The sequence below is a fragment of the Picosynechococcus sp. NKBG15041c genome (assembly GCF_055380235.1).
Genome location: NZ_AP040365.1, coordinates 1 through 55,041, shown reverse-complemented (window position 1 = coordinate 55,041; position 55,041 = coordinate 1). Strand labels below are relative to the sequence as shown.

Here is a 55,041-nt window from a genome sequence, read left to right as displayed (position 1 = left end):
CTCTTGCAATAAAACATTTCGACAATAAACCTGTTTACGAGGAATGAGCTCTAAGCCTTCAGCTTTCAGGGTTGTTTCCTCCCGCCCATGGGCTTCTAATAAACCAATAACCACATCAAAACCATCTTGTTTGAGGGCATGTCCTTCTTCAAGCATTCGGTATGTTTTACCAACTCCAGGGGCCATACCAATAAAAATTTTGTGTTTGCCTCGACGGGGGAGTGTTTGGTAGTTAGTAGCGGCGATCGCAGTAGGGTTATACATCTAAAAGAGGAAGGGAATAGTCGGGGAATATGTAGGCTAGAAAGCTCCTGTTCTCAAAGCTTTAGAGCTGATCGAGGGCCAAATTAAGGGTGACTGTATTGACAGCAGGTTCACCAAAAATCCCTAAGAATCGTCCTTCAGTATTCTGTTTAATTAAAATTTCTAAGTCATCAGCTGAAAGATTGCGAGCAGCGGCAATCCGGTCGATTTGAGCGATCGCACTAGCAGGAGAAATGTGGGGGTCTAGGCCAGAGCCAGAACTGTAGAGCAGGTCAGCGGTCGGTTTAATATCGGCAGCTTGCAAAATTTCTGCCCTTGCTTGGGTGAGTTCTAGCAGTTCGGGGTTGCTGGGTGCGAGGTTAGTCGCTCCCGAAAGGCCTGTCGGAAAAGCATCCTCACCGATGCTGTAATTAATGGCACTGGGGCGGCTCCCAAAATAGTCCTCGCGACTAAAGGCTTGACCGATCAGAGTAGAACCGATGACTTGTCCTTGGCTGTTCGTAACTAGGCTGCCATTGGCTTGGGCCGGAAAAAAGCCCTGGCCGATCACGAAAATTAATAAAGGATAAATCAAGGCAGTGAGAAGCCAGAGAACAACTATGGTACGGATACTAGTAGTGATGTCTTGAATCATGGTCTTTTCAAAAAATTCGGTTTATGTGGGCAAGCTTGGAATATTTCGATCTTTTGGGTAGCTATCGTGCACTCTTCCTAGCTTTATTTGTCTAAATTTGCTGTTTTGAGCCGACTGGGTTGAATCTGCTTGTAGATTTGATCAATGGTTCTTTTCTATATCATCAAAATTTCTCTGGCTTCAGAATCACAGTAGTAAGATAGGCGGCAAGTCCAACGACAACCAGACCAAGAAGACCGAGGGCATAGGCGTTGCCCCGGCTGAAATTATCAGTAGCAGCGTAGAGAGCCGGGGCGATCGCCAAGTTTAAGCACAGAGCCAGAAACAGCCCTAAAGCGATCCGGGTACGGCGTTGTAAGAGGCGCCCTAAACAGTCATTACAAATTTCAAGGGGATGCAGGGTAAATCTATTCATCAGCGGATCTCCAAATGTATTTTTAGGAGTAGTAGAACGGTTTTAGCTAAAGGACATTGTCAAAACAAGGCAGGGGTTTCAAGGGAGTCGTAGATTGGCTTCGGTAGGTTGGTAAGTCGGATCAAGTTCCACTCGGTAAAGTTTGAGGGCTTCCTAGGCTAGGCCAATACTGCCAACGACAAAATCGATTAGTTTGATAGCGATAAAAGGCGCGATGACACCGCCCAGACCAAAAATCAGCATGTTGCGCTGTAACAGTTGATTGGCTGTCAGAGGACGGAACTTAACTCCTTTTAAAGCCAGAGGAATCAGAGCCGGAATAATCAGAGCGTTGTAGATGAGAGCAGACAGAACAGCCGATTGAGGGCTATTCAGCCCCATAATGTTGAGGGCGCCGATGCCTGCCGATGCAAACATCGCTGGAATAATGGCAAAGTATTTAGCAATATCATTGGCAATGGAAAAGGTGGTCAACGCGCCGCGCGTAATCAGCAGTTGCTTACCAATCGTCACTAGATCAATCAGCTTGGTGGGGTCAGAGTCAAGATCGACCATATTGGCAGCTTCTTTAGCAGCCTGGGTGCCGGAGTTCATCGCCAAACCCACATTGGCTTGGGCCAGAGCCGGAGCATCGTTGGTGCCGTCCCCCGTCATGGCTACCAGTTTGCCTTGTGCCTGCTCCGCCTGAATGACCTGAATTTTGTCCTCAGGGGTAGCCTCAGCAACAAAGTCATCGACACCAGCTTCACGGGCAATCACTTCAGCGGTGATGCGGTTATCCCCTGTCAACATGACGGTACGAACTCCCATCCGCCGCAGTTGGTCAAACCGTTCATGAATACCGGATTTGATGATGTCTTTTAGGTAGATTACCCCATAAATTTCGTCATCTTGGCAGAGGGCAAGGGGTGTACCGCCTAAGCGAGAAACCCGCTCAAAAGCTTGATCTAGAGTTTCAAGGACTGTACCACCACGGGATCTTACAAAGCCGCGGATTGCATCCACCGCCCCTTTGCGAATTTCGCCACCATCGGGTAAATTTGTGCCGCTCATGCGGGTACGAGCAGAGAAGTCTACTGCTTCCGCCGTATCTTTGTCGAAGGCGATCGCGGCTCCTTGCTGCTGCGCTAACCGCACAATGGACTTTCCTTCAGGGGTTGTGTCAAAAATACTAGCAGCCAGTGCGACCGACGCGACTGTTTTTAGACTATGACCGTTGAGAGGAATAAATTCTTCGGCTAGACGATTACCTAGGGTAATGGTGCCAGTTTTATCTAACACCAGAGTATTGATGTCGCCGCAGGCTTCGACCGCTCGACCAGAGGTGGCAACAACATTGAATTGGGCGACGCGATCCATCCCGGCAATGCCGATTGCACTCAGCAATCCGCCGATCGTGGTGGGAATCAGGGCCACTAGCAACGCGATTAGGGTGGCAACGCTTACAGGGCTACCAATGTAGGCAGCTGGGGTTGGTAGAGTAGCGATGACAATTAAAAAAACTAGGGTTAGCACTGCCAGCAGCACCGTCAGGGCAATTTCGTTGGGAGTCTTACTGCGCTCAGCACCTTCTACTAGGGCAATCATACGATCAATAAAGCCTTTACCCGGGTCAGCAGTCACCTGAATCGTCAGCTCATCGGAAATAATCTTGGTACCACCCGTGACGGAACTGGCTACATCTGAGCCTGCTTCTTTCAGCACTGGAGCGGATTCTCCAGTAATTGCTGATTCATCCACAGAAGCCACCCCATCCAACACTTCCCCGTCGGCAGGGATGATATCGCCTGCGATCACTTTAATGCGATCGCCCCGGCTCAAACTGGTGGAATAAACCTCCTCAATGGAGCCATTAGCCAAAATTTTGCGAGCGGTTGTCTCTGACTTCGTAGAGCGCAGCGCATCCGCCTGGGCCTTACCACGACCTTCGGCCACTGCTTCAGCAAAGTTAGCGAAGACAACGGTAAAGAAAAGAATGATGGCGATCAAGCCATTAAACAGCGCCGAATTATCGGGCACTGGGCCAAAGAGTCCGGGATTAAAGGTCAGTAAAATCGTGATGATCGTGCCCACCCACACCACAAACATGACGGGGTTTTTGACGATCACGCGCGGATCAAGCTTGTAAAACGCTTCCTTGAAGGCCCGCTGATAAAGACCCGATTGATCGACTTTTGGGGTGTGTCGTCGCTCCTCACGGGGGCCACCCGGTTGATGGCGGGGTTGTATGGAACTGGTCATGGCTAGTAATGGGTTAAAAAACTAAAGATTAACGGTGTTCAGTAAAGCAATTGCTCATCAAGGGTTAGAGCCCAGCCGTAACTTCAGCGGCGGCTTTGGCGATCACAAACCCTTCCGCAATCGGTCCCAATGCCAGCACCGGTAAGAAAGTTAATGCGCCAAGAATGAGGATGGTGCCTGCGGTCACGCCCGTAAACAAAAAGCTGTCAGTATAAAGAGTGCCTGCTGTTTCTGGGACCGGTTGTTTCTGGGCCATGCTGTCGGCCAGGTAGATGAGGGCAATCATGGGCATGTAACGACCAATGACTAATGAAAAGCTCGTGCTTAGGTTCCACCAGAGGGTGTTATCTCCTAAACCTTCAAAGCCAGAACCATTATTTGCAGCGGCAGAAGCATATTCATAAATCACTTGGGACATGCCATGGAAGCTGGGGTTGCTGATACCCCCCAAGGTTTCGGGAAAAGCCAGGGTAATCGCACCGGGGATCAAGATGGCGATCGGGTGAGCCAGTAGGATGATGCTAGAGAGGACGATTTCTCGCTTTTCGATCTTGCGACTGAGAAATTCGGGGGTGCGCCCAACCATTAACCCGGTCAAGAAAACAGTCAGAATCAGAAAGACGAACAGATAAGCAGTACCTGTACCCTGTCCTCCCCAAATAATTTGTAGAAATATATCTGAGAGCGTCGCAAATCCCCCAGGCGGCATCAGAGAATCGTGCATCCCGTTGATCGCACCGCACATAGTTCCGGTCGTAGACACCGCCCAGAGGGCTGTGAGTGCCCAGCCAAAGCGCACTTCTTTACCTTCTAGGTTGGGCGCTTGTTCTCCCAGAATACTGTTCACCAGCGGATTACCAACATACTCACCGTAGGCAGCAATGCCGATCATGAGGGCATAGAAGATGAAGACCATACCAAAAATTAGCCAGCCCTGGCGAGGTTTGCGCGCCATAATGCCATAGGTCAAAATCAATCCTGCTGGAATAATCAGCATGATGATGTTGGTAAACAGATTTACAAAGTTATTGGGGTTTTCGTAGGGGTGAGCCGAGTTGGTGCCAAAAAAGCCGCCACCATTTTCGCCTAGCTCCTTGATAATCTCAAAGTGCGCGACCGGGCCCCGGGCAATGTATTGAGTTGCACCTTCTAAGGTTTGGGCAACGGCTGGCCCGGCAAATGTCTCCGGTACACCAGCAATCACTAGGACGATCGCCCCCACAATTGAAATTGGCAACAAGATTCGGGTGATTGCCAAGGTCATGTCAATGTAAAAGTTGCCTAGGGGATTCCCCGTTAGACCGCGGATAAAGGCGATCGCCACCGCAATCCCTGTTGCTGCCGAAGTAAACATTAAAAAGCCCAGCGCCCCTACCTGAGAAAAGTAGCTGTAGGTGGTTTCACCTGAATAATGCTGCTGATTTGTATTGGTGACAAACGAAATAGCAGTATGCAAGGCTAAATGCCAACTAGGGGCATCCAGATTAGTCGGATTTAGGGGCAGCGACCCTTGCAATAGAAAGATGAAAAAAACCAAAACCCCCATCATTAGATTACTGACCAGCACTGCACTGACGTAGCGAGCCCCTGTCATCGAAGACTGATTAGCAAAGCCTCCAAGGGCAAAAAGCAACCGCTCTAATGGGATAGCAATAGGATCGAGCAGAGTTCTCTGTCCCATAAAAATCCGTGCCATATACCTGCCTAAAAAAGGCGCAACTGCCAACAAAATTACCAAGGCGATCGCCAACTGAAAAAATCCTTGGATCATAAAAAGTACTCAACTAGTAACATAAAGAATTGCAAAATTAAAGTTGCTATAGAAAATCTATTCGGAAGTATTTAAAATCATTAATCTTGCTCTTAAATACCTCAAATTGGGAAATTTTTATCTGAAAACTTCTAACTGTTTTTCTTTAGATTTGGGAGATCAGAGGGATTTTTGAGAATTTTTTAGACTGTCCCAAAAACTAAACAATTGGAATAAATTTACTTCCAGGACTAATTTAAAAATATTAAACAGCTCTATTATTTTGTCTTTTCAAGAGCCTTGACAAGGTATAGGAACACATTTACCGAGAATTTATATTTCAAAGACTAAGCAAAAAGCTTAAAAGTGTTTAGAGATATTTAGTTTAAATAAACAAACGACTACATCATTTGATATAGATCTAATCTAATAACTCAGTCCAGCTCTTAAAATAGATTGATAAATAATCCAAGTCATTCGCTGTTGATTAACTATTTTCAATAATTTTCTATGCTCCGGTCTAGATCTATGTCCTATTTTGATCAGTTAATCCAGGTTCGTCACCACATTCACTGGCTGATTGGGACGATTTTTGTTTTAGTCATCTTGCTGGAGTACAGTACGCCGCCCCCCTATGTTTTTGGATATTTGTACATCGGGGCAGTACTGATTGCTAGTATCCGGCTCAATCGTCAAGCCACGATTTTTGTGACTTCTATGGCAATTGTTTGCACTTTACTGAATCTACTGATTCCAGGGGTCGAAATCGTAACTCCTGCTACCGTCGCCAATCGGGTGATTACTGTCTTGGCCCTGGGGGTTACAGGTTGGCTTGGCGATCGCCTACAAACTTACGAGCAGGCCATTACGCAACAACGGTTACAAATCCAGGCCCAGGAAAAACTCGCCCAAATGCGCGAAGATTTTGTCTCGACCCTCACCCATGATTTAAAAACACCGTTACTCGGGGCTCTAGAAACATTACAAGCATTGCGTAGCGGAAACTTTGGCCCGGTTTCCCTGGCCCAACACCGCGTTTTTGATGTCATGACCCGCAGTCACCAGAAAACGCTGCAACTGGTTGAGACTTTAATGGACATTTATCACAATGATGCTGAAGGACTTAGACTTTATCCGCAACGACTTGATCTTTTAGTCCTGGCAGAGGAGACTATCACTGATGTTCTTCCCTTGGCGACATCACGGCAGATCCACCTACGCGTCAGGGATAAAAATTCAGATTTTCGGCGGTCCTATTATGTCAATGGGGATGCACTGCAACTTTCAAGGGTGTTGGTTAATCTACTGTCCAATGCGATTAACCATTCGCGGCGAGGGAGTTCCGTTGAAGTCGTGATTGGGTCTGATCGAGGTTATTATCAGGTGCAAATCATTGATGAGGGACAGGGCATTCCCAGTGATGAGCTACCACATCTGTTTGATCGCTTCTACCAGGGTCAAGGCGATCGCCAGGCTAAAGGAACAGGATTAGGACTCTACCTCAGCCGCCAAATTATAGAGGCCCATCATGGTGAAATCTGGGCAGAATCCTACTCTCAAGGCGCAGTCTTTGCTTTTCGGCTACCTGCCTACATGGATCAATTACCTGGCCCCACTACCGGCAAAATGATTGCATGACCTTACCCCTCAGAGTTTTGTTAATTGAAGATGACGAACTATTTCGCCTAGGCCTAGCTACGCGGCTGCAACAAGAGCCCCTGTTAGAAATCATCGCTGAAGCCGAAGACGGTGAAACCGCCCTTAGCCTAGTGACCCAGCAAGAATTTGATATTGTGATTTTAGATGTGGGCTTACCAGGTATCGGCGGCGTGGAAACCTGTCGACAGATCAAACAACTATTGCCCCATTTACCTATTTTGGTGTTAACGTCCCATTCTCAGCCAACCTTAATTCATCGGCTTATTGAAGCCCAAGCTCAGGGCTACTGCCTCAAAGGAGTTGCGGCTGAATCTTTGATTTTAGCGATTCAATCAATTGCAGCTGGTGCTTCCTGGTGGGATGCACAGGCGACCAAACAAATCCACACCCAATTTCAACAGTCCCCTGCTGAGATAACTCAAAGTACCCTGCTTCAGGGGAATCCTCTCACCCAACGAGAACATGAAATTCTGGCTCTGATCGCCAAAGGTAAAAGCAACTCTGAAATTGCCGAAACTCTCTACATTGCAGCGGGTACTGTGCGTGTTCATGTCCACGCCATTTTACAAAAACTAGAGGCTCGCGATCGCACCCAGGCAGTTATTATCGCCCTACGGCAGGGCCTAATTAAGACCGAGAGTACACCTCCAAATCCAGAGATTGATCGCTAAACCCAATATCTAGGGCATCAGGAGGGTTTCAGGCCTGAACAGTTGGCTGCTGCCCATGGATGATGGCTGACGAAAAGGCGATCGCCCAAGACTTTTTAACAATATGACCAGTTAAAAAGTCAACAAGTTAACAAGCCAAAAATATGGCTTGTTTTTCTAAAATCAATCCCACCGCCCTTGATATCACTGGTATTGCAATTTTTATGCTAGACTTTTTGGCAAGTCAACTTGTTATATTGCTGACTTCTTAGCTTTCCAACTGGTCAAAAAGTTATGATCATCGCGCTTTGTAATCAAAAAGGAGGGGTCAGTAAAACCACCTCTACGATTTGCCTGGGAGGACTTTTAGCGGAGTCTGCCAAGGTCCTACTCATTGATTTAGATCCCCAAGGGAATTTGACAACGGGGTTAGGGATCGAAGTGGAGGATGATCAACTCACTGCCTATGAGGTCATCACGGAACAATGTTCCACTGCGGCGGCGATCGCCCCCACGAAGATCAAAAATCTCGATCTTTTGCCTGCGGATATCAGCCTTGCCAAAGGAGAAACAGAAATTCTCGGTAAGGTCGGCAATTTTTGTTTATTAAAAGAACAACTCGAAACCGTCTTTGATCAATACGATCATATTTTGATTGATTGCCCCCCATCCCTCGGTTTACTGACAATTAATGCCTTAACCGTCGCGGATCAGGTGTTGGTTCCGGTGCAATGTCAATTTTTCGCCCTTAAGGGATTAGCTGCTCTACTCGAAACAATTGAATCAGTCAAAAAACGACTGAACCCAAACATCGATATTCTGGGGGTGCTACCGACGATGTTCGAGCAAACAGTCATGGCACGGGATGTGATTACTTCTCTCGAAAAGCGATTTGGCAAAAGTTTAGTGTTTCCTGCTGTCCCGAAATCAGTGCGCTTTGCAGAATCGAATTTAGCCGGAGAACCGATTCACCTCTATGTCAACGAGCACAAATTAATTTATCCCTACAAATCAATTATTAAAGCAATGGAGGCCTAAAGCATGGCACAACGAAAAATCCGACTGACTGACCATGATCCACTAGAATCTAAGACTGACAGTGTTTTGAGCAGTTTTTCTGCACCAAAACAAGTCAACTTTTTAGAAAGTCAACAACCTAACAAGTCAACCAGTCAACAGGCTAAAAAGTCAGGAAGCCGGCAAGTCAACCAGTCTAGTCAGACTCGATTGAAAAAAGCAACCTATCAAATTGACGACTCGGTGATTGAGCGCTTGGATCGGGCTTATCTGCAAATGAGTTTGGATCGAGGTAAGCAGGCAACTCCCTATAAGGAGGTTTTAGTGGAAACGGCGATCGCCTATTTTCTAGATCAGCTTGAGGAAAATCCGGATCTGATTGAGCAGGCTTTGGGCCGGCAGGAGAATCGAGGTTAAGAATTGAATTAGCCCAGATGACATATGATTTCAAAGAAAAAATCTATATATTCCAAAAATCAGCCGCTTCTTGGGGAAAAGTAGAAAGAACTTTTTGAAAAGCTTCTTCATCTATATGTCTCTTTAAAGCAATAGCTACATCTCTAATGGCTGTATCAGGAGAAAAATTATGTTCGCCGCGCAATGATTTCACTTCTTTGATCATCTCTGCATAGTCCCCAAAAGGTCTTCTGGGTTCATTGATATTCCAGTCAGCTATAAAAAGAGCCCTCAAGCAGACAGGTAAAATATTAGCAAAAGCAATAGTATTTTCTAGGGAAAGTCTGCGACGAAATACTTGAAACACTCCTTGGGTCATCGTATAGCTTACGTGTGTGCTCCACAATCCTGCTGTGTTACGAGCATCCACTAGATATTCATAAAAATCATCCGAAGCACGTTGATATTCTGCGGGCACTGGCATAATATTTTCTTTGCGCTTTACAATATTTTCCATAATTGTAGCTGACTCTAATTATAAGTCTTATGGATTTAATGATAATATTTCTGCTCTAGCCACATTTTAACTTCCTGTTCAGATCCAAAATTCATATTCTGATTAGAAACTGGGTCATAAACTTCAAAATATATATCACCATAGCGGCTAATTTTTCTAGATATTCTAGGTTCATTACAGTAAGTGAATATATCTAATAATGAATGAAATAATCCACCCATTTTTCCTTTTATTTTTTGCCAAAAATAAAGATTTTCATGAAGTAAAGTAATGATCGAGAAACAATCTTTTACTTTGCCTAGATAATTATTACCTAAGTTTTGATTTGCCATTTTTCTCCGAGAATAAAGCTCAAGTGATCAATAAAATAGAATTAAATTAAATTAATTGGTTAAGCTTTAATAGTTATTTACTTTTAAAAGAAGAATTAATCAACTTATGTAAAATTTTTACTCACTTATTTCAAATAATAAAGATGCAGTTAGAATGAATTGTTATGGGTACAGTTTGATTTTTAAAAACTGTTATGGCCACTGAGCAGCTTAACTGTAATGCCCTGCTCATCCAGGAACAAAAAATGGAGTCTAAGTTTATGACAACTTCGCCTAATAAGACTCTCTACCACACGGTAGCGGATCGGATTCACGGACTCATTAGCGAAGGCACTCTCCAGCCAGGCGATCGCCTACCATCGGTGCGAAAATTACATCGACAGTGGTCAGTCAGTATTTCGACAGTCTTAGAAGCTTATCGTCTACTTGAAGATCGAGGATTAATTGAAGCTCGTCCCCAGTCAGGCTATTTTGTCAAAACCATATTAAACTTCCTGCCTGACGAGCCTAGTCTCAGCACACCGAAATCTGCTGATAATCCTGTTGATACGTCTTTAGCCTTTCGTGTAAATAGTTCAATGTTGAACCCTAGAATCATTGGTTTAGGAGCGGCGATCGCAGGCAGTAATCTTTTACCTATAGCTACCCTCAATCGTTTGATGGGCCAAGTGTTACGGGCTAAGCCTGAAGTTGCCCATCGCTATAGTTCACCACAGGGCTGTGAAGAATTACGTCATGAAGTGGCACGTCGTCTGATAGACACTGGTTGCTCTATTACGCCAGATCAGATCGTCATTACCAATGGAGCAACAGAAGCACTCTATCTTTCCTTAAAGGCTGTTACAAAGCCTGGTGATACCGTTGCCATTGAATCTCCTACTTATCATCTCCTATTAGAAACCCTAGCGGCTCTTCATCTCCAGATTTTGGAGTTGCCTACCCATCCTCAACATGGTGTTTCACTAATACACCTCGAAGATGCTTTGAAAAATCACCAAATTTCAGCCTGTGTCCTCATTGCAAATTTTAGCAACCCCCTAGGTAGTTGCATGAGTGATTCTAAAAAGAAACAGTTAATTAGTTTAATCAATCGCTATAATATTCCACTCATTGAAGATGACATTTATGGCGATCTTAACTTTATTGGAAATCGCCCAAAAGCAATTAAATCTTTTGATACTCAGGGTTTAGTCTTGTATTGTTCATCTATCAGTAAAACATTATCACCTGGATTAAGAATTGGTTGGGCTGTACCAGGACGTTATCAGACAAAAGTTGAGCAACTAAAGATGACGACCAACTATATGACAGCAGTTGCTCCACAACTGACAATTGCTGCATTTTTAGCAAACGGTGGTTATGATCGTCATTTACGAAAATTACGACGCACTTACCAGTCACAAATGCTAAATATGACTCAAGCAATTTGTCATTACTTTCCTAAAATGACCAAAGTATCTAGGCCAAAGGGAGGCTATGTTCTTTGGATCGAGATGCCAGAGATAGTTGATACTCTTCAGCTATACGAAGATGCGCTACGTCATAATATCGCCATTGCTCCAGGTAGTATGTTTTCTTCATCTGGCAGCTATCGTAACTGTTTTCGACTGAATTTTGGTTTACCTTTCACAGAGGAAATTCAGCAAGCAATGATTATACTTGGACAACTTTTACATGAGCAGACAAAATAGATTTTACAATTCAAGACGATTTTTAATTCAAGAAAATTTGGAGAAAAATTATTATGAATACCGTAGTTCATCCAGTAAAAGGTCAGTGCCGTTGTGGCCAGGTGAAATTTGAAGTTACATCAGAGCCACTAATCACTATGGCTTGTCATTGTACGGGGTGTCAGAAAATGACTGCAAGTGCATTTAGCCTCAGTGCATTATTTCCGAATAATGCTTTTTCGGTCATATCTGGTTCACCTGTTATTGGTGGACTGCATGGGAAAACACGCCATTATTTCTGTGGACATTGCATGAGTTGGCTATTCACACGACCTGAAGGTCTAGATGATTTTGTCAATGTCCGCTCGACGATGCTAGATCACCCTCAAAATTACAAGCCATTTATGGAAACCTATACAGATGAGAAGCTAGAGTGGGTTGCGACAGGTGCAAAGCGTAGTTTTAAAAAGCTCCCGCTGCCAGAAGAGTACCCGGAGTTAATCCAGGCATACGCTAACAGTAGCAGATAGTGAAAATCACCAAAAGTTAATGGCGATATCGCTTTTTATTGAAGATATGCACTCCTTTAGTAAAAGTTTTGTACGGCGTACACTTGGCCTGTAATTGGATTTGTGACGACACCATAGCCAAAGCGTTGATAGTCGGGAGTCAATAAGTTCTCTCGATGACCTGGGCTATACATCCAACCTTTCTGAGACTCTTCAATCAGACGATAATTTAAAGTAGCGCCAATCGAACCCGAAATTTCTAGAATATTTTCACCAACACCTTGTTGACCGCCTAAGTCCGCAAAACGATCCGTTGGGGTTTTTCCTTCTGGCGTAATGTGATCATAGTATTGCCTTGCCAACATATCTTCAGCGTGTTTCTGGGCTGCTTCGGATAGTAGTGGATCTTCGGTTAGGGGAGAAAGATTGTTGAGTTGGCGATCGCGATTCACCAATTCCAGAGCCAATGCTCGACTTTCTACTAGAGAGCGGGGTTGATGGGCGTCAAATAAGCTGATTAACGGTTTTCCAATCAACCAATCCTCTCCGCCAGAACCATTGCTGAAATAGAAAAAATCTCTACTACTAACGGCGATCGCGCTTCCAATCAAGATGGCAGTCATCAAAGATTGATGAGACTTAGACCAACGGTGAGTCTTTCGGTGTCTTTTTCTTCTAAACATTGAGAAAAATATGTGGGATAAAGCGAAAACACATGGATTTTTAGATACTAAGCCAGAATTAATGGACAGTAGAGGCCATCCACCGGGAGAGCAAACAGGCCATAAATCCTGAACCTCCCGGCATCGCATCCAACTGCTGGGCTGCCCGCTGAATCATCGGGTAATGGAATTTCACCACCAGCTTCCATAAAGGTCGGCGATCGCCCTTCACTAAAGCCGTCATTGCATCCTGGATGGGCCTGAGAATGTCCCACGGAATAGGTGAAACAGGGTAATCAGGTATTTGGGCTGGGGGAGAGTCGTCATTAGCCGCTAAAACCGCTGGATTTTGCCGCTCATTTTCAGGGTCTGGGGAGCTGGATCTTGAACTGGGGAAAAAATGATCCGCTGGCTGTAACCCTTGTTGTGTGGTTGTTTCAGGAACCGGATCATTTTTCTCTATAGATAAATTATTGGTTTTCCAAAAATGATCCGCTTTGACGAGTGCGGCGTCCTCCTCCAGGTCTTCGAGGATGGTGGTTTCTTCCCAGAATTGGAAGATGGCTTCCCGGTCAATATCGCCGAAGTCGATAGGGGTGACCAACATACCATTTAGTTTTTGGCGGACGGCTTTACCCTCGGCATCTCTGGTGACATCAAGACCAAGGAGATTCTTCAGGAGGAAGACTGAGATCGCCACAGGGGATTTACGGGGGCAGTCATCCAGACCGAGCCGAAGCTGGCGGGAAAAGTCCTGACGCTGGTCATCGTCATTGAGAATCTGCTTAATCCGCTCGATGTGGGGGCAATCACTGCTTATGTAACCCCGGTTGAGGATATCGGCTAACCCAAGCTTCCGCATCGCCGCTACGGTGACAGAAAAAGTTATTTGATTCACATCATTCTGGAATAACCTGCCTTCATTGCTCTCCCGGAAGAATTGAAGCTTGCGTTCATCGCGCTGTTTAACAGCTTCCTGGTGCTGTTGGAGCCAGAAGTGGAGCTGCAGCTTGCGGTAGAAGTTGCGCTGGGTGAGATGGGCCTGGGCGATCGCCTCGGAATCATCTCCATAGAGGGTGAGTAGGTCGCCGTGAACCTCGGCACATTTATCGGGGTAGGTTTGGTCAAAGGTAGCTTTGGAAGCCTTTAAATCCTCTCCGAGCTTGGGTTTACTGGCAAGAATGTCGGCGATGTATTGCTGCACCTTCTGGTGGCAACCACCATCGAGGAGCTTGCGAATCTTCTTGCGCTGGCCCTTGTCACAGAAAGATTGCTCAATGACCTGGTAACCCTCCTTGTGGAGCTGGGCGATGACGGAGGCTCTGTAGTCCTTACCCAGCTCATTGTTGAGACAAATGCGCTCGGCAAAGGCTTTGAGCCAGGGGTTAAAGAGCCAGTTATCGCCCCAATCACCAAAGGATTTGAGGTGCTTACGAAGGAGCTGGCCATGCTTGAAATCATCGAGCAATAACTCCTGCACATTGGTGTGGCCCCCATAGCGTTGGGAGAGACTGTTGGCGGTGCTGCTGATCGCCACGAGGCGATCGCCATCATTCCTGACTCTCCCCAATTTTTGGAGGAAGGATTCAACGGATTCATGACCAGCCGCAATACCGACCACAGATTTAAAGTGGTTGCCCTTGATATTGACCCCAGTGCCAATTACCGCCGTGGCGATCGCCAATTGGTAGTGATTGAGTACCTCAATGTTCTTGGTGATTTTGTAGGCCGGATGAGAAGGGTCACGGTTGGTATCACTATCAATGCGAATCGTTGAGAGACTCTGACCAGAGAGATACTGCTCCAAAGATTGACTGCCAAAGCGACTATTGGCCTTCTGACCTGCCACGGCGATGTAGGTGGGATTATTTTCTTGGAGCTGCTGGGCCGCATAAACCAAGGCATCGGTGGTATCAGAGCAAATAATCGCTTTCCGGTTGTGACGGTATTGCTTGCGGATGAGACAAACTTCCGACGGTCGAGATTGCGTCAGGGAAACAGCCCAGTCCACGGCGATGGTTTTTAGGTCAGCATCAGCGAGGATCACCTGGTGGGCGATGCCCATGAGTTCGCCGATATAGGCCATCACCGAGGCGCGACGTTCCCGGATAGCGGTGGTGCTGTGGCAGATGTGCTCCAGGATTTGTTCAATCTCATCCCAGAACAGCACTACCTTCTGACCAGAGAAATCGTAGTGCCGGAGCTTGAGCACCGAATCCACCACCACACTGAGGCCATTGCTGGGCATTTCTAGGGGCAAAGGACTATCCGCCTCGATGTAGGTCATCTGCCATTCCTTCGCCTTCTCCGCCGCCAAACCGCGACGGTGAGACATTTGGATGGGGTAATAGCCAAGACGACGCAATTTCTCGATGTGCCGGCCCTGTTGGTAGGACTTGCCACAATTTTTCGGCACCTCCAGACCGACCACCCGGGCTTCTGTGGGCAGGGGAATCACATCATCGGGGAGATATTGCGCCCCATCGTTGATGGTGACTGTTGGGGTAATGGCAAACCGTTGGTTAATCTGGAGGGTTTTTTCTGCTGCCTCAGCCAGCTTGAAGGGTTGTAACCAGGCGTTAGGTGATCTGCGTACATAATCCCGCAGACCCTCGTCACAATCGCCTTGGGACTTATCCTGCCACTGGCCCCAATCGGCAAATTTGATGGCAGGAATGGCCTTCGCTAACTTGCCATAACCCGCATAGAGATTTTTCTTCCTGAGATTCTGGCTATCGGCGTCAGGAAGGAGGGTAAAACGCCAAACATTGTCATAGACTCCTAACAACCTTTGGACAGACTGCTCCCCAAAAATGCCACCCGCAGCCCCAACGAGGATCACCTGGGGACTATGCCGCCATTCCAGGAAGGCCCGGATTAGGGATTTGAGAGCGCCCTCACAGAATTTGAGTTCGTAGGGTTGGCTTGGGTCAAAGTCTGGAGACTTCCAAACGAATAAGGGATTTTCGCCTGTTTCCTTGAGCTGGTTACGTCCCGCAAACAGTGCCCAGTCATATTTACGCTGGGAGCGGTCATCTAAGGCTCGCTGGGCACCGCAAAACATCCCCGTGACAGCATCCACTGCTGTGATGCCATAGCCGCCCTGACAGCCAAAGAGCCAGTGTTGGGCGAGAGCAAAGTCAATTTCCTGTCGGTACAGTCCCCGCCGCAATAAATCCTCATTTTGGGCCGGGGTTAATTGGGCTGGATACCCAAGAATGTCCTGGTGACGCTCTGAAATGGTGGGCAGTTGCTCCCGTCGTGCCGCTGCTTGGGCCTGGTGCTCGGCCCGGAGTTTTGCCAATTCAGCGCGGTGTTGTTCTGGATCTAGTCCTTTTTCCCGTTCTGGGGCATACAGAGACTGACCAATGGTCGATTGACCGACAAAGCGAAATCCAGGGGGTGGATCGTTGTGACTGAAGCAATGGATCAATTCCCCAGATTGCTTACAATCGGCTTTGCGCTTGCCATTGCGGATGCCGCTACAGATGGGGCAATCGCCCTTGAGGAGGGTGAAGTTAGCCATGGCTCACCCCCATCCCAAGACGATTTACAGAAATTTTTTGGCCAAAGGGATCGCCAAATGTCAGCTTTGGGGTTAGCATACAGATACCCCCGGGTTATTAGTTCCAGATACTAATGGGCTCTTTAACCCCCCGCTTATCGAGTATTCGAGCGGAAGACCCCAGCGATGGGGCAAATGAATAACAGTCAAAAAACCCTTCTGAATCTCTCCGCGCCGGCAAGCAATGGATGATTGAGGGGTTTTTTGCTGCCTAGGCAGCTTTAGCATGATCTTTTGATCTCATCGAAAGTTGATAGTTGTGGGTTAACAGCCACATTACAATAAATTTTCTGGATCAGCACATCGAATTTGGATAGCGATAGGCGATCGCCTACTGGTCACCTTTTTGTAAGTAGCTTTACTCGGTAGATAGAAACGGGTTGAATACCGCCACTTCTGCCTTTTCGAAATCTTCCACATTGCGAGTCACAACACATAGGTCATGGACTGAGGCGATCGCCGCAATGAATAGATCCGGCTGGCTAAATGTGTAATTTTGCTTTCGTCCCCCCTCGGCCATCCAGCGCCACTCTAAAATTACATCCTCATCTACAGGCAATAGGCGATCGCCAAACCAAGGGCGTAAGGTATGTTCTAGCCACTGGATTAACTCTTGACGGAAAAGCTCATCCTCTACTCGCTCTATCCCAAAGCGAATTTCTGCCATCGTCACGGTGCTGAGATAGAACGATTGGGGAACCTGGCGATCGCTCCAAGTCTTTACCGCTGGGTGACAATTTTGTTTCCGCAGTTCTGAGATAACGTTTGTATCTAGTAACCAGCCCTTCATAGCGCTACTTTTCTAACAGGACTCCGGACACCTGACTGCTCAAAGTCCAGATCACTGAAAGGGGATTGGGAGAGCAGCTCATGGATATTGGGTTGCTTCATGAGTGGTAAAAGTTGAGCAAACTGATCCGCTGCGATGACGACAACCGCATTCTTTCCTCGTACTGTGACCAGTTGTGGCTCAGCATCCCGTGCCAGACGTACTACTTCACTAAATCGGGCTTTAGCATCCTCTAATTTCCAGGCCTGAAGATGCTCTAAACTTTGGGGCGTCGCGTCGCCAGAAGGAACTGCAAAGGAAGTCATTCTATTTGACCTGACTATATCTAGTTAGATAATAACCCATCAGTAAAATGAGCAGGCAGCCATGGATGAGGGGCTTTAAAACGGGCGATCGCCTTTGAAAAATGGCATTAACTTTGTAAATTTTCTAGCTGAACAACGACAGGGGGCAAACTACGTTTCAATGTCTGCCAAACCACCCCTAGATTGATCTGGAAATACTCATGGGCCATTACATTGCGCATGCCTGTCATGATCCGCCAAGGAATTTCGGGGTGCTGTTGCTTAATCTCTTCTGGGATGTTGGCCGTTGCTTTGCCAATGATAACGAAGTTATATAAAACCGACTGCACCAGCATTTTATCATCCTCAAATTCCTCAAAGGTAAGCCCCGCTGTAAAATCAGTGATGTCTTGGGCTGCTCGGAGAATAAATATCCTGGATTCTGAGTTGCCAATCCCGTGAAGTCTTAGAAGGCACGGATGACGTCCTCTAAAACGGGTTCTCGCAGGTGCTCTCGCAAAGACTGCTCCATACCCAGATCTACCTTGCAGCCGAATAAGTCTTCCAGAAAATAACGCACTGCGAGTAATTCAAAGAGGGAAGGTATATTTTCAAACTCCACCAAAAAATCTAAATCACTGCCCTCGGTGGCCTCATTTCTGGCTACAGAGCCAAAGAGTCGGAGTGATGTCACCCCCATTTGCTCCAACTCAGGGCGATGTAAAGCGAGTTGTTGTAGTACCCAATCTCGATTTAGTTGTTGCATATCTATTTCAGTGCCAAAATTTTAAATTTGGTACCATCCTTGCTGTCATTGTAAGGCTAAGCATCGAATCTCCGACTTTGGATTAGGGCCATAATCGTGGCTGCCCATTTTTGTCAGAGTCACGCTAAAAAGTTTCAACATCTCAAAAATCCTTTCAAAATTCCGACCAGAGGAAATGTGCTGCCGACTATGGAGATTGTGCCCCGCCAGAAAAAACCTCCAGAGGTGTATAAGGTGTGGGGAAATTGCCTCTTCATGACCCGTAACTCAGCGGCAGTGGCTGATGAGCATTGTGTGATGGTTGAGTGGAGACCTGATGAGACTGTGCTAACCCTCCAGTGATTACTTGCCCTCTGTCTGGTGGATTTTCTCAACAAGTCCGATGAATCCGACTGTTATCGCCAATGTCAGGATTTTTTATTCCCCGGGGTTTTAGCAAAGCAACACCAAACCGCCAACAGAGAGCCATAAATCAAACACCAGCCCTAACAGTAATACAAACTTACCTTTCAAACTTGAATCGGTGTCCGCCATTTTTTTATGAAAAGGGCTGAGCCGAAACAAAAAACCGTCGAATATCGGACGACTTAAAACACCTTTAGTGAAGTTGTGTAACAAAATGCGGGCTTTTATCCGTGTTTTATCCGTTCTTTCTGGGGCATTTCCTCTTCATCAGTAGGAGGAAAAAATTATGTCCAAACTCAAAATTGTGATTGACCCCGGTAGTAGTGCCACGAAGGTGGCCTATTGCCTAGAGAATGCTTCTAGCCAATGTTTTGTGATGTCCCCCTATTGCGCAGCAGTGCCTCCAGACTACCCGAGATCCTCTGGGTGGATGATGGGGTATACCCATGTGGAGAATGCTTGGGTATCCCATGGCGATGCCTGCTATCTCCTGGGTGCTGCTGCTAAGAAGTTTCAGGGTTCTGCGGTGCGCAACAATGACCTGAAATACATCAAGGCCCTGTACAAAATTCTGGGAGTCCTATCCCATATCCAAACCCAGCTTCAGGAATCACCAACCATAGACCTGGGGATTCTATTGCCCTTGGATGAATATGTCACAAAAGACTACCTAGAAGAGAGTCTCATGGCAGCCCAGGAGCGGTTTGAATACTGTGGGCGATTACTCTCATTAGACATCAATGAAATCACCATCTGTCCAGAGGGGGCAGGACTCTTTCTCCAGGGATTACCAAGCAAAATTAATCCCCGGTCAGGACGGGTGGCAGTGTTGGTGATTGGCCATCGCAATGCCTCATGGCTAGTGACCGATAAAGGTTCTCCCCTAGTGGCGGAATCAGTGACCAATAACCTCGGCTTTCGTTGGCTCGTCCAAGAAATGCAGCGTCGCACAGGCCATAAAGATGAAATTACCCTGGCCGAAATGATTTTCACAGGTAAGCATCACGATAGAGCAGTGCACCAGGCCATGGAAGTATGCCTTCCCCTCTACTGGCAACAAGTCCAGGACTTTCTGGCAGAACAACAACCTGTGGACTATGTGGTGTGTGGTGGCGGGGCAGCACTCCTCCTGAAGCAGGAAATTACCAGTCATCTATCAGGAAAGGTGAGTTGGGCCAATCATCTGGTGCGGGGACTGGTGAAATCAGGCATCAAAGACCGGGTGATGGCCCATCGTTTGGTGGATGGTTACGGACTTTTACACAGCCTATAGGAATAGGAGCAATAGGAATAAGAACAATGAAAAAAATGAGCAAACAACACTTTTTTCGCAGTGAAGCAAATAGTCCCCTGCGGCAGATCCTAGAAGACCTAAAACAGAGCGAGGGCCAGAGCCTGCAAAAAGAACTGGCAGACGCCCTCTTGATTTTGCACTATCCCCGGCTGTTACAGAAGCAGGGCGCGACGGCAGAACAGATTCAGTGTCAGGCGGAACTATCAATCCGGCGACTATCCCAGGAAATCAACCAACTGACTGCTCTGGTGAATAGCCTTGCTAAACCATCGTCAGATTTAGCTTCAGCAACAGAGCCACGGACATTGGCACGATTTGAAGAACTCGATGGGGATGAAGATGAGGCCAATGCTGAACTCCATTTCAATTTCAACCTATCCGCGAAGGACACCTTTTGAGGCAATTGACCAATGAATAAACAAGACATCATCAGCCAGTACAAAACATCGATGGCAAAGCTTAATGAAGTATTACGGGCTTTAGCAATTGACCCCAACACAGAGGTATTTACGCCAGAACAGACAGCCTTGCTGGAGCAGGTCTGGCATTTTGTGCGTCAGGAGAATAAAACCTACAAACAAGCGATCTCCTTGGTCACCCATCAATCCATTGAATCTGTAGTGCTAGAGCCTAAAGTTACGGATTTCCTAAAACGAGAATCAACGACCTATGCCGACCAGGTCATAGAAGAGACCCCAGGCATCATCAAGGAACAACAGGCTGCCATACGTCGATATATCATCGACTCCTTCTGGAAACGGATCAATGAGATTGGGTGTTCCGAGGAATTTCAGCGGAGATTTGATGCCGCCCTGTATGGAGACGAAACTTTAGATGTTTCCGATATCTCCATACAGCCAGAGGAATCAGCCACCGCTATTGGAGAGCTCCCCGCCTGACAATGAATAGTCTCCTCAGGGAAGAATCAACTTCCCTTGGTAAATTCTGAGCATGGCTCATTCATTCATGACCCCCACTACGGGGTCTTTTTTGTGGCAACTTCAAATATGGGACAGCAAAAAAACTAGCAAAGGAAGCAAATGAAATCAGTACGCTTGTTTGTAAATGATTCTGATGGCTTAGTGTTGGTTTTTTACTGGGAATTTGGTGGTGCTTTGCTAAAGTCCCAGCAGGCGAAAATAATTCTATTGGCAATAATCAGCGAATTATTAGAGCTTATTGAGAAAATCCAACAAACAGAGAGCAAACAACCATTGAAAAGCCAGCATACTTGCACCGAGTTCCCACCACATAAATAGAAATAACCAAGCATCTGTTATCGATTACCTGCTGGTGATTAAGAGAAAATTTCCCCACACCTGACGCACCTCTGGAGATTTTTTTTGATGGGGGAAAAATATTCTATATTCTGAGGCTGATTTTCCCTTGTCAAAAAAGATAGTAAATTTCAACTATTTGTGCTGTTGCTGTTTTTCTTTTGGGGTGATCGCCTGATGTCTGATAGAAATCAGGAAAGATTCAGAGAAATTTAAAGAAGCCCCCAAGACAATTTAAGGCAAAAAAAGGAATAAAAAGTACCATCATGGCGATCGCTTGAATTGAGAATGGAAACAATTGTTTTCAGAACCAAAACTGCCCCATCCCTGAGGCGGAATCTTTGATTAACTATGCCGCTGCTTTCTGAGATTTGAGGCGATCGCAAATCCGCTTAACTTGCATTGCTGACCATGCCTTACCTCGTTTTGTGGGGATACCTTCAGCATTGAGATATCCCGCTCCCCATCGACTGATTCAAACCCGAACGCAGGTGACCCATAGGCATAACCGCCCTTTTCAGCTTTGGCGCGTCTACCCCCCTGGATTCGTTAATAATGTCTCTCTCTAGTTTGGCGACAGCAGGCATCATAGTGAGGATCATGTAGCCCTGTGGCCCTGTAGTATAAAAAGATTAATGCTTTTTTGGCAGGTTGTAGAACATCGTCTACCAGTGTCAGAACATCACGGGTATTTCTGGCTAGTCTGTCTAATTTAGCCGCGATAATTCCATCCGCCTCATCCCGAACCATATCTAAGGCCGCTTGGAATTGGGGGCGATCGCCAGTCTGCTTACCTAAACCAACCTCCTTAAAAATGCCGATAAGTTCGTGTCCGAAGGCGTAGCAATAAGCCTCAATCTTTTTCTGCTGCTCTGCTAAGGAGGTGTTTTTTGCCTGCGATTCACTGGAAACCCTGATATATCCTAGCAGTTTCACTTTTAGGATGTGTGTGAGTTTCTTCTAAAAGTCAGCCTGATAATACTCTCCTTGGCTGAACAGAAAAAGAGAATCGAAGCCTAGTGTCAGGCATTTAGACAAAGAGCAGTGGAAGGTGAATTACTAGATCTGTTTTTCCTTGCAAAAGTATTTTCTAGTAAACGAGTTGAGTAATGGATTTCAATTTAGATTAGAGGGGTCTGCGATAGATAAAAGTTTAGAAAGAAGTGCCACTCGTACAAACTGTTTCAAGAACTGCGCAGTCATAGCCACCATAATCAGAACAGGTATCAATTGCATAGTATTCTGCGAGATCTGGGTTTTCACCCCAACCAGAACCATAGCTACCATTAGAAGCAACCGCTAGTGAACCACAAGCATTGCTAAACCAAACAAGACTTTCACAATCACCTGTCCCATTAGATCTTTGATTACATTGGTTTTGGGCAATATTAATGGCAGCTTGTTGATTGGAATAATCATAGGAGTACCCATAGGTGCCTGTCTTTGGAGAGTAAGAAATAGCACCAAAATAATTTTGTGCTAATACAGGGCCAGAAGAGAGCAAAGGAAAAATCCCAAGGAAAATGAAATGAGATGTCCAGTGTGTGAGAAATCTTGAGAGAAACATTGAAGCGACCTTGACTTTTAACTCCAAGTATAAATGATGTACTTGAAAATATTGGACTGGTAGCAATAAAGAGATAATGACGAATTGTAGCAATGGATAAAATTTCACGGTAGTCTAATGTGATTGAAGATATACTTCGGGAGAGCTAGACTATGTCTAATAAAGTGCGGCACTCTTTGTCTTAAAGTTGCGATTTAAGCAAGACACACTAAATTTTCCGCTCAAATAAGATTTTTTCAATACAGATAAACTAACTTTTACGTCGGATGAATTGGAGCGTTTGGAAGTTTTACGGCAGAAGTTATTATCAGAGGAGTTTTAGGTGATCGCCAAATTGCAATTGCAAGTCAAGCGAAAACAGCTTGATGAAAAGTTAAGGCAGTTAGAGCAAGAGCAAAATCGTCTGAAACTGCGAGAGAATCTGAAGGAACGCATACAAGCCGCCAAAGATGGGATTAGAACGATTGCCGACCAAGCTCGAAGGAAGCTGCACGTTAAGGATGATGGGTGATCTTGTTTTCTAAAATAGATTTGTTAACCTAACTGAGAAGGCGATCGCCATGACTCTACAAGATATCCAATCCCAAATCTTGAAATTATCAACCCAAGATAAATGGCAGCTCGTCCAAACCCTTTTAAATGCCATCCAACAGGATACTACTGCCTCAATTACTGCGCCGAAAACCTATCCCCTACGCGGTTTACCCATCACCATTAGCGAAAACTTTGACGATCCCATGCCCGAACTCTGGGAGGCATTAGCAGAATGATTCTCCTAGATACTCATACATGGCTATGGTTACTCCATGATCCTGACTAATTATCTACCCCAGCCCAAAGCATCATCACTGAAGCTGAAAACAGTAACAGTATTCTTATTTCCAGTATTTCAGTCTGGGAAATTGCTACCAAACAGAACCTGAATAAACTACAGCTCCCCTTACCCATTAACCAATGGTTTAAACTAGCCCAACAACAACCTGGTACAACTATTGAACTTCTTATGCCCCTCGATGCTATCCACAGTGCCAACCTCCCTGGAGAATTTCATAAAGACCTAGCTGACCGAATATTAGTGGCGATCGCCTGACGCTATGACGTCCCTTTGATTACTTGCGATCAAAAAATCTTGAACTATCCTCACGTCAAAACTATCTCGTAATGGTTTGCATCTGGTCGCTAAGTTTGTGAGCTGTCCTCAGATGAAAGTCTTTTTGACGGTTCGCCATATGGACTAGCGAGCGCATTTGAACAGAAACCTTGTGATCTAAGGCCAATTGGATAAGGTTGAATGGCTCCTCGTCATTAACCTCAAATTGTTCTTGATACCGCCGCCGCTCCTCAGTGGCCTTTTGTTTCTCAAGCTTCTTAATCTCAATGAGATCGCGGGCCTCTTCAATAAATGCAGCCGGCAAAACTTTTGGCATTGTTTATGTGGGTACAGTCGTTCTATAACGCTGTAAGGCAGGATTATCCTACTACAACTCACACTGAATCTATGTGTTGGAACAACAGCCGATATAAAAATCGACGTAGGTTTTAACAAATTTTTTCTTTCTGCATTACAGAGTATTACCATTTTCGGTGTAGCGTTATACCAAATCAATAAATTGCGGATACAGATAATCCCTGAATCCATCCACTAATATCCCTCTGCACATCCTCTAGCTTCTTATAAATTCACCATTTCACTGCCCTCTTCAATGCCTGCAAGACTCACTCAGTCCACTTCAGGGAATGCTTATTTATTGAGAGTAGAAGCACAAAAGCAAAAAGGGACATTGCCGTAACGCCCCCAGTTGAGTGTTTGATCAGGATTCGTGATCTCAGTAATTGAGACGAGTCTTGATACTTGATGTCGTTTCAGCTGATAGGTTATGACCCATGGGTTAACGCAGGGGCAGCTTGGACTTGGGCTAAGAATTTCGCATATTCATCGCCTACCATAAAGTTCAGATACCGATCTGACATATCACTGGTGAGGAGTTCTAGAAGAACTGTGTTTTCGAGCCAAAATTCGATCACCGCGAAGGGACCGCGATCGCAGAAACGACAGATCCAGCCTTCCCGGGCAGCAATTTCCTGAATGGTGGATAGGCTAATGGGCACAGATAGGGCAGCATGGACATGGGTGAAATTGGAGCGATCGCCGACCTGTTTGCTCGCATCCACTGCTTCATCCCCTGGGATCAAAACGACATCGGCAGGGAAAATTTCGATCGCTGTACCATGAGCATCATTGGCGATCGCAATATAAGCACCTGGGTGAATGGGAAATTCAAAAAATTGTCCGTGCATGAGTTCAGCTAGGACTTTTGCGACTCGGGCAGGTTGATGGGTGGCAAGAGAAAGATGGTGAAGCATTGTTATCTCTCCATTAAATGGGGTTTGAGTGTCTTGTAAATATCCTGTTTGATATCTTTTGGACCTCTTTTGGATATCTTCTAGTTTGCGTTTTCCCTCGCTGTAATTCCAGGGAAGATAAGTAAACTTAAGGAGTAACTTAAGGGGAAAGATCAAGAGCAACTTAAGGAGCAACCAAACGGAATCTTAGAGTTAGGGCGATATGGGACGTAAACGGGGTGTTGTTTTAAGTGACAGTGGTGATCGCCGCTTACAGATTGCCAAATTGCAGCTTGCCCAACAAACCTCCCAGGGAAAAACCGCCTGGACACTAGAGCAGTTAAGTGAACACACCCAACTTTCAGAGAAAACCGTCGCGAAAATTGTTGGTCGTCAAATTGCCGTTGATAAACAAAGTCTGGAGCTATTTTTTGCTGCGTTTCAGTTAGTCCTAGAACTGACTGATTATGACTATCCCGACTCTGCTATGAGTCCCCAAACTGGGGCATCACCGACCCAAAACCTGACGGTGAACTGGGGGGAAGCGCCCGATGTTTCAGTCTTTTATGGCAGAGACGAGGAATTAAACCAACTGCATCGCTGGTTACAAGGGGATGCGCCCGCCCGTTGTATTGGCATCTTTGGGATGGGCGGTATTGGTAAAACGTCTTTGGTGACGACCTTTGTACATCAAGTGGTGGAGGCGGTGGATTGTGCCTATGGGTTTGAGTTTGTGATTTGGCGATCGCTGCGTAATGCCCCCACCCTGACGCAAATTTTAGGGGAATGGATTAGCCTGGTTTCCCGTCAGCAAGACTCCATGGCAACGACGGCAAATCTCCTGCCCTATCTGCAAAAACACCGCTGTTTGTTGGTTTTAGATAATGGTGAAACGATTTTAAATACGGGGCAATCGGGGCGCTATCGTCCGGGCTATGAGGATTATGGAGAATTAATTCGTCTGTTTGGGGAAGTGTCCCACCGCAGTTGTTTGATCTTGACCAGTCGTGAGAAGTCTTTGGAATTTATCACCCTGGAAGGGGAATTATACCCAGTGCGATCGCTCAATTTACAAGGGGCAAACCAAGCGATTCCGGCACTTCTACAGGCGAAGGGCTTAACAGGTACACCGACACAATTGGCGCAATTAGCGGCAAGGTATGGGGGCAGTCCCCTGGCGATTAAGATGATTGCCACGGTGATTCAGGATGTGTTTGCGGGGGATATGGCGGCATTTTTAGGGCAGGAGATGGTGCTGTTTGGTGGTATTCGTCACCTGTTGGATCAGCAGTTCGCACGGTTGTCTCCCCTGGAAAAGACTTTGATGTATTGGTTGGCGATCGCCCGGGATTGGGTCACTCTGGCGGAATTGCAGGGTTATCTCTTGCCGCCTGTGCCCTTGGGGGCGGTGGTGGAAGCCTTGGCGAGTTTACATTGGCGATCGCTCATCCAGATTCAAGGTCAACGCTACACCCAACAGCCCTTGGTGATGGAATATATGACGGAAAGCTTGGTGGAACAGCTTTGTTGCGCCTTAATCAATTGGGGACTCAATGGTGATCCGAACGAGCCATCGACCCGGGGTTTGCTCCATTGCCATGCCATTTTGTTTGCCAATGCGAAGGAGATGATTCGGGTCAGTCAGGAGCGCTTGATTGTGGGGGCATTAGTGGCGCAACTCCAGTCCCATTTTGGTTGCCAAGGGGCGATCGCCAATCATCTCAAGGGGGTCTTAGCCCAGCTCCAACAACAGGTTGAACCCAAAGTTTTGACAGGACAGCAAGCACCTCAACCCAGCTATGGGGCGGGTAATCTGCTCAATTTATTAGTTCATTTGCAGGCGGATCTTCGGGGGATTAACTGTGCAGGTTTGGCTGTGTGGCAGGGCTATTTACCGAAAATTCCCTTGCCCCAAACGGACTTTCGTTACAGTGATGTCAGCCATTCTGTGTTAGCGCAGACCTTTAGTGCAGTGTTTGCCGTTGCCTTTAGTCCCTGCGGTCAGTACTTTGCCACGGGAGAAATTAATGGTTATCTCCGTCTCTGGCGGGTGCAGGATGGTCAGCTCATGTGGGCAGTGCGTGCTTGCCAAGCCTGGGTCTGGGCGATCGCCTGTAGTCCGAGTGGAACTTATTTTGCCGCTGCCACGGGGGATCGGGAAATTAGTCTGTGGTATCGGGAGGATGGCACCAAAGCCAAGGTTTTCCAAGGTCATGGGGATCAACTCCATCAAGTTGTCTTTGATCCGACGGAAACCTATTTAGCCTCCGCCAGTGGTGATGGCACGGTACGACTGTGGGATTTAGCGACGGGCGAAATGCTCCATACCTTTGCGGGTCATGGCTCCCATGCCTATGGGGTTTGTTTTAGTCCCGATGGATCTATGCTGGCGACGGCGGGCAGCAATCAACAGATCTTTTGCTGGGATGTGCGCACGGGTCATCTGCGTCAAACTTTGGGGAGTAGCCCAGAGGCAAGCGGTACAAGCTTAGAAGGTCACACCTCAGTCATCTATAGCATTGATATCAATCCCCAGGGCGATCGCCTCATTAGTGGTAGCGGTGATCATTGCCTGAAATTATGGGATCTCACCACCGGTCAATTACTCCAAACCCTAACGGGGCATTCTTCCCATGTGTTGTCGGTCAAATTTAGTCCCGATGGCATGGCGATCGCCAGCAGTAGCAGTGACTTTACCATTCGCCTGTGGGATAGCCAGAGCGGTGCACCACAATCTTTACTCCAAGCCCATATGAACTGGGTGCGTACCGTGACCTTCAGCCCCGACGGTCAAACCCTGCTCTCCGCCAGTAGCGACTACACCATCCGCCTATGGCAGGTCAAAACGGGACATTTACAACGCACTTGGTTCGGCTATAACCAATGGGTTTGGTCGCTGGAATTACTCCCCCAACAGTGCATTGCTGGAGGTTTAGGGGATGGTTCTATTGGGATTTGGGAAGCCATTTCCGGCAAGTTAACTCGCATTTTATCAAGTCATCAAAGTTGGGTACTTTGTCTAACGATCAACCCTGCCCAAACCCTTTTAGCCAGTGGCAGCGGCGACAATACCATTCACCTCCACCATTATCCCAGTGGCAAAACCCTGCGAATTCTCAAGGGACATCATGGTCAAGTCCTAGGTCTCCAATTCAGTCCGACGGCGCCGCTGCTGGCAAGTGGGAGTAGTGATTATCAGATTTGTCTGTGGGATGTGGAGCGGGGGCAGGTTGTTCGTCGTTTGGCAGCCCATCAAGATTGGGTGCGTTCCTTATGCTTTAGCCCTGATGGTCAATGGTTAGCCAGTGGTAGCCAAGATGGGACAGCAAAAATTTGGGCGGTTGCCACGGGGGAATGTGTGCGGACTTTTGATCAGTTTCAAGGTTGGGTCTGGAGTGTCGCGTTCCATCCTCAACAAGCGCTGTTGGCGATCGCCTGTGGTCAGGAAGTCACCACTTGGGATCTCACCACGGGTCAACATCTGCAAACTTACCGGGGTGCAACCTCTTGGGTACGGAGTATTTGCTTTAGTCCCGATGGTCAATGGTTAGCCGGGGGAGGGCAGGATCAGTGCATTCACCTGTGGGCAGTTGTCAAACCAGACCATCACCGCTGTTTTCAGGGTCACAGCCAAACGATTTTGGGTCTTAAATTTATGGAAAATGGCATAGATAACAATCTGCAACTAGTGAGCAGTAGCGCCGATGAAACCTTAAAAATTTGGGACATTACCACTGGGCTGTGTCAACAAACCCTACAACCGGAACGGCTCTATGCGGGTATGCAAATCACAGGTCTGCGGGGGTTAGCTCCAGGGGCGATCGCCAATCTGCAATCTTTAGGGGCGATCGAGGACTCCTCCAGTTAAAGGACGAGGAGCCGCTAACCCGTAAGAATGGATTATTAACGAAAGATTAGGCAGTGGTGATCGCCGTCTGAAATTTTCAGAACCTACCCGAATCGGTTATCGAATTTTTGGATCCCGATGTCTCATCATCGACTGATTTATATAAATTCATCAATAGATTCAAAAAAGAAAGACAGTAATTTTGTACTAATTTTTGCGATACAGAGGATTTGCTACAACTTACGCACTCACTGGGGCGGCGGAAATGCCATAGAAGTCGCTAATTTTCAATAATTCACAGAAAACAGGGGTTTATTAATGATCAAAAGAGGGGGAATCTATAGCAAATCCTATGCATGGGGAAAGCATCATTCACTGATCAGATCGAGGAAATTCCCCCACATATTACGTACCTCTGGAAGATTTTTTTGATGGGGGAAAAATATCTATATTTTGAGGCTAATTTTCCCTTGTTAAAAAAGATAGTAAATTTCAACTATTTGTGCTGTTGCTGTTTTTCTTTTGGGGTGATCGCCTGATGTCTGATAGAAATCAGGAAAGATTCAGAGAAATTTAAAGAGTTTCCCAAGACAATTTAAAGCAGAAAAAGGAATAAAAAGTACCATCATGGCGATCGCTTGAATTGAGAATGGAAATGAACGTTATGACTAATCGTATGTAATTGCATTCATTACAAGGGTTTGAAATGGTCTATGTTTTTCAAATCTCAAAAGTGAAGCCAAAATAAGTTTTTATGTACTGTTGTGGATAGGTAATATAAAAGCTGACCCCTAATTCTTCGTAATCCAAAGCAGTGTGCTGTGCCAATTGACTTGTTTGTTTTGGAGTTGCCGCTCAAATAGTTGCTGGATTTGGTGAATTTCTGGGGCTGTAAGGTGGGTACTGAGGTGATCGATGTAGGCAGGACGGGTTTTGGCTGGCGTAAACCAACGTTTGATCAATTGTGGACTGATATAAATTTGCGTGGTTTGGCTTTCCTGCTGCAATTCACAGACTAAATCTAATTTTGCAAACATTGTTTTTAACGTTGTTGCATTCCAATTCACCATGGCATCATCAGGATTGTCATAAATCGCTTCTTCTGCAGCCATGAGCTTTTTGGTGAGTGGAGGGGTCAATTCCTCAAGTTCTAATAATTTGTAGAGTCTTTGCCCAAGACAAGGAATCGCTTCTACTAATCGCAGGGATGTTTGCGCTGTGAGGAGTAATTTCAGTTGGGTGGCGATCGCCACTTTATTTGTTGCACCCATAAAAACGTTACGACCAATGATTTTATCGAAGGTGATCTCTGGGGCGATTCTGTTTAATTGGTCAGTTACATCAGTGGGTTCACAACGAATAATTTGTGGTCGTTGCACTTCATCGAGACGGGCGGCTTGGGCTGCCAAATTATTTTCTTCATCAAGACTCCATACGAGACTATAAACGCCACCTTCAGGCGATCGCCGTAGGGCTTCCCAAGTGAGTAAACCGTTGCCAGCATTGAGATCAAGGATGACATCATGCCGTTGGATGGTGAGATCAGAGAATAGGCGATCGCGAATCTCGCCGAGTTGTTGACCTGTTTCTGAGAGTGTCCGTTGCAACCATCGTTCCGTCGCTGCATCCGTTTTGCCATAGGTTAAAACTTCCAAGCGATGATGATTTAACCCTTCAGAAAATGCGGCAATTTGTGCCTCACGCCGCTGCAATACTCGTTCTTTGATTTGTTTTTCATAGCCTTGTTCCGACGGATCATAAAATTGTTTTCCCTGTAAAAAATCTGGTAAATATTGCTGCTCTACCCAATGTTCTCGATAAGCGTGGGGATATTGATAATCTGCGCCATGACCAAATTCTTCCTTGTCGCGATTGGGATCTTTTAGGTGGTTTGGGACATCAGAAATTTGCTCTTTTTGGACGGTGGCGATCGCATCAAAAAAGCCCATTACACTATTAGATTTGGGGGCAGTAGCAAGGTATAAAGTCGCTTGGGCGAGGGGATAACGACCCTCCGGCATCCCAATACGATCAAAGGTTTCCGCACAGGCATTGACGATAGTAACCGCATGGGGATCAGCTAATCCAATATCTTCACAGGCAAGAATCAGTAATCGCCGAAAAATATACCTTGGTTCTTCCCCTGCATAGAGCATCCGCGCCAGCCAATACAAGGCAGCATCTGGATCTGAACCTCGCACACTTTTAATAAAGGCACTAATCGTATCGAAATGGGCATCTCCTTCTTTGTCGTATAAAACCGCCCGCTGCTGGATCGAATCTTCGGCGATCACCAAGGTAATTAAAATTTCGCCATTGGGTTGTGGTTCCGTTGTTTCAACAGCGAGTTCTAAGGCATTTAATAAAGTTCTTGCATCACCATTAGCGACTTGAATTAAATGAGCTTTTGCCTCTGGTACAATGATGACCTTTTGTTCACCATAACCCCGCACTTTATCCCCCAATGTTTGTGCTAAAACCTGTTCTAAATGGTGGGATTCTAAAGAGGTTAACTGAAAAATTCTTGAGCGACTAACGAGGGCTTTATTGACTTCAAAATAGGGATTTTCTGTCGTCGCACCAATCAAAATTACTGTGCCATTTTCCACCCATGGTAACAACGCATCTTGCTGGGCTTTATTAAACCGATGTACCTCATCAATAAATAACAGCGTACTTTTTTGAAAATATTTGTACTGTTCTTGGGCTTTGGCGATCGCCTCCCGGATATCCTTAATCCCAGCTAACACCGCATTTAAACTGACAAAATAAGACTCGGTGGTGTTAGCGATAATCCTTGCTAGCGTTGTTTTTCCTGTCCCCGGTGGACCATAAAAAATCAAGGATGAAATCTGATCTAAGGCGATCGCCCGTCTGAGTAATCTACCCGGCGCGATAATGTGTTCTTGCCCGACATACTCATCTAAAGTTCTGGGGCGCATCCGATCCGCTAGGGGAGCTTGGGTTTGACGGTGTTGCTGGGCACTGTGATCGAATAGATCCATATAATTTGGAAAAGTGATCCTATCTCATTATCGCGATCAATAAAGTTTAAGGGGCGATCGCCGAAGTTTTGACCGATATGGATCACGAAATTACGATGCTAGAAGAAAAACTTAACAAAACCCACCAGATCAAACAGGGCATGATGCGAGAGTTGCTCACTGGGCGTATTCGGTTAGTTTAGGCAAAGAATGAATATTGTTCATTCCCACCGTGACCCTTCATAATTGCCGAGAATTTTTGTATCTTTTGTGAGCAAAATATTTTGCCCCATCATCGCCTGCGCCACAATCAACCGATCAAACGGGTCACGAGTCCAGTCTATTCCCAACCCACAGCCAATCACTCGATTAAAATCCCGATCACAAATTTTTAAACCTATGCGATCGCCCAGATCTATCACAATTGCATCTGCCGCCACCGTAACCCGCTCAATCTCATACAAATATTGCAACTCCAAGCGCACCATCGGCGAAATATAGAGATCATGGTCATTGATTAAGGCGATCGCTATATCTGTAAACTTTTCCGTTAGCCCCCCATACAACCAAACGACAATATGCGTATCAAGGTAGATCAAGATTAACCTCCTGCTCCCAGCTGAGGGAAACCAAATCATCAGGATCACCTAAAATGACACTAGGGCGACGTACCAAGCTCTGTAACTTATCTACCTTTTCCACAAGCACAATTCTTAAACGCTTCCCTCCTCGATTAATTTCCAGAGGCAAACCCGTATTTAAAACCTCATCCAAAAGATTAAACAGATTGCCCCGTAATTCCGTTGGTGTAACACTTTTCATCATCATCTCCCCCTAACGTACATATCTTTAAATATAACGTACATATCTTTAAATGACGGTAAACCCCGAACAATATGACGAAATCATTGAATAAAAATGATCATTCTCTAGACTCTCAAATCATTCCAAAATCGAATTAAGCTATCTTCCCAAGCGATTACAGAATTCTGCCAACAAATAACCCATTACAGCCTAATGGCTCTCGTCGGCATCCAGCAACAACTCGAAGACCTCACCGGACACAAATATAGACCTCATCAAAAAACGCGCCGTTGAAAATAGCCATAACTGGATCCGTTGCCAAAACATCCTAGAAACCGCACAAACTATCTATGAATCGGGACACATCCTATCTGTTTGATATCGCTAAACTCTGTAAAAAATAATTATCAATTCAAAAAAATGGAAATCATCTTAAAGCAACTTCCTCTTGATTTACAGCAGCTCATTACAGAACTCATTCAAACCAATCAACCTCTCACAATTACTGACAACGGTTGGTCATAGTAAATAGCCATGATGAGGAATTAAATTATTTTTATTACGCCACCAGTTATGACCTGTTTCCATCGGTTCTAGTAAATATTTTGGTATTCTTGTCCCAGTCAATACTTTTTTGATGGTGCCGGTGAGCCATCGAATATCATCCTAAAAGCTCATTTTTTCCTAATTGTATAGACAGGTTTTTTGGGTGATGCAGGTTCCACAGATTCTGGTGGTGGATCTGGCTCCAGTGGTAATGACTCAATATCAAGCTGAGTAATTAGTTCACCGGAGATCCATACCTCTGTATTCTCCATATTTTCAGGGGATATGGATCTGCTATAAATCTCGGTTACCCACTGATGTTCAAATATTGGCTTTAATGCACCAAATTTTTCAATGTTGAGGGGTAATCGAGCAACCAAATCAGTTTTGGAAGTTGTCTAATCTTTTTCATCAACTGGAAAAATCAGTTTTGGGAATAAGCGAGTAATGCTTCTTCTAGGGTAAGCATTGGACGTCATAGCGGTCCAGATGGGTTCGATAGCCCATCAGACGCCTAGTACATTATGTGACGATAGATGCTGAAGAATGTTAGCTCTCAAGTGGCTTTTTTTGTGAATCAGCAGGCCCGGCCTGCTTGAGAGCTGGGTCAATGTCATTGCAGTCAGAGCAGCCTACTCTACAAGAACTCTAATTTCAGCGCATATTGACTACTTCCGAAGCACTCCGCTGTTTTCGCCGTTCTTGCAAAGACTTATCAATCAATTTTGCAACTAGCCAAGAGACAGATCTTTCATCTGTCTGTGCCCATTCCTCTAGTTCTTGCTTTAACTCTGGAGAAACGTAAGCAACTACTCGCTCCAAGTCTGTTTTACCGCCCATTTTAAGCTTTACTTCTGATTTTCTTGCTTCCAAGATACCAGCAATAGCCTAGCCTGTGTTGTGCTATGCCATGCTAGCACAGCATGGCATAGCACGAATAATCAAAGCTTTATCCATGAACCGTCAGAATTTGCTCTCAATCGCCGGAGATTTTGTCCAACCCCAGAGCCCTAAAGGCCTTGTCTTGCTTTCGAGTAGAGAATTGGTCAAGATGCGGCGGGTTGGACAGCTTGCTGCGAACCTCCTCAAGCATTTGGAATCAATGGTGCAACCTGGGGTGAGTACACAAGCTTTAAACGATGAGGCAGCGCATTGGATGCAAGCCCATGGGGCAATCAGTGCCACCCTTGGCTATGCACCCCCTGGTCATTCCCCTTTTACGAGTTCAATTTGCACCAGCGTTAATGAGGTGGTTTGTCACGGAATTCCGAATCCAAAGCAGATTCTCAAAGATGGAGATATTATCAATATCGATGTGACACCACGGCTAGACGGTTATCATGGCGACACGTCTAAAACATTCCTGGTGGGTAATGTATCCGCAACAGCCCGAAAACTAGTTGAAGCCACTCAAGAATCGATGATGCTAGGCATTGCTGAAATCAAGCCTGGGGCAAGAATTGGTGATATTGGCGCTGCAATTCAAGCCTATGCCGAGGCGAAGGGGTTCTCAGTTGTTCGAGATATGGTTGGACATGGCATAGGCAAACAAATGCATACAGAGCTGCAAATTCCTCACTATGGCAAACGAGGTAGCGGCTTGAAACTGCGTCCAGGCATAGTTTTTACGGTTGAACCGATGCTAAACGAAGGGACTCACGAGCTTAAATTTCTTGCGGATGGTTGGACTGCGATTACGAAAGACAAAAAACTCTCTGCTCAGTTTGAACATACCGTTGCTGTAACTGAGGAAGGGGTAGAAATTCTCACTCTTCCTTAAATTTCGGGACGCAAATCCTTATTTATTCCTTGAGAGAGAAGCACAATATTGCTCTAAAAATAAACCGCCGCTCAGGAATCCGGTCCCTGTGGGGATAGCTGACTCATTAACATCATCTCTGATTAGTGACTGCCTGTATTTGGAAGTTTTCGAAGACCTCTGAAAATATCATAAGAATCTGATAAATCAAGAGAAGAATTTGAAAGAACTTGAGTATTGGAAATCATTACACTCAGGTTAATTACACTTTTATCGCTTCGCAAGCTGCGTTAGGTCGAGTGGGTCTTCCCGATGACATTGTCAGGGCGATCGCATCTTTACTTTCTAAAAATAACCGCTGGGTAAATACTCAGAGAATTGAGGCCTCTGGCGGTATGTCTTCTTAATTCACAATTGCCAGACAAAAGGGATCTAGTACAAAAGGAAAACTTCTTATGCTGAATGTAAAAAATAAAGTGATTGCTATCACCGGAGCCAGTAGCGGTATCGGTGAAGCCACCGCGAAGCTGCTCGCCCAAAATGGCGCAAAAGTCGTTTTGGGAGCGCGGCGGACAAATAAACTGGAAAGGCTAGTCGAGGAGATTCATGCCTCCGGTGGCATAGCAGAGTTCAAAGCGGTCGATGTCACCGATCGCGACGATGTGAAAGCATTTGTGGAGTTTGCCAAAGCCAAATTTGGTCGCGTCGATGTCATTTTTAACAATGCAGGTGTGATGCCCCTATCGCCGATGAATGCCCTGAAAGTCGAGGAGTGGGACAACATGATCAATGTGAATATCCGGGGCGTATTGAATGGTATCGCAGCGGGGCTACCAATTATGGAAGCGCAAGGACGGGGGCAAATCATCAATACTGCGTCCATTGGTGCCCATGTGGTCGTACCTACGGCAGCAGTTTACTGTGCAACCAAGTATGCAGTTTGGGCAATTTCTGAAGGACTGCGGCAGGAATCACAAACTATTCGTGTCACTACTATTTCTCCGGGGGTCGTTGCCACTGAACTTGGCTCTGATATCACCGATGAGTCATCCAAGGACTTGTTAAAAGAACTTCGCAAAACTGCCCTTTCCTCAGAGGCGATCGCCAGAGCCGTTTTATACGCCGTGTCTCAGCCGGACGATGTTGATGTCAATGAAGTGATCGTCCGCTCGATCAGCCAGACGATGTAAACCCATCATGCAGTAACGAGGAAAATCTTGTGTATGTAGTTTTTGGTGCGACTGGACAGACGGGTTCCGCCGTTGCTGATGCCTTGCTGGAGAAAAATCAGTTGGTGCGGGTCGTTTTGCGCTCGGATAAAACCGCCGCCGCTTGGCGGGCAAAAGGCGCAGACGTTGCCTTTGCAGATCTCAGCGATTTAAAGGCGATGACCCATGCGATGGAGAATGCGGACGCTGTCTACGCGATGAACCCGCCTGCATACAATGTCGTTGATATGTTTGCAGTTGCAAAAGGAATTGGTGAGCGTTACGTTGCCGCCATCAAAAATTCCGGCGTGCAGAAAGTCGTGTTGCTGTCTTCGATCGGCTCGCAACATGCTTCAGGTACGGGAAACATTTTGACGACGCACATTTTGGAGACGATGTTCGGTGAATTGGAAATTCCTGTTGCTTTTTTGCGAGCATCGGCGTTTATGGAAAATTGGAGCAGCGTGGCGCAGGTTGCTGCTGAGCAAGGCATTTTGCCGAGCTTCTACACACCGCTTGAGCGCAAGATTCCGATGGTTTGCGCCGTAGATATCGGACGTGCCGTTGCCCAAGCGATGATCGAAGATTGGACGTGCCAGCGCATCATTGAACTGCACGGTGCAGCAGATTATTCGCCAAACGATGTTGCCGCTGCTTTTGCTGCCGCACTCGGACGCGACGTGCAGGCTGTCGCTGTCCCTGAAAGCGAATGGCAATCAACGATGTCCAGGTTCGGCTTTTCGCCTGAAGCCGTTAACAGTTACAGCGAAATGATGCGCGGCTTCAATTCTGGTCATGTTGTTTTTGAAGGTGGAAGCCACGTTCAAACAATCAAGGGGCAAACGATGATTGCAGATGCCATCAGCAAAATGATTACAGAACAAGTCTTTTGATCTGCTTATTGAGTTGGCGAAATCCCTCCAATGGGAGAGGCAGCGATCGCGGCATCAGGTTTTAGCATGTAATCATTGGCTGGATTCTGGCTGGCGACCATTTTGGCTGCGCCAGAGTGAGGTTGAGAAATGTCAATTTGTAACTGTAAGTAATCGGTGAGACCAAGCCCCATGGCCAGCAACCAGCTCAACTCACTTGAACTCTGCCAACGGTTCAACAAACCACTGATGCTCTCTAGTCGTCAAATGAACTGGAGTGGCATTTTGGTTGAGCAGTGTCAAAGTCCTGTTTCAACCTATGAGGTAGAACTTCCAGCCCTCTCAGACCATTGGCTCAGCTTACACCTAGGGAATTCTACGCCTTTGATTCAGAAACGGGGCGATCGCCGACATGAATCAATCCTTCATGAGGGGGACAATCTCTTTATTCCAGCTGGACAGCCAAGCTACTGGTATAAAGGTAAAAGTGGTATCACCTGCTCTCCACTATTCATTTGCTTGAAACCAGAACTGATTCAACAGGTTGCTGAAGCTTCTAATATTGATTCAAGACGGTTCGAGTTTATGCATTGTTTTGGTCAGCAAGATTTGCAACTTCACCAAATAGGCATGCTGCTGTTTGCTGAGTTGCGATCAGGTGGGGTCATGGGGAAACTTTATGTCGAATCACTTGCTCAAATTTTGGTGATTCATTTGCTGCGACACTATTCGAATCTGACGCAGCCGATCGCATCCCAAAACAGCAGCTTCTCTCGTATCCAGATGCAGCAGGTGATTGATTACATTCAAACTTACTTGAATCGAGACTTATCCCTGACTGAACTGGCCAGTGTTGTTAACATCAGCCCAACTTACTTTGCGAGTTTGTTTAAGCAAGAAATGGGAATTTCGCCCCACCAGTATGTGATTCGACAGCGTGTAGAACGGGCGAAATTGATGTTGTCAAAAACGGATTTGGCGATCGCAGATATTGCCTTACAGGTCGGCTTCTCCAGCCAAAGTCATCTAACGCAACAGTTTAAGCGTCTTACTGGTATGACACCGAGACAGGTTCGCTAACACCAGAAGAATCTGCTAAATCACCGTAAGAATTTGAAAGAAGTTGAGCATTGGAACTTACTACACTCAAGTTAGCTGAGACAAAGGCAACCTGTAGGGAAAGTATATAAACACCGCCTAACAATCCCGTTGATAGTGGCCGTTGCAGGGGTGACCTCACCCCTGCCGATTGTGGCGGAGTCTCTCAGATGTCATTCCCTTACTGGCATTGCCAGGGTTTGAATAACTATTGGCTCAAATTGAATGTGCTGATTAGTAAAGCAATCCCTTGTTGATAGCGTCACTAAGCGCTATATTGTCACTTAATGACATGTTTTTTGAAGAGGAGACTGTCGTGGAAAGTGACATTACCAAAGACACAAAGCAGAGTGATCGCAAGCCAGGGAGGATGAGTGAACAGCGACAACAGCGGATACGTCTGGAGATTTCGCGGGAGGCGGCGCGTTTGTTCTGGGAGCAAGGCGTCGCTGCCACGACCGGCGAACAAATCGCCGCTGCAGTGGGTCTCTCGGTGCGCACTCTCTGGCGGTACTTCCGCAATAAAGAGAGCTGTGTCGAGCCGGTCTTGGCGCAGGATGGCGAAGAGTTTGTGGCGCTATTGCGCCGCTGGCCTCGGGATGTCTCCCTGGAAGATCACCTTGTCGAGTGGGCGATGAATCGTACTCAAGATCCCGACCAGCAGTCCTTTGATCAGGCTGTGATCAAAATGACTGTGCTGGCCGAAAAAGAGCCTGATCTGCGGACAGCCTGGCTAATGACCAACGACCGAATAGAGCACGCTCTAGTCGAGATCTTCGCAGATCGCCTGCGGCGATCGCCTGACGATATCCAGGTGCGGCTGCACGCTGCGGCGGCCACTGCAGTCGTGCGCGTTATCAGTGAAGACATCAGTGCGGCCCTGATGGCAGGAGCCGATCCCACCTCGCTTGGCAACATGCTTGGGCAGATGGCCCGCGCCGTGCATACAGCTACAGGTGGGGCGGTCGGCGATCCTGTCGATCCTTAAACCAATTAACAACTGAAATCAGCAACAAGAGTAAAGGAGTTGATCCTCATGTCTAAATTTTCTTCTAGCCACCTATGGAAGTCAAAAAAGACCACCGCAACGCCCTCATCACCGACAACACCTGCGTCAACGATGTCGTCGCTGACTATCTCCTTGACCTCGAACTGCCCGACGGAGGAGCAACCTGCACGCCATAACCGCAAAATCGCAAAGGCTTGAAAACAATTTTGGAATGACATTGAGGATAGAGTCATGATTAAACATAGAAACCCTAGGCTACGACTGTTTGGGTTGCTGTGGTTGGCAGGTATGGCCGGGGTGATATCCCTGGTATTGGTGCCGTTGCCCTTGCTCCCAGAGGGTGCCCCACCTGTTGCCGTGGTCAGGCTGCTAGTGCTGGTGCAACCCGCGATTTTGCTGTCGGTGGCGGTGCTGATAGGCGTGCGCTTGGCCCACCGGCTAGAACTAACGGCACCGGGGACAGAGGCGCTGGCCGCAGGGCGATCATGGCGGCAAGCTATGATTCCTCAACTGTTGCCCGGCGTGGTGGCTGGGTTGATCAGCGGCGGACTACTGACGGCGATCGCCCTCCTGTCTCGCCCGCTGCTGCCACCAGCCTATGGGGCGGCTGAGCCCACGCCGCTGCTAGTGCGATTTCTCTACGGCGGCATCACCGAAGAAATCCTAATTCGCTGGGGACTGATGACGCTGCTGCTCTGGCTGGGCTGGCGATTTGGGCAGCAGCGCCAGGGTAAACCCCAGGCTCGATGGGTGGTCGTCGCCATTGCCGCCTCCTCCCTGGTGTTTGCTGTGGCCCACTTGCCCGCTGCGATCGCCCTAGGACTGCCCTTAACTCCAGCCTTGCTAGGGTTCTTGCTGATCCAAAATTCTTTGTTTGCAGGGGTTGCGGGGTATTTATTCTGGCGCTACGGGCTAGAGACCGCCATGATCGCCCACCTGACGGTTCATGCCGTGTTGGCCCTCATCGGCTAAGGATTTAGACACCCTTATTTGCCTCATCGACAGCGCTGCTCTACGCGGCAGTTTCACTCTTAAGCATCACTGCATCTATCACCAAACATTGGAGATAAAAATATGTCACGCAAAGCGATCGCAACTAAGCACCTAATTCACGCGAATCATGAAGCAAGACACATCCGCTTGCTTCGCAAATCCTTCCAGATCATTCGCGCCAATTTTCGCGCCTACCTCATCATCAACACCATTGTGTATGGCTTGGTCATCATCGGGATGGTAGCGGCGATGGTCTTCCCCGACCTAGGCGCAACTCGGTTGGCCACCCTGGAAGACAACGGAACGGCGGATCTTGTCCGATCGCTATTCAATAATCCATGGCTGTTCTCACTGACCATCCTGGGAGTCAACGTCATGACTGGCGCACAGTGGATCGTGCTCCCTTCGCTGATCGTTCCCTTTACTGGTATCGCCCTATTTGCGTATAAGGCATTCACTTTAGGTTTAGCCATGGCTCCGACCACCGAGATTATGACGGTGGCCCTGATCCCGCACTCGCTGACGGTACTCATCGAACTCCAAGCCTACGCCCTATTGATGTTTGGCGCATACATCCTCGGTCGGTCTTGGGTTCGCCCTGCCACCATCGGTGCTCGGAACCATCGTCAGGGTTACGTCCGTGGGCTAAAACAGCTCGGTTGGCTGAGCCTGGCCACACTCCCACTGTTCATCATCGGCGCGATTTGGGAGGCGTTCTCGCTCCGCTACCTGGTCCCTCAGCTGACCCAATGGTTGTTGTAGCGCTAAACAGACCAAACCATGATTGTTTCTTGAATCGATTGTTAACTCTGCAATTTTAGATGGTGAATCAGATGATTAAGTACAAAGATTTTGCGCCTCGAATTACTGAACGGGGACCCTTCGGCGGAGCTTCCGAGTATGAATCTTTCTCGGAGGTTGTGAGTGCTGTCAATCAGTGGATCGAACGTACAACGACACAGGTGATCAATGTTGAAACTGTTGTTTTACCCGATCGCCTCGAAGGCACCAGTGATGATATCTACGGAGTGACGACTAGTAATGCTTTCCACCCAGTGATGATCAGTCAGGGTCTTCCAATCAAGTGCTTTCAATGTGTGCGTGTTTGGTACAAAGAATAAGCTTCACCGGAGAAGAAATAATGAAACGATCTACCTTATTTACTTTCCTGTATCTTGCGCTGGGAGTTTGTCTGACGGCGATCGCGTTTGGATACCCAAACCTGCCTTCGGGTCTTCAAACCAGCTTGTTCATCAGTGCAGGAGTATCCTACATCGCTTGTATTTTCAATCCATTTTTGCGGGAGAGAACAATCCGCTTCTATCGCCGCCGCAATTCATCGGTCATCCTATCCTCGTTGGTGATTGGACTCACTATTATTGGGATGATTTGGGAGGTTCAAAGTCAGAACTGGGCGATGGAAGCTTTTTTAGGAGCATTTTCGCGGTTAATCATTGTTTTAGGGTTTGCTGAAAACATTGTGATTATAAGACAAGTGAATTCTGAACATTAGGGTCTAAATCGAATGATGCCGAGCAATATGCCTGTACAAAACGTTAATTCGAGCCCTTGAGGCATCGCTTTTTTAGTCAAAGCTTACTGCAACACCCCATCAGGAGGTTTTCAATGAACCAGAAGATTTTAGTAACTGGTGCAACTGGAAGCAACGGTACAGAGATTGTCAAGCGACTCGCAGCACAGAACGTGCAAGTCCGCGCCATGGTTCATGACCATGATCGAGCCAAGAAGATTGCGCTCCCGAATGTTGAAGTAGTGGAGGGGAACTTTGATCGCCCTGAGACCTTATTGAAGGCGCTGACTGACGTAGACCGTGCCTTTCTCTTAACGAACTCTACAGAACGCGCAGAGGCCCAACAACTCGCGTTTGTTGATGCGGCTCGTCAGAGTGGTGTCAAGCATATCGTCAAATTATCGCAATTTGCAGCCGATGCCCATTCGCCTGTGCGCTTTTTGCGTTACCATGCCGCAGTCGAAGCGGCAATTCAAGCATCAGGAATGACGTACACGTTTTTGCGTCCCAACCTCTTTATGCAGGGCTTATTAAGCTTTAAATCGACAATCGCGAGCCAAAACGCCTTTTATGCAGCAATTGGCGATGTAAAGGTCAGCGTGGTAGACGTGCGCGATATTGCAGACGTTGCAGTAGTTTCTCTAACAGAAACAGGGCATGAGGGAAAGGTTTATGACCTCACCGGACCACAGGCATTGACTCATGCTGAGATGGCAGAACAACTCTCGGCTGCGCTCAATCGTCAGATTGCATTTGTTGATATTCCATCTGAAGTAATGCGCGATCAACTGCTCAACATTGGGATGCCACCTTGGCAAGCAGACGGGCTGATTGAGGATTATGCGCACTACCGACGCAATGAGGCTGCGGCAGTTTCGTCTGGTATACAGGACGCAATTGGTAAAGAGCCGCGCAGTTTTAAAACATTCGCCTCTGACTACGCAGCAATGTTTGGCTAGACGCAGCCCAATCAGCCTAGGCCAAATAGTACAGATATGGAGTTGAAGTGCAACTCTGGGGTGAGCATTATGGTGCAGCATGAAAAACAAGATGAAACACGACTGTTGGCGATCGCGCCGCGCCTGTGGCTCTGGTGGACATTGGCTACTACAATTGCGGGGGTAATCGTCGGAGCACTGGAAGAGTCAGGATTTCAGTTTATAGCAACCATCGTTTTTACAGGTTTTTTTATTGGCATAGCCCAATGGCTCGTTTTGCGCCAGTACATTCCTAAAGCCTTTTGGTGGATAGTGGTTAGCACACTGGGGTGGACTTTTGGGCTCTTGCTGGTGAGTCCTAACGTAACCCTTGATCCGCTTATTCAATTCCTAAATAGGCTGGGCGCGTGGGAAGTTTTTTGGATGAATTTGGTCAAACAGCCGATTGTACTGGCTATTTTTGGCGCGGCTCAATTTCCGATTTTGAGACGATTTGTCCGTAAAGCGCATTGGTGGATTCTAGTCAGCGCTTTAGGAGGTGCGCTAGAAGGAGCAAGTGGCTCAACTGTCGCGTATATTTTGCAGCCGGGGCTACTACCAGAACCATTCCTGACAGCATTGAGCTATGGGGCAGGTTGGCTAGGCTACGGCATCATCACCGGAATTTGCCTGCAATGGCTACTACGTCATCACCCTCGATAGGGCCATACAGTGCCGTCTTCTGCCCATCGTCACCCCTTGTTTTGTTCCACATTGGAATGTATTAGTTGCCTCTTATTGAGGACGAACTACTTAGCGAAAGGTTTTCAATCAAAAAGGAGCATATACGTGTTTAACGCCACAAATAGAAAAGGTGAGATATCAATCATGTTCAAGCTATCTTCTAAAGTTTTTGTCTTGTTAGTTACGATTACTGCATTGGTGCTGATGTGTTTACAATCTTTTGAGGTAAAACCTGCCCTATCTGAAATCTCTGTAGCCTCTCTAAACCAGTCAACGCTTGTCGCAACTGCTCCTCTTCCCCCTAACCTTGTTCAGGCTGTTTTAGGAGGCAGACCTGTTTATGTACTGAATGTAACCAGAACTGAAGATACCGTTCTAATTCGCTGTTATCCCGGCTATGAACCCACGATCGCCGTTCGAGCCATGGGTAGCAATCCCAATGCCAGTGGCCAGAAAGAAGGCGTCATGACGTGTCGTTCTTCTGTTTAAAAGTAGCTTGTATGCCTCTGAGATCAATCGGTCTACACAACGAGGAGAAAAGCATTGTGCTGCAACCAGAAGATGCGATCGCTACATTCTCTAGTCTTGAGTGACTGACAAAAGTTTGCCCTGTTGGTTGGTTGAGTTTCGGAAGTTTTATCAGTCAAGCAGCATCTAGTCAGACGCCCCAGCGCCAAATCTAAGGATCTAGAACCCCTTATCGACAATCGTACTGAATGGAGAAAAACCATGAATAAGCCCGAGTTTTTTGTTACCCCCGGCTATGGGGAATACATGCTGAATGAATTACATTACTCGCAAGCGGTTAAAATTGGCGATCGCGTGGAGACATCCGGCCAAGGTGGTTGGGATGACAACCTGCAAATTCCTGAATCGCTGGTAGATGAGATTACCCAGGCATTTCGGAACGTAGAACGAACCCTAGCAACTGCTGGTGCAGGTTGGGAGCATGTTGTCCACGTTAATTCTTACCATGTTGGGGGGTTGCCCCCAGAAGTTAACGATGTGATGGTCAGACTATATCGCCATTACATGCCTAACCACGCCCCCATTTGGACTCAAGTAGGAGTTGCAGCTCTAGGGCTACCGACGATGCGAATTGAAATTCGTGTTACTGCAATTATTTCGTGAGCTATGTGTAGGTGGTAGCACTGTCGCTAGAACTGCCGCCTACACATAGCGTGAAAACTTTTATCCCAGCAAGATAGCATTATGAATCATCGTTTTCTTTTACCCATTTCTTTAGCTATAGGTAGTGCAGGCATATTACTTACTTCACCTGTCTCAGCAGAGCTGAGTAATAGATTGTATGCTCCGCAGATTGCACAGCGACCAAGGATAAGTCATTCGACCGCTGTAGATGATAGCTCTTTGGGCAGTGTAAAAAGACAAGAGCGACCAGATTGGGCCAGTTTCTTCGACGGCGCTGAGGCTCAAGGAACTATCGTGATATTAGATCAGCGCGGAGGTGCTCAGCAATTGTGGGTCTACGACCAGGAACGGGCTGATAGGGCCTATTCTCCGGCATCAACATTTAAAATTCCGCATTCTCTCTTTGCACTCGATGCCGGTGTTGTTCGGGATGAATTTCAAGTGTTTGAGTGGGATGGCGTGGAAAGGGACTTTACGCCACACAATCAGGATCAAGATTTGCGCTCAGCGATGCGAAACTCAGCCGTTTGGATTTACGAAATGTTTGCTAAGGAAATCGGAGAAGCGAAAGCAAGAGAGTATCTAACAGAAATTGACTATGGCAACGCAGACCCAAGCACTAGCGGAGGTGCCTATTGGATTGATGGAGCGCTAGCAATCTCGGCACAAGAGCAAGTTGATTTTCTACAAAAGCTGTATCGAAACGAGCTCCCTTTTAAGGTTGAGCACCAACGATTAGTCAAGGATATTATGATCGTTGAAGCAGAGCAGAATTGGATTCTACGGGCTAAAACTGGCTGGGAAGGGCGCTGGGGTTGGTGGGTAGGATGGGTCGAGTGGCCAACAGGTCCTGTGTTCTTCGCTCTCAATATCGATACACCAAATCGATTAGACGATCTCTATAAAAGAGAGGCAATTACACGCGCTATCTTGCAATCTATTGATGCATTGCCTACGGAAGAAAGTCCAAATTAAAGTATCCCCTGTCAATTTTATCTAACATAATTTGACTGTATGCATCCACAAGATAATGGATGGCGATCGCCCTCCATCGCGGCACAGTTAAAGAAGTTCGCGAGAGAAAAAGAGGTCTTCAATAGTGGCAGTTTTTAAGTGGTCTACCACCTTTAGTTCGATCTCTGTGCTTTTAATGGGGATATTCCCCTTCAATTTCGATTGATCGAGACTGTCCACTGTTTCGGAGGATGGTCAATGGAGATTAGTCGAACTCAGTGTCATCGGCTAAGATTTTGACCTGGGCCTTTGGTTGATCCGTGAATTTATTGGCTTTTTGTTCAATATATTGGAGTTGCTTGAGAGCCAGGGAACAGGGACGACCATAGCGCTGCTCGACCCGCTTACTTGCAAGGGTCAGAGCCGTTTGGGAGCGATGTACAAAATCCGTCAGACCATAGCATTGTCCTGCCTGAAAGTAGTCATGGACAACGGTGGAGGGGGAATAAAACTGATCCTGGGAGCCATCGGGCCAAACAATATCAAAAGTAACGGCTGGCATAGATATCTAAGGGCTTCCTGTAAAGCCAGTGAGGGGAACATGGTCGAGGTGCCAAAAGTCGAGGCTGGTTTCCCCCAGTTTGAGGGTTAAGGTATGGCCTGGGGTAATGGTGGCGATCGCCCCGGCGACTAACCCCTGATCTTGGCATAGGGTTTGTACTTCAGAGACCTGCTCTGGGGGCACAGCCAGTAAAAAACCATAACTTGGAAAACTGAGGAGCCACTGTTGTAAATCGAGTTGTGGTGGACAGGGAATAGCGCCGATATCCAAGACGGCACCGCAATTAGATGTTTCCAAGAGCATCAAAGTTGTGCCGATAATTCCCCCCATACTGACATCTTTACCCGCGCTACATAAACCCCGTTCGGCCAAGAGCGGTAATAAATCCCATTGGGCCTGAAGTTGAGCCGGATCTGCTTGGGTGGCAGCATCCCAACAGTAGGGCAGTTGGGGCCGGGGTTGCCCTTGAAAATTAGCGACTAACACGAGGCGATCGCCCACCTGGGCATCAAAACTGGTAATCAGCCGTTTTGCCCGGCCAAGGATCGCGACCCCCAAGGCATCATATTCACTGTGGGTATTGGTATGACCCCCGACAATTGGTACCTGAAACTTTTCTGCCGCTGCCTGCATCCCGGCCCAAATTTGCTGTGCCTGCTGGTCATCACAGGTCCACAGAGCATCCACAACTGCCAAGGGCCGTCCCCCCATGGCATAGATATCACTGACATTTACGAGCACCCCGCACCATCCTGCAAACCACGGATCCTGCTGCACCAATGCGGGGCTCATGCCCTCCGCCGCCAGCAGGAGAAAGCCAGCTTGGTCTGGGATGGCTGCACAATCATCCCCAAGCAGAATGGCTTGCCCCTGGGCCGTAAATTGCTGTTGAAAGTGCCGGGAAGCGAGTTGGATATCCTGTTTATGCAAAAGGCCCAGATTGTGGCGTAGGGTCTCTGCCAACTGGGGTAAAGTGATGTTCACGTCAAGTATTTTGATAATTATTCCTTTAAGAAACGAGCCAAGTCCCCAAATCAAGTTGGGGTCGGGAATTTACTGCCGGTGGATAAAAGTTTAAATCTGCCTCCATGAGATGATGGGGGCGATCGCAAATGTCCATTTCCGCCAGGGAATGCCAATGTTGCCGCTGGAAAAAACGCACATTCTGTAGCTGCACCGTCGCCAGAAACTTAGTACAGCCCCAACCATGGGCAGTGGTGACCGCTTTATAGATCAGCCCCTTACCAATGCGTCCCACCCGCCGAAACTCTGGATGTACCCCCAGGCGGCCACCATACCAAACCTCGGGCTCACTTTCGTAGATGCGCACAACCCCAACCACTTTGCTCTGGGGGGATGAGCTCTTATCTAAAGCGACAATCGGATAGGCAACCTGATCGAGGTCATCAAAATCATTGCCCGTAAAAATTCCCTGTTCTTCACAAAAAATGTCCTGTCTTAAAGCAAAATAAGCGCGAATTTCCGCCGCAGACTGGGCCAGTTCAAACTGAAATCGTTGACTGCTCATTTCCCGTAACCTCCCTAATTTTCAAAGGTAGACAATGCGGAACAGGCACCACATTTCGCACAACCGGCTTTGATCGCTTTAGAAGACATGCCTGCTTCCTTAAGGATTTGACCCACCTTTTGGTAGAGAGCGAACATCAACTCTGGATCAGGGGCTGGATGGGTTGCCAAGGGCGTGCCAGAAATGGGGACAAAAGGCACCACAAAGGGATAAACACCAAGGCTGACTAATTTCTCTGCCGCCGTCACAAGGGTTGCAAAACTATCTCCTAAACCGGCTAGGAGGTAGGTGCTGACTTGGCCCCAACCGAATACTTGCACAGCTGCTTCATAGGCTTGGTAGTAGTAAGAAACAGGGACTTCTGCTTTGCCAGGCATGATTTTGGCACGGACTGCGGGATCCACGGCCTCTAGGTGCATTCCTAAACTATCGACACCAGCGGCTTTTAAGCGCTCAAACCAGACAAAATCGGCGGGGGGTTCACATTGGGCTTGGATGGGAATATCGACTTTTGCTTTGATGGCAGCGGCACATTTGGTCAGGTAAGCCGCGCCGCGATCGCCTGTGTTGGGAGTCCCTGTAGTCATGATCACCTGCTCAATGCCATCGAGCCGCATCGCCGCTTCCACAACCTCTGCTAACTGTTCCGGGAGTTTGCGGGCAATGGTTTGTTCTGCTTCTAGGGATTTTTCGATCGCACAAAATTGACAGGCTGTACTTTCGTCCCGGTAGCGCATACAGGTTTGTTGCACCGTTGTGGCGAGCACATTGTTGCTATGGAGAAGGGCAATTTTCCAGTAAGGAATCCCCTCCGCTGTCTCTAGGTCGTAGAATTTGGGACGTCCTTGCAGGATAATGGGGGCAATCTCTTGGTGATGTTTCTGGAGCTTGGCTTCACTCCGTTGGGAATCTAGGGTGGCATGGTAAGGCGATCGCCCAGCGGTATTCGTATAGATAGGAACCATCACGGTGGTCCCGCCAATGGTCACTGCCCGGTGATCCGAAGGCCCTGCCCCCCCTTGGCGTCCAGTCATCATGGCCTCTGTGAGGCGGAGACCGTGGGACTGGAGCTCTGTAATTAAACGTTGTTTATCCATGGGCATAGTCATAGGGATTGGTGATGGCGCGCTAAATTAGGGACAGGAGGCGGTAATGTCTGAGGAATTGGGAAGTGGCGTTACTGTTGGCGGAGAAGGTAAAGAACTCGTTTTGAGGGTGGCCCAAGGTTCGGTATTGAGTTGCACCTGGAACAGATCAGGACGGGAGTAATGTCCCACCGAATCCATCATTCGCTTGCGTTTGGTAATCAAGGAAAAATCTAAATCGGCGATCGCCAAACCTTCCCCTTCATAAATGGGTTCACAGAGGTGTTTGCCTTCAGGACTAATAATGGCCGTATAACAACCACCACTAAGGGCCTTGTGCATCTTTTCATTGCTGGTCAATTGAGCCTTCTGTTCTGCCGAGAGCCATCCCGTTGCATTGACCACGAAACAGCCGGATTCGAGGGCATGGTGACGCATGGTCACTTCCATTTGCTCCGTAAAAATTTGCCCCACCATGGATCCCGGAAATTGACCGCAGTGAATCTGCTCATGTTGGGCCATCAGACTATAGCGAGCAAGGGGATTGTAGTGCTCCCAGCAAGCTAAAGCACCCACACGGCCCACAGCTGTATCGACCGTCGTTAAACCAGCGCCATCCCCTTGACCCCAAACCATCCGTTCGTGGTAGGTGGGGGTAATTTTGCGTCGTTTAAGGCGTAATGTCCCATTATGGTCAAAGATCAATTGGGTGTTGTAAAGGGAACCCTCCTCCCGTTCATTTACCCCTAAAACCACCACCATGCCATGGGCTTGGGCCGCCTCAGCTACCGCTGTCGTCACTGGGCCAGGGATTGTGACCGCTTGTTCATACAGCTGGAGGTGGCTTTTGCCCATCAGCACTGGGGGCTCGATAAAAGAAAAGTAAGGGTAGTAAGGAACAAAGGTCTCTGGAAAAACAATGAGTTGCACTCCCTCCTTGGCCGCTTGGGTAATTGTCTCCAGAATTTTTTCTGTTGTATCTGCACAACTAAACAAAACCGGACTAATTTGTGCCGCTGCCGCCCGAATTGTTTTCGAGTAATCAAGCATAGTCGCTACCGGGGAAACAACAAACTCACAAAAAACGAATTTGGCAACCAAAGATATTTCAAAAAAGTGATTGAAATATCCAGAAATTTTTATTGAATATAAAAAATTTGCGGGTTGCCCGATAAACTCTCTAGGATTTTCAGAAATAAAACCCTTGATTTCTACATGGTCCAAGTATCAAGAATAAACGCCCCTTCTTTACGGTGCATTAAAATTAAATCCATCACATCCAAGGGATTAATCGGGCGAATACCAGGAATCAAGGAAGCTTCCCCATGACCGTAAAGAGCCTGCAGTGCAAAGCGACAAGCATAGACTTTTCCGCCAGTTTCCATAATCTTAACCAGGCGATCGTTCATGGCTAAGTGACCTGGGAATCCTTCATCGCCAAGTTTCGGGAAGCCCCGCTGTACTCCCAAAGTCACCCCAGGGCCATACAGTAGCACAGAGGTTTCAAATCCTTTTTTAATGAGGCGACTTGCTTGTAATAAATTGACTAAACCAATGGAACCTTCAAAGGCTACTGTGTGAAAGGTGATCAATGCTTTTTCGCCAGGATCTGCTTGGACATCAGGAAAGACTTTTTCTTCATAATCTACAAGAAAGTCACCGGTCTGATGGGCAGGGATTGTTACTTCAGGCATGGGAAATTTTCCTTTGATTTTTAGGTTTTAATGTGTCGAGTTGTGCCTCACTTTAAGGGGAGAATTCAAGACAACCTGTATCATCGCTGACAAAAAAAGACCTTCTATGTAAAGCAATAGTTTTTTGATGGAAAGAGTGATTCAGACATTGGCTTTCTAACTAAGCTTAAGCTTGTTTAATGGTGAATATCTGGTACTTCTACCCCAATTAAGGTGTGGTGATTGTGTTCTAAAAAGAACTATTGATTTCGCTAGGTTAGACCACCAAAATAGCGGCTATTTGGCAATAGTTCGTCGATCGCCTATGGGTAGTGACAAACTGATGGGATCGGTAACAATCCTTACAGGAACAGGGGTTGACTAGGCTTACAGTTGAGCCAAATACACCTAAGAGCAACGGCAATGCAAACCCATTACCCGGTAATAATTGTTGGGGGTGGCCAGGCAGGACTTGCCCTCAGCTATCTCCTCAAGCAAAACAATATTGACCACCTAATCTTTGAGAAACACAAAATTGGTCATGCGTGGCGTAATGAACGCTGGAATTCTTTTTGTTTAGTGACCCCCAATTGGCAATGTCGGCTCCCTGGTTTTTCCTATGCGGGGCCTGATCCTAATGGCTTTATGGCCAAGGAAGAGATTGTTTCTTATTTAGAAGCCTATGCGCATTCTTTTAATCCGCCCATTCGAGAGGGGGTAACGGTTTCCAAGGTGAGTTCGTCTGGAACCAAGTTTGCAGTGGCAACATCCATCGGTGACTACACGGCTGATCAAGTGGCGATCGCCACGGGTGGATACCACATTCCGAAAATTCCTCCCATCGCCGCCCAACTTCCCCGTGAGTTACAGCAAATCCATTCCGTGCAGTACAAAAATCCCCAGGATCTTCCCGACGAAGTATTGATTGTGGGCACTGGCCAGTCGGGTTGTCAAATTGCCGAAGATCTTCATTTGGCGAGGAAAACAGTTCATCTTGTCACCGGTAGTGCGCCCCGGGCACCGCGTCGTTATCGGGGCAAGGATGTGGTGGAGTGGCTAGAACTCATGGGTTATTACGACCTCCCCATCGACCAGCACCCCCAGAAAGAAATGGTTCGCCATAAAACCAATCACTACGTTACAGGACGGGATGGGGGTCGTGATATTGATCTGCGCCGCTTTGCCCAAGAAGGAATGCGCCTCTATGGCCGCTTGCAACGTATTACCGGACAGACTCTCCATTTCGGGAATGATTTAAAACAAAATTTAGATCAGGCTGATGCCACCGTGGTAAAGATTCAGGGCAATATTGACAAATTCATTGCCGACAATCACCTCGCTGCTCCTCCAGAGGCCCATTATCAGCCCATTTGGGAGCCAGAGATGGAACCGCGATCTATTAACCTCGAAGAAATCAACATCGGTGCGGTGATCTGGGCGACGGGCTTCCGCTCGAATTTTGGTTGGATTGATCTACCGGTTTTTAATGAATTGGGAGAACCACTGCATGACCGGGGTGTGACTGCTGTAGACGGGTTATATTTTCTCGGTTTGCCCTGGCTCTATACCTGGGGTTCTGGTCGCTTTTCTGGTGTCGCTCGTGATGCAGAATATTTGGCGACACAGATTACAGCAAGGCTTTTGGTTCCAGCTTCTGCTTAACAACCGAACGAAGGATTATTAACCCGGTTTCAGTTGAAAGACGTTCATTAGGAATTCTAAACTTCCTCAACTGAATAAAAACCGAGTTCCTGACTTAGTGGCGAGCAGTTTACTAAGTTATGATGGTCGTAGTTTTTCGATCTGAACATTATGGCTGTTTCTGCTTTTCCTATGCTGCAACGCTTGTCGAATTCCATACCGCTTGATGGTGCTGTTCGGCTTGATTTGGTGGAAGGGGTTCTGATTTTTCGAGCTTCGGTACAGGTACAGGCGCGGGTTGAAGTTTTGTTGGAAAAGCAGCAGTTTGAAGGATTGACCGAGGCTGAGGAGGAGGAATTGGACTGTTATGAAGAAATTGATGATTATTTGAGTTTTGTGAATCGGACAGTTCGTAATGCTGCTGCTGGGAGCATGGTGGCATAGGAAATGGGTAGGTCACCACTTCCAGAAAAAATTCAAAACAAAGTCAGAGAAAGGGCTAAAGGTTTATGTGAGTATTGTCATGGAGTGGAGTTGTGGCAGTATGTTCGCTTCACGGTTGATCATGTCATTCCACGGGCTCGAGGTGGTTCGGATGATGTAGAAAATTTGGCGTTGGCTTGTTTTCATTGCAATCGTAAAAAGTCAAGTTTCGTGACAGGAGTTGATCTGCTGTCAGGGGCAGAAGTTCGTTTGTTTAACCCGCGTTGTGATCGATGGGCTGATCATTTTGTTTGGGCAGAAGATGGAGTTATGGTGGTAGGCTTAACAGAAATTGGGCGGGCAACGATCGCCAGATTAGATATGAATCGAGAGCGCGTTCTGTTGATTCGGCAAGCGGATCGAGATGTTGGGCGACATCCTCCAAAATTGGATCGGCTTTTGGGGGATAGTGGAACTAGCGATCTCGTTTAAATTAGACCTTGTTTTGTGGCTTGATAAATGGCTTGATAGCGATTTTTAGCTTGTAGTTTACTCAAGGTGCGGTTTAGGTGGAACTTTACGGTACTTTCACTGATGTGGAGCTGTTGGGCAATGTCACGATCGCGCAATCCTGTTGTGAGGAGAATTAAAATCTGACGTTCCCGTTGAGAGAGTGAATCCTTTGATGTGTGGGCTTGGGTAGTGGCCCCATAGGGCAAAGTAAGGCTAATTTGGTGGGCTGCTTCTTGGGAATCGATCCCGACATTGCATTGTCCCCCAAGGGTTTGTACAAAAAATTCAATGTCGGCAAAAGGCGATCGCCCGATTTTTTTCGTCAGGGTAGAGGCGGCAATAATTCCTTCGAGGCAAATTTCCGTATCCCCGTAAGTGAGCCGGCAGTAATGACAGTTGAATTGATTGAGGATTTCTACGGTTTTGATCAATAGATAGGTCAAACTGGGCGTCAAGGGTCGCTCCGTGCCAATCAGACTAAGCTGGCTAGTGGTTAAAAAGCTGCTCAGGTGATCTGAGAGGGGGTAAGATTCCCCTATTTGGCCTTTATTGGGCGCTTGGGGTTTTCTTTGGGCAGCATCTAAGGCGATCGCCCCGGCCATACATAGCACCTGCAAAACCTCTAAAAATTCTGGCAAAAAAGTTTCATGGCTAAAAGCCGCTAACACACCAATAATTCGTTTTTGGCTGACGAGGGGATAACCCGCAAAACCTTGGATTCGATTGGCGATCGCCCAGTCACGGTCTTTGACCCAAGCTTCTTCAGCCAATTGATTACTCAGGAACGGAATCCCATTTTTAGCAATTTTTCCAACCTTATAGGCACCCATGGGAACCCATGCAAAACTGCCGTTAATATTTTCAGACAACCCCGATGAGGCCACTAACCGGAGAGATTGCCGATCTGGCTCAGTTAACCAAATTCGCGCAAAAGCACAATTAAAGTCTCCAATCAACGCTTCGGTTAAACGTTTGGCGATCAACGCTGGTTCCAAACAACCGGAAATGCCCTGGGTAATGCGATGAACCCTTTGCAAGTCCATAATTAAGCAAGCAGAATCAAGCACGGCATCGGTAAAGTAGGCACGAATTTTCTTCCTCTAGTTAACGCGAGCCAGCTCATCTACGTCAGTCAGTAGTGAACAAATGAATCAGCTTTATCGAGTAGAGGTCGATTTTCGGGGGTAAGGGCAGCATGAGTAATGGCTAGATTGTAGTAACCAGGGGCATATTGGGGATTCTTTTCCTTGGTGCGCCCGGAGTAAAAAATTGCCCGTCCGCAATTCTATTTTCCCTCAGCGTCAGCAATACCAAAGTTGGTACAGGCATTAAGGTAGTTATTATCAAGGGTGATTGCTTGGGTAAAGTCAGCGATCGCTTCTTCGTATCGTTTTAACTCATAATGGCGGTTACCCCGGGCAAAATGAGCCTCTAAGTTGTCAGGATTAACCGCAATTTGTCCACTAAAATCCTCAAGGATTTTGTCTAGCGGTTAGGAAGGTAAATAAACATCCTCCTGAGGTCAATCGAAACGGGATGTTACTAAGGGCACATCTGATATTTCCGAGAAAGGCTCTAAGTTGGGCGGTGGCGTCTGAAAAGAAGGTGGTGAAACTTGTAACGGCTCAGATTGGGGATGGCAGCGGCGATAGCCGAAATAATGATTCACTTTGTGATGGTAAATTCGTCGCCCATTCTCAAAGATAGATAGTGATGTCCAGGGCTGGCGAGTTTGGGGGCCGCTCGTTGCAATCTGATAGGTGTAAATATATTCCGTTGCTTTATAAACTGTCACGGGGGGCTGTTGAGAGACTTCAATAATGCCCCTTGGCACCATTAATGTTTTTTTTGTACTGCGGGATTGACCAACATAATAATATGCCGTCGGTACATAACAGCCTGTGCTTTGGTCCTGATAACCAAGACTACAGATTGCGGCAAAATATTCTGGCGTCGTTAGTGCTGCTTGGGTATTCATTTCTCGGTTACTGCAGAGCACAGAGCGATCATTAGCCTGAGCTGGTAACAATGGTGTCAGTCCCCATAATATTCCTGCCCCTAGTCCAACTACGCCCCAATGGGCGATCGCTTTTTTATTTAATGTCATTATTGACATGATATCTCTTCTTGAGTTGACCTGAATATCAAGTAAGTAGGATAAATTAGACCATTGAAACCGAAAGATGCTCAT

General features: G+C 47.0%; 62 protein-coding genes and 1 pseudogene (1 of these 63 only partly in view). 32 read left to right on the top strand and 31 right to left on the bottom strand.

The features are described from left to right. The 5 genes from ACZ45B_RS14465 to kdpA form a co-directional block, all read right to left on the bottom strand. Positions 1 to 264, bottom strand: the 5' portion of a protein-coding gene (locus ACZ45B_RS14465; RefSeq protein WP_024547067.1) for a sensor protein KdpD. 858 nt of this gene lie to the left of the window's left edge; only the first 264 of its 1,122 coding nucleotides appear in the window; its start codon is at positions 262 to 264; its stop codon lies off the left edge, out of view. A gap of 61 nt (positions 265 to 325) precedes the next feature. Next, positions 326 to 898: a K(+)-transporting ATPase subunit C gene (gene kdpC / locus ACZ45B_RS14460; RefSeq protein WP_024547068.1), complete on the bottom strand. Its 573-nt coding sequence runs from the start codon at positions 896 to 898 to the stop codon at positions 326 to 328. 163 nt (positions 899 to 1,061) lie between these two features. Further along, positions 1,062 to 1,313: a potassium-transporting ATPase subunit F gene (locus ACZ45B_RS14455; RefSeq protein WP_024547069.1), complete on the bottom strand. Its 252-nt coding sequence runs from the start codon at positions 1,311 to 1,313 to the stop codon at positions 1,062 to 1,064. 153 nt (positions 1,314 to 1,466) lie between these two features. Further along, on the bottom strand, positions 1,467 to 3,554 hold the full coding sequence (kdpB, locus tag ACZ45B_RS14450) for a potassium-transporting ATPase subunit KdpB (protein ID WP_464675040.1): 2,088 nt from the start codon (positions 3,552 to 3,554) through the stop codon (positions 1,467 to 1,469). Positions 3,555 to 3,618: 64 nt separating this feature from the next. Then, complete coding sequence (gene kdpA / locus ACZ45B_RS14445) at positions 3,619 to 5,325, bottom strand: potassium-transporting ATPase subunit KdpA (protein WP_024547070.1); 1,707 nt, start codon at positions 5,323 to 5,325, stop codon at positions 3,619 to 3,621. 507 nt (positions 5,326 to 5,832) lie between these two features. Between kdpA and ACZ45B_RS14440 the strand changes: the two genes are divergently transcribed. The 4 genes from ACZ45B_RS14440 to ACZ45B_RS14425 all read left to right on the top strand — a co-directional run bounded on the left by ACZ45B_RS14440 (position 5,833) and on the right by ACZ45B_RS14425 (position 9,047). Further along, complete coding sequence (locus tag ACZ45B_RS14440; protein ID WP_236612549.1) at positions 5,833 to 6,942, top strand: sensor histidine kinase; 1,110 nt, start codon at positions 5,833 to 5,835, stop codon at positions 6,940 to 6,942. Further along, positions 6,939 to 7,634, top strand: coding sequence for a response regulator transcription factor (locus ACZ45B_RS14435; protein ID WP_024547072.1), 696 nt, complete (start codon positions 6,939 to 6,941; stop codon positions 7,632 to 7,634). Before ACZ45B_RS14440 ends, ACZ45B_RS14435 begins: the two co-directional genes overlap by 4 nt. Positions 7,635 to 7,907: 273 nt before the next feature. Further along, positions 7,908 to 8,651, top strand: a complete 744-nt coding sequence (locus tag ACZ45B_RS14430; protein WP_024547073.1) for a ParA family protein — start codon at positions 7,908 to 7,910, stop codon at positions 8,649 to 8,651. A 3-nt stretch (positions 8,652 to 8,654) separates the two neighbouring features. Then, positions 8,655 to 9,047: a hypothetical protein gene (locus ACZ45B_RS14425; RefSeq protein WP_024547074.1), complete on the top strand. Its 393-nt coding sequence runs from the start codon at positions 8,655 to 8,657 to the stop codon at positions 9,045 to 9,047. Between the two features lie 43 nt (positions 9,048 to 9,090). On the opposite strand, the gene ACZ45B_RS14420 is transcribed toward ACZ45B_RS14425, so the two are convergent. Both ACZ45B_RS14420 and ACZ45B_RS14415 read right to left on the bottom strand, forming a co-directional pair. After that, positions 9,091 to 9,510 (bottom strand): DUF2267 domain-containing protein, encoded by a 420-nt coding sequence (locus ACZ45B_RS14420; RefSeq protein ID WP_024547075.1) that lies wholly within the window; start codon positions 9,508 to 9,510, stop codon positions 9,091 to 9,093. A 68-nt stretch (positions 9,511 to 9,578) separates the two neighbouring features. Next, complete coding sequence (locus ACZ45B_RS14415) at positions 9,579 to 9,875, bottom strand: hypothetical protein (RefSeq protein WP_024547076.1); 297 nt, start codon at positions 9,873 to 9,875, stop codon at positions 9,579 to 9,581. A gap of 260 nt (positions 9,876 to 10,135) precedes the next feature. On the opposite strand from ACZ45B_RS14415, the gene ACZ45B_RS14410 reads away from it, so the two are divergent. Both ACZ45B_RS14410 and ACZ45B_RS14405 read left to right on the top strand, forming a co-directional pair. Continuing rightward, entirely contained in the window at positions 10,136 to 11,566 is a 1,431-nt protein-coding gene (locus ACZ45B_RS14410) for an aminotransferase-like domain-containing protein (RefSeq protein ID WP_201766609.1), read from the top strand. A 53-nt stretch (positions 11,567 to 11,619) separates the two neighbouring features. Beyond that, positions 11,620 to 12,075, top strand: a complete 456-nt coding sequence (locus ACZ45B_RS14405; RefSeq protein ID WP_024547078.1) for a GFA family protein — start codon at positions 11,620 to 11,622, stop codon at positions 12,073 to 12,075. 56 nt (positions 12,076 to 12,131) lie between these two features. On the opposite strand, the gene ACZ45B_RS14400 is transcribed toward ACZ45B_RS14405, so the two are convergent. From ACZ45B_RS14400 to ACZ45B_RS14375, 6 genes are all read right to left on the bottom strand, one after another. Next, positions 12,132 to 12,677: a CAP domain-containing protein gene (locus tag ACZ45B_RS14400; RefSeq protein WP_024547079.1), complete on the bottom strand. Its 546-nt coding sequence runs from the start codon at positions 12,675 to 12,677 to the stop codon at positions 12,132 to 12,134. A 118-nt stretch (positions 12,678 to 12,795) separates the two neighbouring features. Continuing rightward, positions 12,796 to 16,242 (bottom strand): plasmid replication protein, CyRepA1 family, encoded by a 3,447-nt coding sequence (locus ACZ45B_RS14395; RefSeq protein WP_464675039.1) that lies wholly within the window; start codon positions 16,240 to 16,242, stop codon positions 12,796 to 12,798. Positions 16,243 to 16,639: 397 nt separating this feature from the next. Further along, positions 16,640 to 17,071 carry a type II toxin-antitoxin system VapC family toxin gene (locus ACZ45B_RS14390; protein ID WP_024547188.1) on the bottom strand — a complete coding sequence of 144 codons (432 nt, stop codon included), beginning with the start codon at positions 17,069 to 17,071 and terminating at the stop codon, positions 16,640 to 16,642. After that, positions 17,068 to 17,376 carry a type II toxin-antitoxin system Phd/YefM family antitoxin gene (locus ACZ45B_RS14385; protein WP_024547187.1) on the bottom strand — a complete coding sequence of 103 codons (309 nt, stop codon included), beginning with the start codon at positions 17,374 to 17,376 and terminating at the stop codon, positions 17,068 to 17,070. Before ACZ45B_RS14385 ends, ACZ45B_RS14390 begins: the two co-directional genes overlap by 4 nt. Before the next feature lie 107 nt (positions 17,377 to 17,483). Next, entirely contained in the window at positions 17,484 to 17,762 is a 279-nt protein-coding gene (locus tag ACZ45B_RS14380) for a HepT-like ribonuclease domain-containing protein (RefSeq protein ID WP_236612556.1), read from the bottom strand. A gap of 59 nt (positions 17,763 to 17,821) precedes the next feature. Beyond that, complete coding sequence (locus ACZ45B_RS14375) at positions 17,822 to 18,121, bottom strand: nucleotidyltransferase family protein (RefSeq protein WP_024547186.1); 300 nt, start codon at positions 18,119 to 18,121, stop codon at positions 17,822 to 17,824. Between the two features lie 96 nt (positions 18,122 to 18,217). Here ACZ45B_RS14375 and ACZ45B_RS14370 point away from each other — a divergent pair, with 96 nt between their 5' ends. The 5 genes from ACZ45B_RS14370 (at position 18,218) to ACZ45B_RS14350 (ending at position 21,079) form a co-directional block, all read left to right on the top strand. Next, the gene (locus tag ACZ45B_RS14370) at positions 18,218 to 18,463 is read left to right on the top strand and encodes a hypothetical protein (RefSeq protein WP_024547185.1); all 246 of its coding nucleotides are present in this window, start codon (positions 18,218 to 18,220) and stop codon (positions 18,461 to 18,463) included. A gap of 349 nt (positions 18,464 to 18,812) precedes the next feature. Beyond that, positions 18,813 to 19,799: a ParM/StbA family protein gene (locus tag ACZ45B_RS14365; protein ID WP_464675038.1), complete on the top strand. Its 987-nt coding sequence runs from the start codon at positions 18,813 to 18,815 to the stop codon at positions 19,797 to 19,799. Between the two features lie 35 nt (positions 19,800 to 19,834). Beyond that, positions 19,835 to 20,218, top strand: a complete 384-nt coding sequence (locus ACZ45B_RS14360; RefSeq protein WP_081699692.1) for a hypothetical protein — start codon at positions 19,835 to 19,837, stop codon at positions 20,216 to 20,218. Positions 20,219 to 20,230: 12 nt separating this feature from the next. Then, positions 20,231 to 20,719: a hypothetical protein gene (locus tag ACZ45B_RS14355; protein WP_464675037.1), complete on the top strand. Its 489-nt coding sequence runs from the start codon at positions 20,231 to 20,233 to the stop codon at positions 20,717 to 20,719. 141 nt (positions 20,720 to 20,860) lie between these two features. After that, on the top strand, positions 20,861 to 21,079 hold the full coding sequence (locus tag ACZ45B_RS14350; protein ID WP_038028016.1) for a hypothetical protein: 219 nt from the start codon (positions 20,861 to 20,863) through the stop codon (positions 21,077 to 21,079). 567 nt (positions 21,080 to 21,646) lie between these two features. Here ACZ45B_RS14350 and ACZ45B_RS14345 read toward each other — a convergent pair. Further along, positions 21,647 to 22,033 carry a recombinase family protein gene (locus ACZ45B_RS14345; protein WP_024546996.1) on the bottom strand — a complete coding sequence of 129 codons (387 nt, stop codon included), beginning with the start codon at positions 22,031 to 22,033 and terminating at the stop codon, positions 21,647 to 21,649. Positions 22,034 to 22,250: 217 nt separating this feature from the next. Next, a complete protein-coding gene (locus tag ACZ45B_RS14340; RefSeq protein WP_024546995.1) occupies positions 22,251 to 22,601 on the bottom strand; it encodes a DUF4189 domain-containing protein in 351 nt (116 codons plus the stop codon). 623 nt (positions 22,602 to 23,224) lie between these two features. On the opposite strand from ACZ45B_RS14340, the gene ACZ45B_RS14335 reads away from it, so the two are divergent. After that, positions 23,225 to 23,434 carry a hypothetical protein gene (locus ACZ45B_RS14335; RefSeq protein WP_024546993.1) on the top strand — a complete coding sequence of 70 codons (210 nt, stop codon included), beginning with the start codon at positions 23,225 to 23,227 and terminating at the stop codon, positions 23,432 to 23,434. Between the two features lie 381 nt (positions 23,435 to 23,815). On the opposite strand, the gene ACZ45B_RS14330 is transcribed toward ACZ45B_RS14335, so the two are convergent. Together ACZ45B_RS14330 and ACZ45B_RS14325 are read right to left on the bottom strand one after the other, a co-directional pair. Next, the gene (locus ACZ45B_RS14330; protein ID WP_024546992.1) at positions 23,816 to 24,091 is read right to left on the bottom strand and encodes a hypothetical protein; all 276 of its coding nucleotides are present in this window, start codon (positions 24,089 to 24,091) and stop codon (positions 23,816 to 23,818) included. A 448-nt stretch (positions 24,092 to 24,539) separates the two neighbouring features. Then, entirely contained in the window at positions 24,540 to 25,028 is a 489-nt protein-coding gene (locus tag ACZ45B_RS14325; RefSeq protein WP_024546991.1) for a hypothetical protein, read from the bottom strand. Between the two features lie 202 nt (positions 25,029 to 25,230). Between ACZ45B_RS14325 and ACZ45B_RS14320 the strand changes: the two genes are divergently transcribed. Continuing rightward, positions 25,231 to 28,875 (top strand): WD40 repeat domain-containing protein, encoded by a 3,645-nt coding sequence (locus ACZ45B_RS14320; protein WP_024546990.1) that lies wholly within the window; start codon positions 25,231 to 25,233, stop codon positions 28,873 to 28,875. Positions 28,876 to 29,645: 770 nt separating this feature from the next. Here ACZ45B_RS14320 and ACZ45B_RS14315 read toward each other — a convergent pair. The 4 genes from ACZ45B_RS14315 to ACZ45B_RS14300 form a co-directional block, all read right to left on the bottom strand. Then, a complete protein-coding gene (locus ACZ45B_RS14315; protein WP_024546989.1) occupies positions 29,646 to 31,859 on the bottom strand; it encodes an AAA family ATPase in 2,214 nt (737 codons plus the stop codon). A 200-nt stretch (positions 31,860 to 32,059) separates the two neighbouring features. After that, on the bottom strand, positions 32,060 to 32,437 hold the full coding sequence (locus ACZ45B_RS14310) for a type II toxin-antitoxin system VapC family toxin (protein WP_024546987.1): 378 nt from the start codon (positions 32,435 to 32,437) through the stop codon (positions 32,060 to 32,062). Next, positions 32,424 to 32,660: a type II toxin-antitoxin system prevent-host-death family antitoxin gene (locus ACZ45B_RS14305; RefSeq protein WP_024546986.1), complete on the bottom strand. Its 237-nt coding sequence runs from the start codon at positions 32,658 to 32,660 to the stop codon at positions 32,424 to 32,426. The genes ACZ45B_RS14310 and ACZ45B_RS14305 overlap by 14 nt, the downstream gene beginning before the upstream one ends. Before the next feature lie 1,182 nt (positions 32,661 to 33,842). Continuing rightward, entirely contained in the window at positions 33,843 to 34,028 is a 186-nt protein-coding gene (locus tag ACZ45B_RS14300; protein ID WP_038028014.1) for a ribbon-helix-helix domain-containing protein, read from the bottom strand. Between the two features lie 115 nt (positions 34,029 to 34,143). Between ACZ45B_RS14300 and map the strand changes: the two genes are divergently transcribed. The 4 genes and pseudogenes from map (at position 34,144) to ACZ45B_RS14280 (ending at position 37,048) form a co-directional block, all read left to right on the top strand. Then, positions 34,144 to 34,968 carry a type I methionyl aminopeptidase gene (gene map / locus ACZ45B_RS14295; RefSeq protein ID WP_024546985.1) on the top strand — a complete coding sequence of 275 codons (825 nt, stop codon included), beginning with the start codon at positions 34,144 to 34,146 and terminating at the stop codon, positions 34,966 to 34,968. 248 nt (positions 34,969 to 35,216) lie between these two features. Next, a pseudogene (locus tag ACZ45B_RS14290) lies at positions 35,217 to 35,354 on the top strand (3-oxoacyl-ACP reductase); the annotation flags it as partial. 48 nt (positions 35,355 to 35,402) lie between these two features. Beyond that, entirely contained in the window at positions 35,403 to 36,137 is a 735-nt protein-coding gene (locus ACZ45B_RS14285) for an SDR family oxidoreductase (RefSeq protein ID WP_024546984.1), read from the top strand. Between the two features lie 29 nt (positions 36,138 to 36,166). Continuing rightward, complete coding sequence (locus ACZ45B_RS14280; RefSeq protein ID WP_024546983.1) at positions 36,167 to 37,048, top strand: NmrA family NAD(P)-binding protein; 882 nt, start codon at positions 36,167 to 36,169, stop codon at positions 37,046 to 37,048. A gap of 5 nt (positions 37,049 to 37,053) precedes the next feature. On the opposite strand, the gene ACZ45B_RS14275 is transcribed toward ACZ45B_RS14280, so the two are convergent. After that, positions 37,054 to 37,221, bottom strand: coding sequence for a hypothetical protein (locus ACZ45B_RS14275; protein WP_158505999.1), 168 nt, complete (start codon positions 37,219 to 37,221; stop codon positions 37,054 to 37,056). Between ACZ45B_RS14275 and ACZ45B_RS14270 the strand changes: the two genes are divergently transcribed. The 12 genes from ACZ45B_RS14270 (at position 37,220) to blaOXA (ending at position 45,446) form a co-directional block, all read left to right on the top strand. Continuing rightward, positions 37,220 to 38,107: an AraC family transcriptional regulator gene (locus tag ACZ45B_RS14270; RefSeq protein WP_024546982.1), complete on the top strand. Its 888-nt coding sequence runs from the start codon at positions 37,220 to 37,222 to the stop codon at positions 38,105 to 38,107. The two genes, ACZ45B_RS14275 and ACZ45B_RS14270, sit on opposite strands and share 2 nt — an antisense overlap. Positions 38,108 to 38,417: 310 nt before the next feature. Continuing rightward, the gene (locus ACZ45B_RS14265) at positions 38,418 to 39,113 is read left to right on the top strand and encodes a TetR/AcrR family transcriptional regulator (protein ID WP_236612536.1); all 696 of its coding nucleotides are present in this window, start codon (positions 38,418 to 38,420) and stop codon (positions 39,111 to 39,113) included. Positions 39,114 to 39,187: 74 nt separating this feature from the next. Then, positions 39,188 to 39,310 (top strand): alpha/beta hydrolase, encoded by a 123-nt coding sequence (locus ACZ45B_RS14260; RefSeq protein ID WP_071990961.1) that lies wholly within the window; start codon positions 39,188 to 39,190, stop codon positions 39,308 to 39,310. Between the two features lie 55 nt (positions 39,311 to 39,365). Then, positions 39,366 to 40,106 carry a CPBP family intramembrane glutamic endopeptidase gene (locus ACZ45B_RS14255; RefSeq protein WP_024546979.1) on the top strand — a complete coding sequence of 247 codons (741 nt, stop codon included), beginning with the start codon at positions 39,366 to 39,368 and terminating at the stop codon, positions 40,104 to 40,106. Positions 40,107 to 40,208: 102 nt separating this feature from the next. After that, positions 40,209 to 40,889 carry a stage II sporulation protein M gene (locus tag ACZ45B_RS14250; RefSeq protein WP_029682002.1) on the top strand — a complete coding sequence of 227 codons (681 nt, stop codon included), beginning with the start codon at positions 40,209 to 40,211 and terminating at the stop codon, positions 40,887 to 40,889. 71 nt (positions 40,890 to 40,960) lie between these two features. Beyond that, positions 40,961 to 41,248 carry a hypothetical protein gene (locus ACZ45B_RS14245; protein ID WP_024546977.1) on the top strand — a complete coding sequence of 96 codons (288 nt, stop codon included), beginning with the start codon at positions 40,961 to 40,963 and terminating at the stop codon, positions 41,246 to 41,248. A gap of 20 nt (positions 41,249 to 41,268) precedes the next feature. Then, a complete protein-coding gene (locus ACZ45B_RS14240) occupies positions 41,269 to 41,640 on the top strand; it encodes a hypothetical protein (protein ID WP_024546976.1) in 372 nt (123 codons plus the stop codon). Between the two features lie 113 nt (positions 41,641 to 41,753). Next, complete coding sequence (locus ACZ45B_RS14235; RefSeq protein WP_024546975.1) at positions 41,754 to 42,617, top strand: SDR family oxidoreductase; 864 nt, start codon at positions 41,754 to 41,756, stop codon at positions 42,615 to 42,617. Between the two features lie 69 nt (positions 42,618 to 42,686). Next, a complete protein-coding gene (locus ACZ45B_RS14230) occupies positions 42,687 to 43,298 on the top strand; it encodes a hypothetical protein (protein ID WP_024546974.1) in 612 nt (203 codons plus the stop codon). Between the two features lie 126 nt (positions 43,299 to 43,424). Further along, positions 43,425 to 43,808 (top strand): hypothetical protein, encoded by a 384-nt coding sequence (locus tag ACZ45B_RS14225; protein WP_236612535.1) that lies wholly within the window; start codon positions 43,425 to 43,427, stop codon positions 43,806 to 43,808. 240 nt (positions 43,809 to 44,048) lie between these two features. Then, a complete protein-coding gene (locus ACZ45B_RS14220) occupies positions 44,049 to 44,450 on the top strand; it encodes a RidA family protein (RefSeq protein ID WP_024546972.1) in 402 nt (133 codons plus the stop codon). Between the two features lie 81 nt (positions 44,451 to 44,531). Next, entirely contained in the window at positions 44,532 to 45,446 is a 915-nt protein-coding gene (blaOXA, locus tag ACZ45B_RS14215) for a class D beta-lactamase (protein ID WP_024546971.1), read from the top strand. 244 nt (positions 45,447 to 45,690) lie between these two features. Here the strand turns inward: blaOXA and ACZ45B_RS14210 are convergent, their stop codons facing one another. The 6 genes from ACZ45B_RS14210 to ACZ45B_RS14185 all read right to left on the bottom strand — a co-directional run bounded on the left by ACZ45B_RS14210 (position 45,691) and on the right by ACZ45B_RS14185 (position 50,294). Then, entirely contained in the window at positions 45,691 to 45,987 is a 297-nt protein-coding gene (locus ACZ45B_RS14210) for an MSMEG_0570 family nitrogen starvation response protein (protein WP_024546970.1), read from the bottom strand. 6 nt (positions 45,988 to 45,993) lie between these two features. After that, positions 45,994 to 46,971, bottom strand: coding sequence for a sll0787 family AIR synthase-like protein (locus tag ACZ45B_RS14205; protein WP_029681999.1), 978 nt, complete (start codon positions 46,969 to 46,971; stop codon positions 45,994 to 45,996). 25 nt (positions 46,972 to 46,996) lie between these two features. Further along, positions 46,997 to 47,515: an MSMEG_0567/Sll0786 family nitrogen starvation N-acetyltransferase gene (locus tag ACZ45B_RS14200; protein WP_024546968.1), complete on the bottom strand. Its 519-nt coding sequence runs from the start codon at positions 47,513 to 47,515 to the stop codon at positions 46,997 to 46,999. 14 nt (positions 47,516 to 47,529) lie between these two features. Further along, a complete protein-coding gene (locus ACZ45B_RS14195; RefSeq protein WP_024546967.1) occupies positions 47,530 to 48,612 on the bottom strand; it encodes an MSMEG_0568 family radical SAM protein in 1,083 nt (360 codons plus the stop codon). A gap of 36 nt (positions 48,613 to 48,648) precedes the next feature. After that, complete coding sequence (locus tag ACZ45B_RS14190) at positions 48,649 to 49,650, bottom strand: Nit6803 family nitrilase (RefSeq protein ID WP_024546966.1); 1,002 nt, start codon at positions 49,648 to 49,650, stop codon at positions 48,649 to 48,651. 161 nt (positions 49,651 to 49,811) lie between these two features. Then, a complete protein-coding gene (locus ACZ45B_RS14185; RefSeq protein WP_024546965.1) occupies positions 49,812 to 50,294 on the bottom strand; it encodes an MSMEG_0572/Sll0783 family nitrogen starvation response protein in 483 nt (160 codons plus the stop codon). Positions 50,295 to 50,696: 402 nt separating this feature from the next. On the opposite strand from ACZ45B_RS14185, the gene ACZ45B_RS14180 reads away from it, so the two are divergent. The 3 genes from ACZ45B_RS14180 (at position 50,697) to ACZ45B_RS14170 (ending at position 52,829) form a co-directional block, all read left to right on the top strand. Beyond that, positions 50,697 to 51,935 (top strand): MSMEG_0569 family flavin-dependent oxidoreductase, encoded by a 1,239-nt coding sequence (locus tag ACZ45B_RS14180; RefSeq protein ID WP_024546964.1) that lies wholly within the window; start codon positions 50,697 to 50,699, stop codon positions 51,933 to 51,935. 150 nt (positions 51,936 to 52,085) lie between these two features. After that, complete coding sequence (locus ACZ45B_RS14175) at positions 52,086 to 52,358, top strand: hypothetical protein (protein ID WP_024546963.1); 273 nt, start codon at positions 52,086 to 52,088, stop codon at positions 52,356 to 52,358. A gap of 3 nt (positions 52,359 to 52,361) precedes the next feature. Beyond that, positions 52,362 to 52,829, top strand: coding sequence for an HNH endonuclease (locus ACZ45B_RS14170; protein ID WP_024546962.1), 468 nt, complete (start codon positions 52,362 to 52,364; stop codon positions 52,827 to 52,829). Here ACZ45B_RS14170 and ACZ45B_RS14165 read toward each other — a convergent pair. From ACZ45B_RS14165 to ACZ45B_RS14155, 3 genes are all read right to left on the bottom strand, one after another. Continuing rightward, positions 52,826 to 53,917, bottom strand: a complete 1,092-nt coding sequence (locus tag ACZ45B_RS14165; RefSeq protein WP_024546961.1) for a LuxR C-terminal-related transcriptional regulator — start codon at positions 53,915 to 53,917, stop codon at positions 52,826 to 52,828. The two genes, ACZ45B_RS14170 and ACZ45B_RS14165, sit on opposite strands and share 4 nt — an antisense overlap. Positions 53,918 to 54,135: 218 nt before the next feature. Next, the gene (locus ACZ45B_RS14160; protein ID WP_397427701.1) at positions 54,136 to 54,306 is read right to left on the bottom strand and encodes a tetratricopeptide repeat protein; all 171 of its coding nucleotides are present in this window, start codon (positions 54,304 to 54,306) and stop codon (positions 54,136 to 54,138) included. A gap of 66 nt (positions 54,307 to 54,372) precedes the next feature. Beyond that, a complete protein-coding gene (locus ACZ45B_RS14155; protein ID WP_148293454.1) occupies positions 54,373 to 54,957 on the bottom strand; it encodes a hypothetical protein in 585 nt (194 codons plus the stop codon). Positions 54,958 to 55,041 lie beyond the last annotated feature (84 nt).

What these genes read in the sequence shown, in the direction of transcription:
- ACZ45B_RS14190 (WP_024546966.1), bottom strand. Translation starts at nt 49,650, where the DNA reads ATGCTTGATTACTCGAAAACAATTCGGGCGGCAGCGGCACAAATTAGT.
- ACZ45B_RS14355 (WP_464675037.1), top strand. Translation starts at nt 20,231, where the DNA reads ATGAATAAACAAGACATCATCAGCCAGTACAAAACATCGATGGCAAAG.
- ACZ45B_RS14435 (WP_024547072.1), top strand. Translation starts at nt 6,939, where the DNA reads ATGACCTTACCCCTCAGAGTTTTGTTAATTGAAGATGACGAACTATTT.
- ACZ45B_RS14245 (WP_024546977.1), top strand. Translation starts at nt 40,961, where the DNA reads ATGATTAAGTACAAAGATTTTGCGCCTCGAATTACTGAACGGGGACCC.
- blaOXA (WP_024546971.1), top strand. Translation starts at nt 44,532, where the DNA reads ATGAATCATCGTTTTCTTTTACCCATTTCTTTAGCTATAGGTAGTGCA.
- ACZ45B_RS14375 (WP_024547186.1), bottom strand. Translation starts at nt 18,121, where the DNA reads ATGCAACAACTAAATCGAGATTGGGTACTACAACAACTCGCTTTACAT.
- ACZ45B_RS14260 (WP_071990961.1), top strand. Translation starts at nt 39,188, where the DNA reads ATGGAAGTCAAAAAAGACCACCGCAACGCCCTCATCACCGACAACACC.
- ACZ45B_RS14285 (WP_024546984.1), top strand. Translation starts at nt 35,403, where the DNA reads ATGCTGAATGTAAAAAATAAAGTGATTGCTATCACCGGAGCCAGTAGC.
- ACZ45B_RS14320 (WP_024546990.1), top strand. Translation starts at nt 25,231, where the DNA reads ATGGGACGTAAACGGGGTGTTGTTTTAAGTGACAGTGGTGATCGCCGC.
- ACZ45B_RS14180 (WP_024546964.1), top strand. Translation starts at nt 50,697, where the DNA reads ATGCAAACCCATTACCCGGTAATAATTGTTGGGGGTGGCCAGGCAGGA.
- ACZ45B_RS14300 (WP_038028014.1), bottom strand. Translation starts at nt 34,028, where the DNA reads ATGGGCGGTAAAACAGACTTGGAGCGAGTAGTTGCTTACGTTTCTCCA.
- ACZ45B_RS14400 (WP_024547079.1), bottom strand. Translation starts at nt 12,677, where the DNA reads ATGACTGCCATCTTGATTGGAAGCGCGATCGCCGTTAGTAGTAGAGAT.
- ACZ45B_RS14220 (WP_024546972.1), top strand. Translation starts at nt 44,049, where the DNA reads ATGAATAAGCCCGAGTTTTTTGTTACCCCCGGCTATGGGGAATACATG.
- kdpC (WP_024547068.1), bottom strand. Translation starts at nt 898, where the DNA reads ATGATTCAAGACATCACTACTAGTATCCGTACCATAGTTGTTCTCTGG.
- ACZ45B_RS14195 (WP_024546967.1), bottom strand. Translation starts at nt 48,612, where the DNA reads ATGGATAAACAACGTTTAATTACAGAGCTCCAGTCCCACGGTCTCCGC.
- ACZ45B_RS14440 (WP_236612549.1), top strand. Translation starts at nt 5,833, where the DNA reads ATGTCCTATTTTGATCAGTTAATCCAGGTTCGTCACCACATTCACTGG.
- ACZ45B_RS14230 (WP_024546974.1), top strand. Translation starts at nt 42,687, where the DNA reads ATGGTGCAGCATGAAAAACAAGATGAAACACGACTGTTGGCGATCGCG.
- ACZ45B_RS14365 (WP_464675038.1), top strand. Translation starts at nt 18,813, where the DNA reads ATGTCCAAACTCAAAATTGTGATTGACCCCGGTAGTAGTGCCACGAAG.
- ACZ45B_RS14385 (WP_024547187.1), bottom strand. Translation starts at nt 17,376, where the DNA reads ATGACTTCCTTTGCAGTTCCTTCTGGCGACGCGACGCCCCAAAGTTTA.
- ACZ45B_RS14405 (WP_024547078.1), top strand. Translation starts at nt 11,620, where the DNA reads ATGAATACCGTAGTTCATCCAGTAAAAGGTCAGTGCCGTTGTGGCCAG.
- ACZ45B_RS14175 (WP_024546963.1), top strand. Translation starts at nt 52,086, where the DNA reads ATGGCTGTTTCTGCTTTTCCTATGCTGCAACGCTTGTCGAATTCCATA.
- ACZ45B_RS14390 (WP_024547188.1), bottom strand. Translation starts at nt 17,071, where the DNA reads ATGAAGGGCTGGTTACTAGATACAAACGTTATCTCAGAACTGCGGAAA.
- ACZ45B_RS14415 (WP_024547076.1), bottom strand. Translation starts at nt 9,875, where the DNA reads ATGGCAAATCAAAACTTAGGTAATAATTATCTAGGCAAAGTAAAAGAT.
- ACZ45B_RS14455 (WP_024547069.1), bottom strand. Translation starts at nt 1,313, where the DNA reads ATGAATAGATTTACCCTGCATCCCCTTGAAATTTGTAATGACTGTTTA.
- ACZ45B_RS14430 (WP_024547073.1), top strand. Translation starts at nt 7,908, where the DNA reads ATGATCATCGCGCTTTGTAATCAAAAAGGAGGGGTCAGTAAAACCACC.
- ACZ45B_RS14305 (WP_024546986.1), bottom strand. Translation starts at nt 32,660, where the DNA reads ATGAAAAGTGTTACACCAACGGAATTACGGGGCAATCTGTTTAATCTT.
- ACZ45B_RS14325 (WP_024546991.1), bottom strand. Translation starts at nt 25,028, where the DNA reads ATGCTTCACCATCTTTCTCTTGCCACCCATCAACCTGCCCGAGTCGCA.
- ACZ45B_RS14270 (WP_024546982.1), top strand. Translation starts at nt 37,220, where the DNA reads ATGGCCAGCAACCAGCTCAACTCACTTGAACTCTGCCAACGGTTCAAC.
- ACZ45B_RS14275 (WP_158505999.1), bottom strand. Translation starts at nt 37,221, where the DNA reads ATGGGGCTTGGTCTCACCGATTACTTACAGTTACAAATTGACATTTCT.
- ACZ45B_RS14265 (WP_236612536.1), top strand. Translation starts at nt 38,418, where the DNA reads ATGTTTTTTGAAGAGGAGACTGTCGTGGAAAGTGACATTACCAAAGAC.
- ACZ45B_RS14425 (WP_024547074.1), top strand. Translation starts at nt 8,655, where the DNA reads ATGGCACAACGAAAAATCCGACTGACTGACCATGATCCACTAGAATCT.
- ACZ45B_RS14210 (WP_024546970.1), bottom strand. Translation starts at nt 45,987, where the DNA reads ATGCCAGCCGTTACTTTTGATATTGTTTGGCCCGATGGCTCCCAGGAT.
- ACZ45B_RS14410 (WP_201766609.1), top strand. Translation starts at nt 10,136, where the DNA reads ATGACAACTTCGCCTAATAAGACTCTCTACCACACGGTAGCGGATCGG.
- ACZ45B_RS14315 (WP_024546989.1), bottom strand. Translation starts at nt 31,859, where the DNA reads ATGGATCTATTCGATCACAGTGCCCAGCAACACCGTCAAACCCAAGCT.
- ACZ45B_RS14155 (WP_148293454.1), bottom strand. Translation starts at nt 54,957, where the DNA reads ATGACATTAAATAAAAAAGCGATCGCCCATTGGGGCGTAGTTGGACTA.
- ACZ45B_RS14185 (WP_024546965.1), bottom strand. Translation starts at nt 50,294, where the DNA reads ATGCCTGAAGTAACAATCCCTGCCCATCAGACCGGTGACTTTCTTGTA.
- ACZ45B_RS14335 (WP_024546993.1), top strand. Translation starts at nt 23,225, where the DNA reads ATGACTCTACAAGATATCCAATCCCAAATCTTGAAATTATCAACCCAA.
- ACZ45B_RS14200 (WP_024546968.1), bottom strand. Translation starts at nt 47,515, where the DNA reads ATGAGCAGTCAACGATTTCAGTTTGAACTGGCCCAGTCTGCGGCGGAA.
- ACZ45B_RS14350 (WP_038028016.1), top strand. Translation starts at nt 20,861, where the DNA reads ATGAAATCAGTACGCTTGTTTGTAAATGATTCTGATGGCTTAGTGTTG.
- map (WP_024546985.1), top strand. Translation starts at nt 34,144, where the DNA reads ATGAACCGTCAGAATTTGCTCTCAATCGCCGGAGATTTTGTCCAACCC.
- ACZ45B_RS14360 (WP_081699692.1), top strand. Translation starts at nt 19,835, where the DNA reads ATGAGCAAACAACACTTTTTTCGCAGTGAAGCAAATAGTCCCCTGCGG.
- kdpA (WP_024547070.1), bottom strand. Translation starts at nt 5,325, where the DNA reads ATGATCCAAGGATTTTTTCAGTTGGCGATCGCCTTGGTAATTTTGTTG.
- ACZ45B_RS14255 (WP_024546979.1), top strand. Translation starts at nt 39,366, where the DNA reads ATGATTAAACATAGAAACCCTAGGCTACGACTGTTTGGGTTGCTGTGG.
- ACZ45B_RS14235 (WP_024546975.1), top strand. Translation starts at nt 41,754, where the DNA reads ATGAACCAGAAGATTTTAGTAACTGGTGCAACTGGAAGCAACGGTACA.
- kdpB (WP_464675040.1), bottom strand. Translation starts at nt 3,554, where the DNA reads ATGACCAGTTCCATACAACCCCGCCATCAACCGGGTGGCCCCCGTGAG.
- ACZ45B_RS14395 (WP_464675039.1), bottom strand. Translation starts at nt 16,242, where the DNA reads ATGGCTAACTTCACCCTCCTCAAGGGCGATTGCCCCATCTGTAGCGGC.
- ACZ45B_RS14250 (WP_029682002.1), top strand. Translation starts at nt 40,209, where the DNA reads ATGTCACGCAAAGCGATCGCAACTAAGCACCTAATTCACGCGAATCAT.
- ACZ45B_RS14240 (WP_024546976.1), top strand. Translation starts at nt 41,269, where the DNA reads ATGAAACGATCTACCTTATTTACTTTCCTGTATCTTGCGCTGGGAGTT.
- ACZ45B_RS14170 (WP_024546962.1), top strand. Translation starts at nt 52,362, where the DNA reads ATGGGTAGGTCACCACTTCCAGAAAAAATTCAAAACAAAGTCAGAGAA.
- ACZ45B_RS14330 (WP_024546992.1), bottom strand. Translation starts at nt 24,091, where the DNA reads ATGCCAAAAGTTTTGCCGGCTGCATTTATTGAAGAGGCCCGCGATCTC.
- ACZ45B_RS14420 (WP_024547075.1), bottom strand. Translation starts at nt 9,510, where the DNA reads ATGCCAGTGCCCGCAGAATATCAACGTGCTTCGGATGATTTTTATGAA.